The sequence below is a fragment of the Sinorhizobium sp. BJ1 genome (assembly GCF_002531555.1).
GTDB classification, from domain to species: domain Bacteria; phylum Pseudomonadota; class Alphaproteobacteria; order Rhizobiales; family Rhizobiaceae; genus Sinorhizobium; species Sinorhizobium fredii_B.
This window is the reverse complement of the sequence record NZ_NWTH01000021.1, coordinates 1-56,092: the sequence shown is the minus strand read 5'-3', so window position 1 is coordinate 56,092 and position 56,092 is coordinate 1. Positions and strand designations below refer to the sequence as shown.

The window sequence follows — 56,092 nt, the reverse complement described above, 5'->3', positions numbered from 1 at the left end:
CCACCATCATCCCGGCAAGGGTGCTCTTGACCGTGCCGAGACCATTCTCGCAACAGGCGGAATAGAGCCCCTCCTCCACCTCACCGAAGGCGGGCACATGGTTCCTGCTGAGGCAAAGCGCCCCCGCCCAACTGAACTCGAACGGCACCCGTTCAAGTCCGGGGAAACGAGCATCAAACGATTGCCTCTGCTCGGCAGCAATGCCGGCGAGGCGCTTTTCCGACACCTGAAGGCTCGGGTCGTAGGTGAAGCGGGTCCTGATCACGATGCGCGAACGCCCGCCCACGCTGATCTTCCTCACCGTAGCGCCCATCGGGTCGGCCGGCAGCAACGCCCAACGTTCTGCTCCGCTCGCGCGGCTGCCGAATTCGCTCGGCGAGAAGGCAGCCGACATGGACGCGTACGTGAAAACATGCATCAGCCGGTGGCTGAAATAGCCGAAGCTTTCGACGTGACCGTTCACGGCCAGAATTACCTTCGGCGCTGTCACCCCGCCGCGCTTTGAGCGTGCCTTCCAGACCTTTCCCTGGCGAGTGAGCTCCAGCACGGGAGATCGTTCGTAGAGGTCGATCTTCGTCGCCAAAGCGCGCGCCAAACCGCGGATGTAGTCCGCGGGCTGGATCATCACGGCGCCTGGCGTATAGAGGCCGCCGAGATAGTAGTCGGAGCCGGTGATGTCGCGCATCTGCTTGGCGTCGATCGGCTCATGCTTCTCGCCTATGCGCCGAAGCGATGTGCCATAATTCTTATTGAGTTTCAGGCCCCGTTCGCTTGCTGCGGCATTGATCTTGCCGGACGGATCGAATGTTTGCTCCGACATGCCGTATTCGGCGGCAGCCTCTGCGGCGAATGAGATCGCAAGACGGTTCTGTTCAATTTCCAGCGCCGCCGTCTTTTCGTCCGCGACCGAATACTCGCCGGACGATAGATTGTGCGGCACGTCGATCATGTATCCGGAGTTCCGCCCCGCCGTGCTTTTCGCAACCTCTGTCGCATCGAGCACGACGATCGTCTCGCCGGGCCGCAGCTGCGACAATCTCCGTGCCGCCGAGAGACCGGCAAAGCCCGCGCCGATGATAAGCCAGTCGGCGCGAACGTCGCTCTCAAGCGTCCGCACCGGGAGTGCACGGGTGCTGATTGCTTCCCAACCAGAGACACCCGTATCGACCGGCAGGCGCTTGACCGTGTGCTGGTTCATCTAACCGTCTCGTCAACGGAGCGCTCCGAAACGTCGATCCAGATCGTCTTCAGCTCGGTGTACTGGTCGTGGGCCCAGATGGACTTGTCGCGACCGCCAAAACCGGATTCCTTGTATCCTCCAAACGGCGTTGTGGCGTCGCCCTCGCCAAAGCAGTTCACGGTCACCACACCGGCGCGGATCTCGCGCGACAGTTTGATCGCGTTCCTCAGGCTGCCGGTATAGACCGACGCCGTCAGGCCATAGACCGTGTCGTTTGCGAGAGCGATGGCTTCCGACAGGCTGTTGAACGTGGTCACGGAAAGCACCGGACCAAAGATTTCCTCCTGGAAAAGCCGGCTGTCGCGACCGACGCCATCAACGACCGTCGGCTCGACAAAGATGCCCTTCTGCGTCTCTCCGCCGTAAAGCAGGGTGAGCTTCTCCGTGCTCACCTGCTCGATATAGGATTTTACCTTCTCGAAATGGGCGCTGCTGACGAGCGCACCGATGCGATTTTCGGGATTGAGCGGGTCTCCGGTCTTCCATTCCCGCATGTAGTCCCCAACGCGCTTCAGGAGCTCGTCCTTCACCTCGGCATGAACGATCAGACGGGAGGTCGCGGAGCAGTTTTCGCCCATGTTCCAGAAGGCGCCATTGACGACCTGCTCGGCGACGAGGTCGAGGTCTTCCACATCGTTCATCACCAAGGCCGGATTCTTGCCGCCACACTCCAGGACGACGCGCTTCAGGTTCGAATCTGCGGCGTAACGGAGGAAGCGCCGGCCGGTGGCCGTCGAGCCCGTGAAACTGACCATGGAGACGTCCATGTGCATGCCGATCGGCTCGCCGACGTCCCTGCCGCTCCCGGTCACCACATTGAACACGCCGGCGGGAATACCGGCCTCATGAGCCAGTTCAGCAACCCGCAGCGCCGTGAGCGTGGTTTCCTGCGCCGGCTTGACGACAACGGAGCAGCCTGCCGCGAGAGCCGGGCCAATCTTCCAGGCCAGCATCAGCAGCGGAAAGTTCCATGGCAGCACCAGACCCACGACGCCGATCGGTTCGCGGACGACCAGTGTCAGGGCGTTCGAGCCTACCGGAGCGGTGTTGTCATAGACCTTGTCGATCAGTTCGGCATGCCAACGGATCGTGTGGATCGTATCCGGCACATCGACCGTCTGGACCTCGCGGATCGGCTTGCCGCTGTCGAGACTCTCGAGGACCGCGAGCTCATGGCGGTTGCGCTCGAGCAGCCTGGCGAATTTGAGCAGCACCTCCTTACGCTCGCCGGGGGAGCGCAGATGCCAGCGGCCGTCGTCAAATGCCGCCTTGGCCGTTGCTACAGCAAAGTCGACATCGGCACTGTCACACGCGGCGATTTCCGTCAGCACCTCTCCGGTTGCCGGATTGGTCGTCTTGAAGGTCTTTCCCGACGCGGCCGGCCGAAAGGCCCCGTCGATAAACGCATTCGACGGATAGCACATGGAACTCGCGATCGCCGCATATTCCGCTACGGTCAGAAGATCATGCATAATTTGCTCCCGATGTGATGTGGGCGACGGACCGTTTCAGGGTGCTGATGACGGTCTGCAGGGTTCGCTTTTCTTCAGAGTTCAACGGTCTGAGCGGCGCGCGCACCTCGCCGACGTTCAGCCCGTTCAGCTCGCAGCCGAACTTGATCGACTGAACGAACTTACCGGTCTCGAGGAAGTCCATCAGCGGCAGCATCGCCGTCATGATCTGGCGGCCCTTGTCGAAGTTCTTCTCGACGACGCAGGCCTCGTAGAGAGCAACGTGTTCGCGCGGCAGGAAGTTGGAGCCGGCACAGACCCAGCTCTTCGCACCCCATGCAAAGAATTCGAGCGCCTGGTCGTCCCAACCACATGAGAGCGATATGTGGGGAAACTTCCGGGCCAGCAGGTGCAGGTTGCCCATGTCGCCGGAGCTTTCCTTGATCGCCACGACGTTCTTGGACTTGCCGACACGGGAGAAATACTCGTCTCCCATCATCACGCCCATGCGGGCCGGATAGTTGTAGAGCATGATCGGCAGGTTCGCCGCGCGGTCGATCGTCAGCGCATGGACAGCGTTCTCGCGTTCCGTCGGCAGAGCGTAGGGCGGTGACGACACCAGGATCGCGTCGGCCCCGATATCCTTTGCCGCCTTTGCATACTCGACCGCATCTTCCGTCCGCGTCGCCCCGGTGCCGACAATCAACGGCAACCGCGTGCCGATGACGTCCTTGGCGTGTGCGGCAAGATCGCGCCGCTCCTGGCACGTCTGTGCGTAGTATTCCCCGGTCGAGCCCCCTACGATAATCCCGTGGACCTTCGCGTCGATCAGAGATTCGAGAACCTCCGCGTACGCTTTCTTGTCGATCGTGCCGTCGGCGCCATAGGTGGTCACCGCGGGCGTGTAGATACCTTCGAATTTCAAGACAGTTTCTCCATCGACAGTGCGGCCGGGCCCTCGACCAGAGCGTCCGCCTTCAGACCTTGTGGCGCTATGAACATCTCCATGTTCTCTCGCGAGAGTTCCCAGTGCTCGAACACCAGGTCGACGACCGCATCCTCGTCATGCGCGGCGATCGCCGCGATGAACGCATCATGATGCTCGACCGCGATGCAAAGCCGCTTTTCCATGTCTTCGTTGCGCGGGCGGAAGAAGGTGTGGCCGATGCGCGCGTGATCGATCAGAAGACGGCTTAGGCTGGGCTGCAGGTAGACGTTGCCCGACATCTCGCCCATGATTGCGTGGAACCGGTTGTTCTCCAGCACCATCGAAGCGGCATCCCTGGAGACGCTCGCTGCACGAAACAGCTCTTGGGTGTCCTTGAGTTGCGAGAGCTGCCTGGGCTTGAAGTTCTGCACCGCCAACCGACCGATCGCCGCATAGACCATCGGCGCGACCAGGAAGAAATTTCGCAGCGTCGAATGGTTCATCGGGGCCACCCTTGCCCCGCGGTTTTCCCGAATTTCGACGTAGCCCTCGCCTTCGAGACGGCGAATGATTTCGCGCACCGGAGTCCGCGACACACCGTAGCGTTCGCTAAGTGTCATCTCGTCCAGATCTTCGTCGGGATCCAGCTCCATCGTCAGGATTTGCCGCTTCAGGTCGTCGTAGAGACCGTTCTTACCGCTCTTCACAGGAACCTCCTCTGACGGTGGGAGCCGTTGTTCAGATGTGCGCATCGTGCATGAGGCGCGGAGGCGAGTCAATAAAAATGTATTATAGGAGTATACATTCATTATACGGTCAAAATACATTTTGGAGCGGCAGCTCGGAAATGCATTAAAGAACAAAAGGTTGCGACGCATGGAACCCTCGCGCATCCGGGAACCGGCACTGAGCTCGGCGCGGGGAATAAGCGGCTGACTGCAGGCTTTCCCTGCCTGTGGCGCGAGCTTGGCGTGATGGAGGGCCGGTCACCGACCGGCGGGTGGAACAACTTTGGTGGCTATCGATTTTATGGCCATGAAGAGCGTGGCCTTGTTCGCAGCATCACTCACATTGGGCCTTAGCGGCTCCGCCGGTGCTCAGGAGCTCCGGCCCGAATCCATCAACGATGCTTCGGTCGCCTCCATTCCGTCAGAACGGCCGTCCAGCGCCGCGCCTCGCCCGGAGCCGGCCATTGTCCATCTCCAGGTTCTTCTGGATCGCGCCGGATCATCACCGGGGGTGATCGACGGCTACTACGGCGAGAACGTCACCAAGGCGGTCGCTGGATTCGAGGCTATGCAAGGTCTTCCCGCTGATGGAAAGCTCGACCCGCAGGTCATCGAAAAGCTCTCAGACGGCAAACCCGTCATCGAGCCTTATGTCATCTCTGAAGACGATGCCAAGGATCTCGTCGAGAGCATTCCCGAAGACTACGCGAAGCAAGCCGAGATGGAGCACCTCGGATATACGAGCGTCGCGGAGAGACTGTCCGAGCGGTTCCACATGGACATCGACCTCTTGAAGGCGCTCAATCCGGGCTCGGCATTTGCCGTCGGAGGAACCGTATCGGTGGCGATTCCCGGCGTCGCGAAGGAGGGCAAGGTCAAACGAATAGAGGCACGCAGGCGGGCGGGGCAAGTGCTGGCCTTCGCCGAGGACGGCTCGCTGCTTTCTGTATATCCCGCCACCATCGGCAGCGAAGAGTCGCCCTCGCCCTCTGGCACGCACAAGGTCAAGGGTGTCGCTCGAGAGCCCACCTACGTCTACAACCCCAAGCTCAACTATCAGCAGGGCGACAACACCGAGGTTCTGACGCTGCCCAAGGGCCCCAATGGTCCCGTTGGGAGCGTCTGGATCGATCTAACAGAACCAACCTATGGGATCCACGGCACGCCGGAACCGTCGCTCATCGACAAGGCGGGATCACACGGATGCATCCGCCTGACCAACTGGGACGCGGAGGAACTGGCGGCGATGGTCAAGCCGGGGGTCATCGTCGAGTTCACCGACTGAACCATCCAATCCCTTCGCGTCGCCCCTTTGCAGTCGCTCGCTCAATGCAGCCCGAGATAGGCCTTGCGCCCGTCCTCTGAACTCGAGGAGCGCCTCTATGCTGGTCTCGCCGACCGTCATTAATCGGTCGTTCCGGTTGACGCTTGTATGATAAGTGACATATGACTTTTGCGTCTAACGGAGATATTTTAGAGCCCCTTGCCCTTGCCGCGGCGCCCGTGGAATTCATCTCTCTAAGACGGCGGTCAAGCGGACGGCGGCTCAAAAGACAGCGAACTATGGGGAACTGAACAGTGACAAGCGCTTCTGGGAACTGCCGCGTCGGCGTCGACATCGGTGGCACGTTTACGGACATCGCCCTTGACCTCGATGGAACACTCCATTCGACCAAGGTCCTGACCGACTACACCGCGCTCGAGCGCGCCATTCTGAAGGGCGTGAAGGCCGTCGCCGAGGCGGCCGGCATCGCCCTTTCGGACATCGATATCCTGATCCATGGGACGACGCTTGCGACCAACGCGCTGATCGAGCGACGCGGCGCGAAAACGGCTTTCATCACCACCGACGGCTTCCGCGACGTGCTCGAAATGCGCACCGAGAACCGCTTCGAGCAGTATGACCTCAATATTGCGCTGCCCCCGGCGCTCATCGAGCGCGCCAGCCGCTTCACTGTTCGCGAACGCATCAACGCCGCCGGCGAAGTGCTTGTGCCGCTCGATAGAGCCTCGCTGGAGCCTGCGGTCGAAGCAATCGCCGGCGGCGGTTACGAGAGCGTGGCGATCGGCTTCATCCACGCCTATGCGAACGGCGAACACGAGAGACAGGCGCGCGAGGAATTGCTGGCGCGTATTCCGGGCCTCTCGGTGTCGATCTCCTCCGAAGTCTCGCCGCAGATGCGCGAATTCGAGCGCTTCAACACCGTCTGCGCCAACGCCTATGTGAAGCCGGCGATCAAGTCCTATCTCGACCGGCTCGTCGTCTCCCTGAAAGAGATCGGTGTCGGCTGCCCGGTCTACATGATGCATTCCGGCGGCGGCATCGTCTCGGTTGAAAGTGCCGCCGAGTTTCCGGTGCGGCTCGTCGAATCCGGCCCTGCCGGCGGTGCGATCTTCGCGGCCGACATCGCCCGCCGACACGGTCTCGATACCATCCTTTCCTTCGACATGGGCGGCACGACGGCCAAGATCTGCCTGATCGAGAACCAGGTGCCGAAGACGGCGAAGACCTTCGAGGTCGCGCGTACCTACCGTTTCCGCAAGGGCAGCGGCATGCCGATCTCCATTCCGGTGGTGGAGATGGTGGAGATCGGCGCCGGCGGCGGATCGATCGCCAGCATCGACGTCATGCGCCAGATTCGCGTCGGCCCCCACAGCGCGGCTTCCGAACCGGGCCCGGCCTGCTACCAGCGCGGCGGCCTCAAGCCAACCGTCACCGACGCGGATCTCCTGCTCGGCAAGCTCGATCCGGACAATTTCGCCGGTGGCGCCATCCCGCTTTCCGTCGACGCTTCACGCGAGGCGATGGACCGCGAGATCGGCGGCCGCCTCGGCCTCGACGCCGAGGGCGCCGCCTACGGAACCTGCGAAATGGTCGACGAGAACATGGCCAATGCCGGCCGCGTTCATACGGTGGAGAACGGCAAGGACATTTCCGACTTCACCATGATCACCTTCGGCGGCGCCGGCCCGCTGCATGCCGCCCGGCTCTGCGAGAAAATGGGGATCTCGACGTTCCTCGTCCCGCCCGGCGCCGGGGTCGGGTCGGCGATCGGCTTCCTGCGGGCGCCGTTCGGCTACGAGTCGGTCCGCAGCGCCGTGTTCAATCTCTCCCGCTTCGACAGCGAGGGCGCCAACCGGCTGATGGCCGCGATGCAGAGCGAAGCTCTCGGCTTCGTTGCCGGCGGTCTCGACGCGGCCGATCCGGTCATCGAACGCACCGTCTTCATGCGCTATGCCGGTCAGGGCTGGGACATTCCCGTTGCGCTCCCCTTCGAGCACTTCGATGCGACAAGCGCCGAGCGCATCGTCGCGCTGTTCGAGGGGGCCTATGCGCGCTTCTTCGGCCGGGCGATCGAGGGCCTCGATATCGAGATCGTCAGTTGGGCCGTCAAGGCGAGCTCGCCGCTTCCCGAAGTCGCGCGCGTCGAAGCTGTCGGCCGACGCCGCAGTGCCGAACCCGGAAAACACCGCCGCCTCTTCGATGTGGGGCAGAGGACTTTCATCGAAGCAGGTATCCACGAACGCGAGACGCTTTCCCCCGGTGATGTCGTTTCTGGCCCGGCGGTGATCGTCGAACGCGAGACCTCGACCGTGCTCACCTCCTCCTTCGTTGCCACCGTCCAGGCGGATGGCTGCCTTCTCGTCACACGCCGCTGAAAGGGTCCCCTAACCCGGGAATATTGACCATGAGTGAAACCCTAATCGACATCCATATGCAGGTGATGTGGAACCGGCTGATCTCCGTCGTCGAGGAGCAGGCGCAAACGCTGATCCGCACCGCGTTTTCGACCAGCGTTCGCGAAGCCGGCGACCTTTCGGCCGGTATCTTCGACCTTGAGGGCCGGATGCTCGCCCAGGCGGTCACCGGCACGCCGGGCCATGTCAACGCCATGGCGGAATCGGTAGCGCACTTCATCAACGACATCGGTCCGGAAAACATCTTCGAGGGTGACGTCTACATCACCAACGATCCCTGGAAGGGCACCGGCCATCTCCACGACATCACCGTCGTCACGCCATCCTTCCACCATGGCAAGCTGGTCGGCTATTTCGCCTCCACGGCGCATGTCGTCGATGTCGGCGGCCGCGGCTTCGGCCCGGATGCGCGCGAAGTCTACGAGGAGGGCCTGTTCATTCCGATCATGAAGTTCTTCGATCGGGGCGAGGTCAACCGCACGCTGCTCCATATCGTCCGCAACAATGTCCGCGAGAGCGACAAGGTGGTCGGCGACTTCTACGCACTTGCCGCCTGCAACGAAACCGGCCATCGCAGGCTCGTCGACATGCTGACGGAATTCAACCTGGAAGACCTCGGCACCATCGGCGCGTTCATTCTCAAGCACAGCCGCGAAGCGACGCTGGAACGGCTCCGGAACCTTCCGCACGGAAGCTGGTCCTACAGCCTCGATCTCGACGGCTACGACGAGCCGGTGCATCTCGCCGCAAAGCTCACCATTAGCCCTGATGGTGTCCTCGTCGACTTCGACGGCACATCCGGCATGAGCAAGTTCGGCATCAACGTGCCGCTGGTCTACGCCAAGGCCTATGCCTGCTACGGCATCAAATGCGTCGTCGCGCCGGAGATCCCGAACAACGCCGCCTCACTCGCGCCCCTCGAGGTCGCCGCCCCGGAAGGCTGCATCCTCAATGCCAAGCGGCCAGCACCCGTGGCCGTTCGCCATGTGCTCGGCCATTTCGTGCCCGACCTCGTGCTCGGTGCGCTGCACCAGGCGCTGCCGGGCAAAGTGCCGGCCGAAGGCGCAAGTGCGCTGTGGAACCTGCACATGAGCGTGCGCCCAGTCTCCGACGAGATCGGCGGCAAAGGTGCCGAAATTCTGATGTTCAATTCCGGCGGCACCGGCGCCCGCCCGTCGCTCGACGGACTCAACGCCACCGCCTTTCCGAGCGGTGTCCACACTATGCCGATCGAGGCGACGGAAAATGTCGGCCCGATCATCGTCTGGCGCAAGGAACTGCGCGAAGGCTCCGGCGGCGCCGGAGAGCAGCGCGGCGGCCTCGGCCAGATCATCGAAATCTCCGCCGCCGAAGGCTACGCCTTCCGCTTCTCCGCCATGTTCGACCGGCTCGGCCATCCGGCGCGCGGCCGGGACGGCGGACGTGACGGTGCGGCCGGCTCCGTGTCGCTCGACGACAGTACCACGCTCAAGGGCAAGGGCCTGCAGTTCGTGCCGGAGGGCCGGAAGCTCGTGCTCCAACTCCCCGGCGGCGGGGGCTACGGGACCCCGGCCCAACGCCCGGCAGCGGCGATCGATGACGATATCGCCAATGGCTACATCACCAAGGATCAGGCGGCCGCCGACTACGGCAGGAAGAAATAGGACGGGCACGCGATGAACATAATGAATTTCGAGAGCTTCCGAGCCGGTAGCATCAAGTCGTCTCCGTCCATGGCTGTGTCGCTTGCCGCCAAGGCGATGCGTGCGAAGGGCGAGAGCGTCATCGATCTCTCCCTCGGCGAGCCGGATTTTGAGACGCCGGTCTTCATCATCGAAGCGGCGATTGCGGCGATGCGAAGCGGCAAGACCCGCTATACCGGTCCGGACGGCATGGAGGAATTGCGCGTGGCGATCGTCGCGAAATTCAAGCGCGAGAATGGCCTCGAATATGCCATGGACGAAATCTCCATCGGCAACGGCGCCAAGCAGATCCTGTTCAATGCCTTTCTAGGCACGCTCGAACCCGGCGACGAAGTGATCGTGCCGGCACCCTACTGGGTATCCTATACGGATATCGTCATTCTCCACGGAGGCGTGCCCAGAACCATCGCCTGCGGCGTCGAGGACGATTTCAAGCTGACGCCGGAACGCCTCGAACAGGCGATCACGACGCGGACGCGCTGGGTCCTGTTCAACTCGCCCTCGAACCCCACCGGCGCGATCTATACGAGCGACGAACTCGCTGCACTCGGTGCGGTGCTGGAGCGCCATCCGCATGTCCTCGTCATGTCCGACGAGTACGAACACATCGTTGCCGGCGACGTGCCCTTCACCTCCTTTGCGAATGCCTGCCCGCAATTGCGCGAGCGGACGCTGCTCATCAACGGCGTTTCCAAGGCCTATGCGATGACCGGCTGGCGGCTTGGCTATGCGGCCGGGCCGAAGAGCTTGACCAAGGTCCTGAACAAGATGCAGTCGCAGAGCACGACCTGCCCTGCGTCGATCTCCCAGGCCGCCGCCGCCGCGCTCAACGGTTCGCAAGACTTCGTCGCCCGAGCCGTCGCCGAATACAAGTCGCGTGGGGAGCTGGTGACGCTGGGCTTCAACGCCATTCCCGGGCTCGAGGTTCGCGCGCCGGAGGGGGCCTTCTATCTCTTTCCCAAATGCGCCGGCCATATCGGCAAGACGGCACCGGACGGTACGGTCATCGAGAACGCAACCGCACTGGCTTCCTACCTGCTGACGACCGGAAAGGTCGCGACCGTTCCCGGCGCTGCTTTCGGCATCGAGCCTTACATCCGTCTGTCTTTCGCGACGTCGCGGGAAAACCTGCTCGTTGCAATCGAGCGTATCGGTGAAGCACTCACCCAGCTTCGCTAAAGAAGGAAATAGCCATGTCCAATTATCAAAGAGTGTTGCTTACCGGTGCTGCCGGCGCCCTCGGGACCGAGCTTCGCAAGTCCGGAACCAGGCTCGGAAAGGTCGTCAGGCTCTCCGCCCGGACGCCTTGCAAAAATCTCGCCCCCCATGAAGAGGACTTCCCGCTCGACCTGTCTGACTTCGACGCGGTCTCCAACGCCGTGAAGGATTGCGATGCCATCATCCATATGGGCGGTCAGGCTGTCGAAGCGCCGTGGCAGACCATCCTCGATTCCAATATCGCCGGCGGCTACAACGTCTATGAGGCGGCCCGCCGCCAGGGGGTCAAGCGCATCGTTTATGCGAGTTCCGTCCACGCGATCGGCTACTACGAGCGGACGCAGACGATCGACGGCAACGTGCCGACCCGGCCCGACAGCCTCTATGGCGTGTCGAAGACCTTTGTCGAAAACCTCGCGCGTTATTACTTCGACAAGTTCGGCCTCGAGACGGTCTGCCTGCGCATCGGCTCGTCGTTCCCGGAGCCGACCGATCGTCGTCACCTGATCACCTGGCTCTCCTATCGCGACTGCCGCCAACTGGTCGAAAAGTCACTGTCGGCTCCGCGGGTCGGCTTCATGATCGCCTATGGCATGTCCAACAACTCGCAGGCCTTCTGGGACAACCGCACCGCCGCCGTGCTCGGCTACAAGCCGCAGGACAGCGCCGACGACTATCGGGAAAAGGTCTTCGCCAAGACGACGCAGGGCGACCCGAATGACCCGGCCGTGCGCTTTCAGGGCGGGAGCTTCTGTGCCGTGGGCCACTTCGAAGACGAGAACAAGTAAGGCGCCGCCATGCAGGCTTCCAAGACCTCCTATGATGTCGTCATCGTCGGCGGCGCCGTCGTCGGCAGCTCGGCCGCCTTCTTTCTGGCGACCAATACGGATTACACCGGTTCTGTTCTGGTGATCGAGAAGGACTGGACCTATCAACGCTGCGCGACGGCGCTCTCGTCCAGTTCGATCCGTCATCAGTTCTCCAACGCCATCAACGTCCAGGTCTCCCAGTTCGGGACCGAGTTCATTCGCGACTTCAAGAACCACATCGCCGTCGACGACGACACGCCGCAAATCGGCTTCCACGAGGCGGGATATCTGTTCCTAGCCGGTGACGAACACGGTGAGCAGGTGCTGCGACGCAACCACGAAACCCAGGTCGCCTGCGGCGCCGCAGTGACGCTTCTCGATGTCGAGGCACTCGGCCGCCGTTTCCCCTGGCTCAATCTGGAGGGATTGACGCTCGGCAGCACCGGCGAGCGCGGCGAGGGCTGGTTCGACAGCGTCGGGCTGATGCAGGGCTTCCGCAAGAAGGCCCGCTCTCTCGGCGTCGAATACATCGAGGACGAGGTGGTGGCAGTCAATCGCGAGGGCGACCGCATCGTTTCCGTGACGACGAGAAGCGGTCAGACGATCGGCTGTGGAACGATGATCAACACGTCGGGCACCAACGGCACGAAGGTAGCCCGCATGGCCGGTCTCGACATACCGGTCGAACCGCGCCGCCGTTCGCTCTTCGTGGTGAATTGCCGGACACCGCTTGAAGGCAAGGTCGGGCTTACCATCGACCCGACCGGCGTTTTCTTCCGTCCCGAAGGCAAGTTCTACCTGATGGGCACCTATCCCAAGCACGATCCGGAGGTCGATCCGAACGACTTCGAAGTCATGCACGACGAGTTCGACGAGGAGATCTGGCCGAACCTTGCTCATCGCGTGCCCGCCTTCGAGGCGATCAAGGTCGTCAATAGCTGGGCCGGCCACTACGACTATTGCACGCTCGACCACAACGTCATCCTCGGACCGCATACAGACGTGAAGAACTTCTTCTTCGCCAACGGTTTTTCCGGGCATGGCCTGCAGCAGTCGCCGGCGATGGGGCGGGGCCTGAGCGAGCTTGTCACCTATGGCGGCTTCCGCACCCTCGATCTTTCGCCCTTCGGCTACGAGCGGGTGGTCGCCAACAGGCCGTTCCTCGAAGACGCGGTCATCTGAAACAATCGGCCCACATCGGGGATCAAGCTATGACAACCGGCACCAAAAGCCGTAACGGCGGACAGATTCTGATCGATGCCCTGCGCATTCACGGCGTTGAGCGCGCCTTCTGTGTTCCAGGCGAAAGCTATCTCGCGGCGCTCGATGCGCTGCACGATGCCGGGGACGATATCGAACTCATCGTCTGCCGCCAGGAAGGCGGCGCCGCCTACATGGCGGAAGCCTACGGAAAACTGACCGGCAAGCCGGGCATCTGCTTCGTCACCCGCGGCCCCGGCGCCACGAATGCGTCGGTCGGCGTCCACACGGCTTTACAGGATTCGACGCCGATGATCCTCTTCATCGGTCAGGTCGCGCGGGATCAGGTGGAGCGCGAGGCGTTCCAGGAGATCGACTACCGTCGGATGTTCGGACAGATGGCGAAGTGGGTGGTGCAGATAGACGACGCTGCCCGTATTCCCGAACTGGTGAGCCAGGCCTTTCACCGCGCCGTCAACGGCCGCCCCGGGCCAGTCGTCGTGGCGCTTCCGGAAGACATGCTGACGGATCGCGTCGATGTTGCCGATGCGCCCGCCTACAAGGCGGTCGAGATGCATGCTGGACAGGATCAATTGGATGAACTGCGAAGCCGCCTTGAACGCGCGGAGCGGCCGCTGGTGATCGTCGGTGGAGCCGGCTGGACGGCGGGTGCGGTCGCCGACATCCGCGCCTTCAGCGAAGCGATGCACCTGCCGGTCGCCGCCTCGTTCCGGTGCCAGGACCTGTTCGACAATACGCATCCGAACTATGCCGGCGATCTCGGACTTGCGGCGGGACCGAAACTCATCCAGCGCATCAAGGACAGCGACCTCCTGATCGTCATCGGCGCCCGCCTCGGCGAAATGACCACCGGAAGCTACAGCCTCATTGAAATACCGGTGCCGAAGCAGGCGCTCGTCCACGTCCATGCCGGCGCTGAGGAACTCGGCCGTGTCTATCACGCGGCCCTGCCGATCAACGCCAGCGCCGCCGCCTTCGCGCGGCAGGCGGCCGGACTGGCGCCGATCGCCGAGCCGAGATGGGCCGAGTGGACGCGGCAAGCGAATGCGGACTACCGTGAAAACCTGACGCACACTGCGGTCCCTGGCCCGGTGCAGATGGGCGACATCATGGCTTGGCTGCGCGGCCATCTTCCCGCCGATGCCATCCTGACCACCGGCGCCGGCAACTATTCCGCCTGGGCGCATCGCTTCTATCAGTATCGGACATTCCGGACGCAGCTCGGCCCGACCAACGGCTCGATGGGTTACGGCGTTCCGGCCGCGATCGCGGCGAAGCTTTGCGCGCGCGAGCGCGCGGTGATCGCCTTTGCCGGCGACGGTTGCTTCCTGATGAACGGCCAGGAACTGGCGACCGCCATGCAGTATGACGCCCAAGTGATCTTCCTGGTGATCAACAACGGCATGTATGGAACGATCCGCATGCATCAGGAGCGGCACTATCCGGGTCGGGTGTCCGGCACGCAATTGACCAATCCGGATTTCGCGGCGCTGGCGCGTGCCTATGGGCTGCATGGCGAAACAGTCGAGACGACGGAAGACTTCGCCCCTGCCTTCAGGCGGGCCGAAAATTCCGGTCGCCCAGCGCTGATCGAAATCCGTATCGACGCGGAAGCCCTGACGCCGAAAATGAGCCTGAGCCAGATCCGCGAACAGGCGCTGGCACAAGGCAGGTAGGCAGGTGCCGGACATCGCGTAACGGCGGCAGGCGAGTTTCGCGCCGGTTCGTCATCACTCTGTTTCGAGATAGCATCCCCCTCTTGCTGCTCAAGCGGAAGGCTCACTCCTCGGCTGCCGCTGCCGGCTCGTCGAGCATGGCGCGGTAGCGGTTGAGGCTTTCCTCGAGATGCTGCGCGAGGGCGTTCTTGGCTGCCTTGACGTCACCCTGGATGATCGCCGCGAGGATTGCCGCATGCTCCTTGTTGATCTTCTTCAGGTAGGTCTGATAAGCGCCTGCTGACTGGCGGTGCTTCAGCACCAGATCAAGGCTGATCTCCCCTCTGACGGCTTCGAGAAAACGCGGAAAGTGCGGGTTGCGCGTCGCCTTGGCGATCGCCAGATGAAAGTCGAAATCCGCCTGTGCTTCGATCTCGGCGTCGGTCGTGTCGAGGCTTTCCAACTGATCGTAAGCCCGCGCGATCTCGGCCAAGGCTTCCGGCGTCCGTCGCGATGCGGCAAGCGCCACCGATTGCAGTTCGACGCCCAGCCGGAGCTCGAGGATCTGCATTGCCGAGCGTATATTGTCGATTCGGCTGATCTCGAAATCGAGCGTCTTGGCGTCCTTTTCGGTGACGAAGACGCCGGCGCCCTGGCGGGCGGTCACGCGTCCCCCCACCTTCAACGACGTCAATGCTTCGCGGATCACCGTCCGGCTGACGCCGAACTCCTCGCAGAGCTGCGCGCTCGAGGGAAGCTTGTCTCCGGGACCATAAAGGCCCGAATCGATGCGCGAGGCGAGTTGCGCGACGACGATTTCGGCGAGATTGCCTCGTTGTGTGATGACGCTCACGTCTGGGCCTGGTTCCTGCGGGGATATTGGATCATCGCTTCACATATCACATATCATGTGAGTTGTGGACATCACCATGGCGATGTTCACTGACCAGTGCTTTCAACAGCTGCAGTGGGTGCGGCAAGCCCGCCGAGCCCATCAGCTTGACCTGCGAACGACAGAAATAGCCGGTGGCCATCAGGACGCGCTTCGGGCCGGCACTTTCCACCTTCTGCTGTCAGCTGAGCTTGTAGAAGGTTTCGGACAGAGCGCGATTTTTGCGCTCATGCCCGAAGGTCCCCGCCATGCCGCAGCAGCCTGCGTCCCTCGACCGACAGCGTCAGACCGAAGGTTTCGAAGATCGCGCCCCAGGACCGGACGCTGTCCTGAGCATTGGTCCGCTCCGTACAGTGCGGCAGCAGAACATAGTCTGTCTCCGGCCCGTCGAACGTGCGAACCGCGAACCCGTCAAGCCGCTCGCTCAACCATTCCTGCGGAAGCAGCACCCTTGGCGTCTTTTGCGCCCCCAATGCGCCCGGATATTCGCTTCTATAACAAAGCGTCATCGACGGATCGAGACCGACGGGCGGCACGCCGCTTGCCGCCAGCCGGCAAAGGTGGCGGGCATTGCGCTCTGCCGCCCGTTCGAATGCGCCGAGATAGCCATGGATGTGGAGCGCCTTGCCATTGGGCTTCAGGGGCGCGACGAACGGCTTGAAGCCCAGCGCCAGAAGCAGGTCGATGACGTCGAGAAGCAGCGCGGGCTCGAAGTAAGATGTGAAGCTGTCCTGAACGAGGATCAGGCTTCCTTCCGTTCTCTTCACCGGATCGATCGAGACAATCCGGTTCATGTGGCGGGACATGTCGATGACGATACCGTCAGTCAATGATTGTTCGTTGGTGCCGGTCCCCCCTCCGCGCATGGCGAAGGAAACGCCATGAAACCGCGGCTCGGAGGCAAGCCGGGCGATCACGACGAGATCCGCCCGTCGTCGATGCGGCACTTGCCTCTATGTCGCCAGCAAACTTCGCGTGCCGCAGGGCATCGAGATAGTCCGTATACAGGCGCCCCGTCTTGGGTCTTTCGGCCAAGGCCGGTATCATCAATTTTCCTCAGCGCGACCGGTTATAAGTTGGCATATGAGTGATATCATACTAGCGTAGCGATCGACAGTTGAAATTGCGAGGGCGAAGCAAATGAAGGGACAAACGGCGGTAATCGTGGGCGGCGCTTCGGGCCTTGGTCTGACCACCGCGAAGCTGATGGTCGAGCGCGGTGCATCGAAGATCGGCTTGATCGACAAGAACAAGGAGCGCCTCGCCGATGCCGCCAAAATCCTGAGCGATCTCGGCGCTGAAGTGGCGATCGCCAGCGGCGATATTTCCGTGCGGGAAAGCGCCCACGCCGCCTTCGAAGAACTGGCCGAGCGCCTGGGGCGCATCCATGCCCTCGTCAACAGCGCGGCAATCTATCCGCGCAAACCGATCCTCGAGATCACCGACGCCGAATGGGATCTCGAAAATGCCATCAACATCAAGGGCACTTATCACATGATGGTGGCTGCCGTGTTGCACATGCGCGGCTTCGTCAATGCGCCGGAAGTAACCGGCCGCATCGTCAACGTCACATCAGTCGATGCCTTCAAGGCGCATCCGCAGAATGCCCATTACGCCGCGACGAAGGCTGCCGTTGTCAGCCTGACGAAATCCTTCGCACAGGAATGCGCAAAGGACCAGATCCTCGTCAATTCTGTGGCGCCGGCCGGCTTTGCGACCGATCGGGCCAAGGAGTTCGGATTCCTGCCGGAACTCGCCAAGGCGAGCGCCCTCGGCCGGGCCGCCGAGCCGGTCGAAATGGCCGAATGGATCGTGATGATGGCAAGCAGCCGCAATACCTACGCAACCGGCGAGAACGTCGTCATCAGCGGAGGGTACATCTATGTCTGATGCCTCGACCTACAGGACGGCGCTCGTCACCGGCGTCACCAGCGGCATTGGCCGCGCCACCGTCCTGACGCTTCGCGCAATGGGTCTGACGGTGCTCGCCGTCGGGCGCAACGAGCAAGCGCTTGCAGCACTCTCGCAGGAATGCGGCGCGCTGCCGATCAAGGCCGATGTGCGTGACACGCACGCGATCGCCGAACAGATCGGCGCTTGCGAGATCGACATCCTCGTCAACAATGCCGGGATCCTGTCGACCCGGGCGAGCTTCCAGGAGATCGATCCGGACGAGATCGACGCGATGATCGACATCAACCTGAAAGCGCCGATGCACCTGACGCGCCTGGTGCTGCCGGGCATGGTCGCGCGCAAGCGCGGCCACCTGATCTATCTCGGCTCCAGCGGCGGCCAGGCTCCCTTCCCGTCGATGGGCGCCTATGGCCCCTCCAAGGCCGGTCTCAGCCTGTTCTGCGACAATTTGCGTTGCGACCTGCTCGGCACTTCCGTCCGCGTCAGCGAAATTGTGCCCGGCCGCGTTCAGACGGACCTCTACAAGACGGCGCTCGGCCCGGAACAGGCGCGCGCCGCCCTTTACGACGGTTACCGCCCGATCCAGCCGGAACACATCGCCAGCCTCATCGGCAACGTCATCGCTCTCCCGACCTTCGTCGACGTCGCCCGCATCGAGGTCTTCCCGACCGATCAGGCAACCGGCGGCGGATCCATGGTGAAGTTCGATGATTGAGCGCGCACTTAGTTCGCCCGGATTGACGTGATACCCACGACTGCCCGAGATGCATGCCCGTGTCGCTCGGCAAGAGCGGGCTGTGCCAACAACCCCATTGTGTACCCCACGGGCACATCGCGCCAATTCCAGTCATTGACAGCAGGCGCAACAAATGGCGGGAGCCGACCCCATTGCTGCCGCTCTAAGAAAGCACCGGCCATGTGCGGTGCTGGTCCTAAGTGGACCGAGGGGCCGATACGACCACGGAAGAGGTCCTCAAGGCTATCCGCGAAGTCGGTCCCGGCCGCCAGATGGTGATGGCAGATCTTTTTGTGACCCGCTAAACCGGCAATTGGAAATTTTTGCTAACGACCATTCCTCCGAAAAGTTGACGTTCTGCTGACGCGCCCGCCGGACAAGCGGGCTTCCTTTGTTGCCGGTTGCGTTTCAAACGTTGCACGCGCGTTATATGGTGGCGAGAGAGGAACCCGGCGCACTGTACCGGCGCGGTACCGGCCGCTGTGCTGGGGTCATCGCCATCAGCCCGTTGCCAGTCGAGACAGCGGAGTCGCTGTCCCCCGTTCGACAGAACACGACGATATCCCGCGCAACAGCGGGGTGTGGCGATGTCAAGTACTTGCCGGAATACGGGCGATGACCTTTATCTCAAAATCGAAGCCGGCGAGCCAGTTTACGCCGAGCGCAGTCCAATTCGGGTAGGGTGGCTGGCTGAAAATCTGTTGCTTGACAGCCATGATAGTTCCGAACTGGTTTTGTGGGTCAGTGTGGAAGGTGGTTACGTCCACGATATCATCCATCGTGCAGCCGGCTGCGCTCAGCGTGGCCTTCAAGTTTTCAAAGGCCAGCCGCACTTGGCGTTCAAAATCGGCTTCGGGTGTTCCATCGGAGCGGCTCCCAACCTGTCCGGACACAAACAGCAGATCACCGGATCGGATAGCGGCGGAATAGCCGTGCTGCTCGTAGAGGGTGTGCCTATTAGCAGGAAAGATTGCTTCGCGTTGGGACATTCTGATCTCTCTTTATTGTTAGCAACGACAGATGAGCGCGAAGCAACGCTTCACAAGCTCGCGCACCATTTGATATACGGTACGTATCTGGAGTATCCTGCATACGGACCGTATGTCAAGTACGTATACGCTTCGTATGTGAAATTGAGGGATTGAATGGCGAAAAAGCGCAGCGAAACGATGCAGGAGAATCGCCTCAAGTTGATAGCGGCTGCGCGAAAAGCTTTTGCGGAAAAGGGGTACTCCGCAGCCTCAATGGACGAGCTGACGGCTGACGTCGGACTAACGCGGGGCGCGCTTTACCACAACTTCGGAGACAAGCGCGGGCTCCTGGCGGCGGTCGTCGATCAGATTGACACGGAAATGGCGGCGCGCGCCAAAGAGATTGGGGATCGGGCGGATAACGATTGGCAGGGGCTGCTCGCCGAGGGTGCGGCTTATATCGAGATGGCGCTTGATCCAGAAGTCCAACGCATCGTTCTGCTCGACGGACCTGCGGTGTTAGGCGATCCCTCGCAGTGGCCCAGCCAGAACAATTGTCTACAGGTGACCAAGAGAACTGTGGAGCGCCTCATCGCACAAGGCATCCTCAAGCCGCTTGACGCAGAGGCGGCGGCCCGGTTGCTTAGCGGCGCGGCCCTAAATGCTGCTCTATGGATCGCAGCGAGCGAAAGCCCGCAGGGCGTGATGCCGAAGGCGGTCGAGGCTTTTCGTGCCTTGGCGGCAGGTCTGCTTTTGGAGCCTTTGTGATCTACCAAAGGGCAAAGTCGAGCTCTCAGCTTGAGATTCTGGCTTCGCGGAATGCTCAGTCGAAGCTACAGCATTCAAGACCGCGGGGACTTGCGACTGGAGCAACTTCCGCTTCGGGATGCAAATCAGACCCGAGCGGCTGCCGAACTTCGCTCTCTACCCATCCACGACGATTGGGAACCGAAAAGATCGGACATTCCATTGTGGCAAAGAACTGGTGCGGCGACCTTTGCAGCCGATCTCCACGCGCGAGGGCTTTGGCGATTGGGCGGGTGGCCTTCGGCCAAATTCCCGAAGGCTGCTCCACCGGAACGCCTAGGCTCAATCGTTCAGCCGATTTAGACGAGCGGTGAAGGCGGAGAATCCGGTCGCCAGTCGAAAACGCTCCCAACAGTGAACCGAAGTGACGAACGTTGACCTTCGTCGGTCTCCCGGAGCAAATTTCCTCCACCCCGAGAAAACCGCCGTCGTGCTTGGCGAGCGCACACACGTCACCGAACCTTCGCCAGGAAACGCTGAAGCTGTTCGCTCCTTGGATCCGACAGCACCTCCTCCGCAGGGCCGATTTCTTCCATCACACCCTTGCTCGAATTCGTCATGGTCGGCATCAATGCGGGTCCCGCATCGACCACGGCTGCGGTCGCACCATGGGCTGGAAGAGTTCCTGAAACTGAACACCCCTGCACATCGGCGGCATCTGAAGTGAGCCACATAGAGCGGCGTTTGTTCCAGAAGGGAGGAGACGGGAAGACCGACAGCGACCCGCTTCTTCGTCTTGGAACTGGGTCTATGTATTTGCTGTTTTGGCTGCCATTCTCTTGATCTTGCTCATTGCACGGCATTGAGGCTCTAGGATCGAGCCGCTAACAGACGAGGTCGAGTCTATGCACAAGTTCACAGTCAGCATCACGGAAGAGTTCGAGGCCGACACTGCCGAGGAGGCCGCCCTGCTCATGTATCAGCAACTGACCAAAGGGCCGGCACCTCTGGTCTATTCGGTCACGGATGAGACGAAGACCGCAACCGATCTGACGCTGGAACGGAAAACGGCAGATGAGTTCGCCAGGCTCGATCACACGGCAGACCCCGGTAATTGGTGACGCCGGCAAAATCGGCGGAAGGTTCTTAATGACACAGCTTACGCAGCCGACAAGGGGCAACACTCGAGTTGTCTGCGACCGTGGCGAAATGCGCCAATTGCATCTACAAGGTTGCTGCGCAAGTACGACGTTTCGAACACGCCTGAGCTGGTCAGGCGGTCGCTCGCTTGTTGATTTGGAGACGCGTAATGGCTCCCATCCGAGACAGGAGTGCCGCAGGGTGCGTTCCTCCATCATCTTGGTTTAAGCGCGAGCCGCGGGGCGGCCGGTCGCTGTCGGGAGCGTCGGGCATCCACAGCGCCGCCTTTGGCATGATCTGCCGCGCCGAGCTTCCATGACGGCACATGGACCTATCCGCATGGTGATCTCGCTGATGTTTCCGCCACTGACATGAAGGGTTTCCTGGCATCAAGAGACCTTCCTTTTCGCTATAAGTTGGCGCAGAGACGTTCGAACTTTTGCGGCATATTGTGCGGCGATGAGGGCGCAGTTGGGCATAAACAGCCGTTTTTCGTTTCCTTTGCCTGCGACTATGCCCGGAAGCAGGTCCACAATTCAGCGGGGTCAAAAGACCTCAAGCGGCTTCCGGCAGACGATCGATCAGAGCGACCTTTCACACTGCCCGCGACGTCATGCTGCTTTCGTCCGGGAGGGTCGGTCGACGCCCCGGTCGATCCTAGATACCAAGGAGACAAAGAATGAAACTGACCGACTTCAAAGCATTGACGTTCGATTGCTACGGTACCCTCATCGACTGGGAGTCCGGCATGATCCAAGGGTTGAAGCCGCTGACCAGGAGAGTCGGCAAGAATTTGAGCCGCAACGAAATACTCGAGGCGCATGCACGCCACGAGTCGTCTCAACAACTGCAGACTCCGGCAAAGAACTACAGAGACCTGCTGCCGATCGTCTATAAGCGGCTTGCCGAAGAATGGGGGGTAGCCGTCAACTGGGGTGAGTGCGTCGCCTACGGCCGGACCGTCAAGGATTGGCCGGCCTTCAGCGACTCGGCTGGCGCGCTTCAGTATCTGAAGACGCACTACAAGATCGTAATCCTGTCGAACGTCGATAACGAGAGCTTCGCAGGCAGCAACGAGAAGCTTCAGGTCGGTTTCGACGCCATCTACACGGCGGAGGACTGTGGTTCCTACAAGCCGTCCGACCGCAACTTCGAATACATGATCAAGAAGCTGAAAACGCTCGGAATTCAGAAACATGAAGTCCTCCACACTGCAGAAAGCATGTTCCATGATCACGGTCCGGCCAACAAGCACGGCCTCGCATCCTGCTGGATCTACCGACGCTACGATCAGGCCGGTTTCGGCGCTACGATGGACCCGGGCCAAATGCCCAAATACGACTTCCGCTTCAACAGCATGGCGGACCTCGCGAAGGCGCACCAGGAGGATTTGAGGAAGCAAAGCTAATCATTGTTGCAAGGGACTGCTGGCATGCTGGGATTGCGCTCGGCAAAGCGGTCGCCGTGTCCCTTCGCAGCTAGTTTCCGCGCTCCACGCAGCTGCGACCTCCGAGGAAACGTGAAAGATCAAGCCTTTGAGCAGTGGTATCACGCTCCGAAATAGGTGATCGCGTCTGGCATTGCGGCACTTTGCAAAGATGCACCACCATTCATCCCTCCATCCTGCTGTTACGGTGCGACAGGCAGCGATGTCCGCCAGAACGGACAAGGCAAGCGACGACCTCGCTTTCGGAAATAGGCCTATGGGCGCCTTGATGCGGGCGATCGAGGCATCGGAGAATCCGCGACGTCTGGGTTCGTCGCAGCGGCGCTGATAGGGCGTAGACTCATAACGACCTGATCCAGATGCGGGTTGCGGCAAGTTGATGGCAGCGAGAAAGTTGCGTGGGTCTGGCAGCGGTAGGCCCACGAACTCAGTCCTCCCCACATTAATGAGCGTTGATCGACGCAATTCAAGGCGTTTCGGTTTCGGAGATCGAAGTTAGTGCAGTGGGCATGGCGGCGCAGTGGCGTCGGCCGCGAAACGCACCGCCACAGCGACGTCATGAGCACCATCGCCGCGGCCCTCTAATCAGTGAGTGAAATACAGAACAACGCTACCGATCACCTGCGCGAGTCCTAGCACGACGCAGACAGCGAGCAGGATCGGTTTCCACCAGGGCTTATTTCCAGTTGACCGGTGATCTCTGCATGTTCCGAGTTGCCGCAGGACGAGTTGTTAAGCAGGTCGGCCCCTTTTTTTGGGCCAGAAGTCTGTTCAGACCGACTTGAGCTTGATCCGCCGTTCAAGCTTCTCCGCGTCTTCCTTGCGCTCGCTGTATCGGTCGACGAGATAGGCCGACGCGTCGCGGGTGAGCAGCGTGAACTTGATGAGCTCCTCGCAGACGTCGACGACGCGGTCGTAGTAGGCAGACGGCTTCATACGCCCGTCGGCGTCGAACTCCTGGTATGCCTTGGCGACGGACGACTGGTTGGGAATCGTGATCATGCGCATCCAGCGGCCAAGCAGTCGGAGCGTGTTGACCGCGTTGAAGGACTGCGAGCCGCCGGACACCTGCATGACGGCGAGGGTCTTTCCCTGCGTCGGCCGGATCGATCCGATCGACAGCGGTATCCAGTCGATCTGTGCCTTCATGACCCCGGTGATCGCCCCGTGCCGTTCCGGGCTCACCCAGACCTGGCCTTCCGACCATCCGGAAAGTTCCCGCAGCTCCTGCACCTTGGGATGACTGACCGGCGCGTCGTCCGGTAGCGGCAGGCCCGAAGGATCGAAGAAGCGCACTTCAGCTCCGAAGTGTTCCAGCAACCGCCCGGCCTCCTGAGCAAGCAGCCGGGAATAGGACTCCTGGCGCAGCGATCCGTAGAGGATCAGGATGCGCGGCGGGTGGGTCGAGAACGGCGGCCGGAGCGCGTTCAGATCCGGCTTGCGGAGATGCCGCGGATCGGCAGCAGGAAGATCAGACAACACGGCGGCCCTCTTCATCGAGAATCTTCTCGCCATCCTCCTTGACGAACGGCCCCTTGAAGGCGTCTGCAGGCAAAATGTCGAGAACCGCCTCCGATGGCCGCGCCAGCCGTGTTCCGATCGGGGTGACGACGAACGGCCGGTTGATGAGGATCGGATGCTCGAGCATTGCCGCCAGGAGCTGGTCGTCGGAAAGCGCCGGATCGTCGAGGCCGAGCTCCGCAAAGGGCGTTCCCTTCTCTCGAATTGCCTCGCGGACCGAAAGGCCGGCGTCGCGGATCATTCGGGCGAGTTCGTCTCGGCTCGGTGGAGTCTTGAGATATTCGATCACCGTCGGTTCCATGCCGGCATGGCGGATGAGCGCCAGGGTGTTGCGCGAAGTCCCGCATGCGGGGTTGTGGTAGATGGTAACGTCCATGTCATTCGGTTCCCTTGACCGTTGGCGGCGAGGTTGAGGTGTTCCGTTCGGCTAGCATCCATCCGACGATGGCCGCGGCGACGAGCGCGCCGAGGACCTCGGCGACGACGAAAAGCGGCACGTCCGTCGGGCGGATGCCCGAGAAGGTGTTCGTGAAGGCGCGAGCCACAGCCACGGCAGGGTTCGCGAATGAAGTCGACGCAGTGAACCAATAGGCCGCGGTGATGTAGAGGCCGACGAGCCACGGAATGGCGTCGCCGCGGAATCGCAGTCCCGCCAGAATCGTGAGGACCAAGCCAAAGGTGGCCACCGCCTCTGCGATCCACTGGCCCGTGCCGGTGCGGGCGGTTTCCGAGACCTGGAACAGTTGGAGGTCGAACATCGCATGCGCAATCAGCGTCCCGGCGATGCCGCCGAGGACCTGTGCAAGGGCGTAGAGAGCGGCCGCATTCGCCTCGATCTCGCGCCGTGCCGCGAACACCATGGTGACCGCCGGATTGAAGTGCGCGCCGGATATCGGCCCGAGAATGCTGATCAGCACGACGAGGATCGCCCCCGTTGGTATGGTGTTGCCGAGCAGCGAGACCGCTACATCGTCGGACAGGCGGTCAGCCATGATCCCGGAACCGACGACGGTGGCAACCAGGATGGCGGTGCCCATCGCCTCCGCGGCGAGGCGGCGTTTGAGGTCGAAGGCCATGCTTCAGCCCGTCTGGTCTGCGGTGTTCTGCGACGTGCCACTGTGCACGTGGCGGGTATCGAAGTGGAGCGCCTTTGTCATGCTATGTCGGGACTCGTCGACGTGGAGCCTTCCATCCCACCGATCTCGTGGAGCTTCGACGTCAGGCTCATCCGCTCGAGGCTCTCGACAGGCAGGGCCGCAAAAGCTGCGATGCGAAGCTTCATGTAGCGGAGCGTCGTTGCAAAGGCGACCCGCTTCTCGGCGTCCGTTCCCTCGACAGCAACCGGGTCCTCGACGCCCCAGTGCGCCGTCACCGGTTGGCCGGGCCATACTGGGCAGGCTTCACCCGCTGCGTTGTCACAGACGGTGAAGATGAAATCCATCTCAGGCCCATCGGGGCCTGCGAACTCCTCCCAGCTCTTCGAACGCAGATCCTCAATCGGGTAGTGATGGCCGGTCAGGGTCTCGATCGCGAGGGGGCTCACCTCCCCCTTTGGCTGACTTCCGGCGGAATAGGCGTTGAACTTGCCGCCGCCATCCTTTCTCAGCACGCTTTCGGCAATGATCGAGCGGGCCGAGTTTCCCGTACAGAGGAACATCACGTTGAATTTTCTGGTCACCGAGAGACCTCCTCCTTTGAACAACAGGGTTCGAGCTCCTGGATCAGCGGCGCGCAGAGACTGGCATTCCCGCCGCAGCAGTCCTTGAGGAGAAACAGGGTCAGCTCCCGCAAGCGCTGCATTTCCGCTCGATAGACGATCAGGCGGCTGCGGCGTTCGGACGAAACCAGGCGGGCGCGGGCAAGGATGTTCAGATGCGTCGACATCGTGTTGTGGGGTATCGCCAGCGCGCGGGCGATGTCGCCCGCCGGCAGCCCCTCGGGCTGATGCCGGACAAGCAGCCTGAAGGTTTCCAGACGGGTCGACTGGGCGAGTGCCGCGAGGGCCAGGATGGCTTCTTCTTGTTCCATATGTCGAGAATACCGGAAATATGGACATAGTCAAATCGGCATTGGCTCTGCTAGAAGGCGAATACCTGAGGGAAGGCAAAGTTGTGCGGCAGCAGAGGGAGCGCGTGCGCGATCTGTATGAACTTGGAGTGGTGCGTGACGACAGCTACGCCACTCTCCAAGTCGCCTATCCGGCGCGGGAGACTGCGAAAGAGCATCGCTGTGGCAGAGGATAAGGAACGTCATCTCGGCGAGACACTGATCGATACGGCGAATTTGATCTCTCAGGCCTCATCGAAAGAGAGAGCAGTGATTGGTGCGGTCCTTGCCCCAGGGACTTGCCAGTGCGAAAGACGCTGCAATCTGGCGTCTTACGCACTCCCCTCTGTCTCGCTACCTTCGTCCAACTCATGGAAGGGCAGAAAGCCGTACGACTCCAGCCATTCGCGAATGATGAGGCGGATCAGCTCTTGTCGCTTCATCTCAAGTTCTTCACTGGCGCGAGCGAGCGCCATCTCAACGTCGTCGTCGAAGGTCATCAGAGCTTGACTTTCAGCGTCCTAATGCCGTTCCCGTCGGCCACTACTCGAGATGACGCCCTTGCTTACGAGCCACGCCTCGAACGTGCCCGGACACCCCTCGTGAGTCCACATGCCGCGATACGGGAAACCAAGGCTATGGGGGCCGCGCCCGATAGCATGGAAGCCTTCCTCGGTGAGGAGCGCGCTCCCATCTGCTTGGACCCTCCTGGGATACTTCTTCTTCGCCCTTCTGATTTTCACGGCCTGCCTCCTACGCACTACAACCGAGAAGTCGTAGGGTCTCACAGCGCGGGTTGCAGTCAAGGATTAGCGGCGCCGCCCAAACGAGCTACCCACGCCGTCTACTTAGGGAGCGGGGTTTCCGTGAGTTCTCCACATCATGTAACCGCTGCAGGAGATCCCGTATCTTCTGGGGTAGTTTTGGCAGGACTTTGAATGTAGGAAGGGACCGGAGGAAATCGACGTTTTGGGCGGTTGCCATTTCCTGCCGGATTCGCGTCGCCAGGTCCCTGTAGGGCTTCTTCATGTCGCCGCTCCTAATCAGGTAAACAACGCGGCTGAGATAATGTTCCGGATTTAACGGGGGGCGAAGGGTGGCAAAGCGCAGTTTGCCGTCAAGGAGAAGGGGCGCCGCCCCAATTGCGGTAATGGGGCCACTGAGTGGGACCGTTTGCCGGCTGCGCGCATAGTAGCAGTCGGAGAGCCTCTTATGGACAGGAAGTTTCAGAAGGGCGATTACGTGCTGGCCAGGGGCGAGGTCATCTGGATCGACAACGATGGCACTCGCGGGTGCGGTTTAAGGGTGGCGAGATTCCGATAAGGATCAGCCCCTCAGCCCTTGAACTGGTCTCCCCAATCCGCCCCGTGAAGCCAGGAACGCCCCATCAGACGACGTAGACTAGCAGATTGCCCAGGTGCGGGATTACCTAGCAGCGCCGGGCATGAACCACCAATTGACGGAGGCGGCAGCCAGGGCCCAAAGCGCCACTATAAAAATTGCGCCACCGCGACTAATGGGCTTTTCGGCCGAAGCAGCAGCAGTCGCCCGATGCTCCGCCATGATATCTGTCGGCACCAACCGAATAGGAAAACTGACTAACTGTCCCGGTGAGCTGCGCATAATCGGATGCGCATAATCCCTGACATAGGTCCAAGATGCGACCGGTATCGGTCTTGCCCTTCGCCAGGATCGGCACGGTGGTGTCGTCGCCATGCTACGCAGGGATAGTCCTCGCATCTTCATTGTTGTCATTCGTAACTGTTCAAGTGGAGGGCGCTCGAGCGACTGATGCTCCGGCCCGGAAGGTAGGTGTGCATCGCTAAACGGCCCGTGTACACGCGTTGCGCAAGGTCACCTCCCAGAGGCGTTGTCCGTAACAATTCGCGAGAATGCGGCGAGAACAGTGCGCTCCGACTGCATGAGATAGGCCTCAAGGTCTGCGGCAGCCTCAGCAGTCATCCCCGCCTCGAGCTTCTCGAGGATTGCCGCATTCAGGTCGACATAGGGCGCGTGCAACAGCTCGGGATCGTCGAGCAGACCGAAGCTGAGGCGCAGCTCCGCGGCGATCTGGGCATAGAAGGTGTTCAGCCGCTGACTGTCAGCGAGATCGACAATCGCCGCATGAAAAACCATGTTCTCGCTGCCGACCGTTCGCCAGTCCTTGCGACTGCGCGCGACCTTGGCATGCTCAACCGCCGAGCGCATTCGCGCCACCGCCGGGTGCTTGGGATAGGCTTTGGCAATCGCCTGGCATTCGATCATCCGTCGGACCCGGTAGATGTCGATGATGGAACCCATGCTGGGCGTCGCGACGAAGACGCCGCGATTGGGCTCGTGCCGCAGCAGCCCTTCCTTGGTCAAAAGCCGGAAGGCTTCGCGTAGCGAATTGCGCGATACGTCGAGACCGGTGCTGAGCGCAGCCTCGGACAGGCGCTGGCCGGGCCTCAACTCGCCCGCAATCAGCTTGTCGCGAATTTCCTCCGCCAGCCGCGGCGCAAGCGCCGATGTGTTATTCTGCTCAGCCATCAGAGCCCCTCACGCATGGACAAGGATAAACCATCCTCCCCTTTCGCATCGATATAGCGGTTCGCGCCCCATGGGAACCATGAGAGGAACGGCGCGATCAGGCGGATCAAGGCGACGTCAGACATGATTCTCGGTCAAGCTGGCGTACACGGAAGCGAGTGATCCCGCGCCGCCTCCCTATCGTTGATGGCACGACGGGAGGCAAGTGCGCCTCCCCACGAGGCCAAAATCTGCCCAAACCATGTGAAATTGGACCCAAGTACAGCACAAATCGCTCAACATTTGAACAACATAGTAGAACGACAATATAAAAATTGTTGAACAATCTTGACAGAATTGTGAAACGAGAAGACGCTAGCTTCCATCCGAAAATTCACGTGGGCCAACCTGAGAGAGTTGAGGGGGCGTCCGCACATAGGGAGAGAGTTAATGGAGCAGCCATCTATTTCATCCAGCGGCGCGGGGCCCGCCACGTTGTCCGGCCCGTCTGACAAATCGCCCAGCATGTCAGCCAAGTCGCGTCGCTCGGCATTGACAGCCGCAATTTTCCTGATGGCTACCTCGGCCATCGGCCCGGGCTTCATTACCCAGACCGCAACATTCACGACCAAGCTCGGGGCGGCTTTCGCCTTCGCCATCCTTGCCTCGATCCTAATCGACTTCGTCGTGCAACTTAACATCTGGCGGATCGTGACGCTGACGAAGATGCGTGCCTCCGACCTTGCCAATGCGGCCATCCCGGGGTCCGGTTATCTGCTCGCCATTCTCGTCATTGTCGGCGGACTGTTCTTCAACATCGGCAATATCGGCGGCACCGGCCTCGGCATCAATGCGATGATCGGGCTCGATCCGAAGGTCGGCGGTGCCATCAGCGCCGTCTTGGCAATAGGCATCTTCCTGTCGAAGCGCGCCGGCATGGCGGTCGACCGGTTCATCATCCTTGCCGGCGTACTCATGATCGCATTGACTGTTTACGTTGCCATCGTATCGGGGCCCCCCGTCGGCGATGCGCTGTTCCAGACTTTCCTGCCGTCCACCATCGATTTCGCCACCATTACAACCATCGTCGGTGGCACGGTCGGCGGTTACATCACCTATTCCGGCGCCCATCGCCTGCTCGACAAGGGAACGGTCGGCATCGAGAACCTCGGTGCGGTCAACCGCGCGGCCCTCACTGGCATCGCCGTGACCGGCCTCATGCGTTACGTGCTCTTCCTCGCGGTTCTCGGCGTGGTCGCGAGCGGCGTCGTCATCGATGTCTCCGGCAAGGGTGCGAACCCGGCTGCCCAGGCCTTCCAGACCGCGGCTGGCGGCATCGGCCTGCGCATCTTCGGCGTCATCTTCTGGGCGGCCGCGATCACCTCGGTCATCGGTGCTGCCTATACATCGGTTTCCTTCATCACCATTTTCAAACAGGACATCACCGAACGCGCCCGCAACATCGCGACGGTGATCTTCATCGCCATCTCGCTGATGTTCTACGTCGTCATCACCACGCCGCCGGCCCAGATGCTTGTCTTCGTCGGTGGTTTGAACGGTCTCATCCTGCCGATCGGTCTGTCGATTTTCATCTACGCGGCTTGGTACCGTTCCGACCTCATGGTCGGCTATCGTTATCCGCGCTGGCTGCTGGCGCTGGGCGTACTGGTCTGCGCGCTGACCTGGTACATGGGCTACAAGTCGATCGGCCCGATTTTTGCGCTTCTCTCAGCCTAAGGAGATCCAGATGACTGCCATTGATCTTAACAGTGACCTCGGTGAAAGCTATGGCGCCTGGAGCATGGGCGATGACGCGGCGATGTTGGCCATCGTCTCGAGCGCCAATATCGCCTGCGGCTTCCATGCCGGCGACCCGCTCGGTATCCTGAAAACCGTCAGGGCGGCCGCTGAAAAAGGTGTTTCGATCGGGGCACATGTCTCCTATCCCGATCGCGTCGGCTTCGGCCGGCGCGACATGGATGTCACGAGCGCGGAACTGACCGCCGACGTCATCTACCAGATCGGCGCCCTGAAAGGCGTCGCCGGCGCAGCCGGTGTCACCGTCGGTTATGTCAAACCACATGGCGCGCTCTACAACCGCATTGCCCACGACCCGAAGCAGGGCCAGGCGGTGATCGACGGCATCAAGGCCATCGATCCGGATCTTGTGCTGATGGGACTGGCCGGCGCACCCGTCCTCGAGGCTGCCCGCAAATCGGGCCTAAAGACCGTAGCCGAAGCCTTCGCCGACCGTGCTTATGCGCCGGACGGCCAGCTCGTCTCGCGCCGCGAGCCGGGGGCGGTGCTGCACGATACTGATGTGATCGCACGGCGGATGCTGCAGCTCGCCCATGAGGGTTCACTCGAAGCGATCGACGGCTCGACCATCAACATCGATGCGCAGTCGATCTGCGTGCATGGTGACAGCCCCGGCGCCGTGGCGATCGCTCGGGCAATCCGCCAAGCCTTCGAGTCCGACGGGATCACCGTTCGTTCGTTCTTGAGGGCCTAGATCACGATGATTCTGGGTCGAATTCGACCAAAGTCATAAACGTGATGGATCCTAATAACTCAGAGCGGGATGCGGGCGGCAAACCGCTCACACTTTTCCTCAGCTCGCCCAGAACAATTGTCGGGAGGACACCATGATTGCGATTGAAAACCTTTGCCACGTCGATGCCGAAGCGGCTCGCGCAGCGCGTGAACGCTATCGCGGCGGCAGTGTCGAGCCAACATCCGGTGTCGCACCGGGCTTCACCCAGGCGAACATGATCGTCTTGCCGCGCGACTGGGCCCTCGATTTCATGCTCTACGCGCAGCGCAATCCAAAGGCCTGCCCGGTGCTCGACGTCTCCGATCCCGGCGCGCATTCAACCTTGCTTGCGCCGGGTGCCGACCTGCGCACAGACCTCCCGCTTTATCGCATCTGGCGCGACGGCAAGCTCGTCGAGGAAACAGCCGATGCGACTGCCGCCTGGGCAGAGCAAGCGGATCTCGTCAGCTTCCTGATCGGCTGCAGCTTTACTTTCGAAACGCCGATGATCGAGGCCGGCATCGAAATCCGCCACATTACCGACAAGTGCAATGTCCCGATGTATCTGACCAGCATGCCCTGCCGGCCGGCTGGCCGCCTGCATGGCAACATGGTCGTTTCGATGCGCCCCATCCCGGCGTCCCGCGTGGCGGATGCCGCGACGATCTCCGGCCGCTTCCCAGCCGTTCATGGCGCACCCGTGCACGTGGGCGCGCCGCAGGAGATCGGCATCAAGGACTTATCCAGGCCGGAATTTGGCGATCCGGTGCGCATCGAGCGGGGCGAAGTTCCCGTGTTCTGGGCCTGCGGCGTCACCCCGCAAGCGGCCGTGATGGCGTCCCGTGTGCCTTTTGCGATCACCCATGCGCCCGGGCATATGTTCATTACCGACATTCCCGATTTCGCCTATCACGCCTGAGGTCCGGATGCGTTTACTGCCCGTCAGTCTGACAGTACTGCTTGTCGAACTCGCCGACCTCGGCGAAACTCTGGCCCTGTTTGCCTCGCTCGAAGCCGATCCTGTCGAAGGCATTGAGGACATGGTGCCGGCCGCACGGACGCTGATGATTCGCTTCCGGCCGGAAACGCTCACGGCGGAGAGGCTGGCCGGCGAGATCACCACCCGCGATCTGTCGGCCCGCATCGCGCCCTCCGACAAGCTTGTCGAGATCCCCGTCCGCTATGATGGTGAAGACCTGGAAAACGTGGCGGAGTTGACCGGGCTTTCAGTGGAAGACGTCATCCGCCGCCACACCGAAAGCACCTTCACCGTTGCCTTCTGCGGCTTCGCGCCCGGCTTCGGCTATCTCGTTGGCGGCGACCCCGCCCTTCAGGTGCCGCGCCGCCAGAGCCCGCGCACGAAGATCCCAGCCGGTTCGGTCGCCTTGGCCGGCGCCTTCAGCGGCGTCTATCCACAGGCAAGTCCGGGCGGCTGGCAGATCATCGGCACGACGCCGGAGCGGATGTGGGACCTGTCGCGCGATCCGCCAGCACTGTTCCAGCCCGGCTACCGCGTGCGCTTCTTCGATCTGGAAAAGAGGTCGGTCCCGGGTTCCGCGGCGGGGGTGAAATCTCCAGACGCCAGCTCGACCGAGCTCACCGCCGAGGCGCTGAAGCTGAAGATTCTGGCCGCGCCCATGCCGGCGCTGTTCCAGGATCTCGGCCGCTTCGGCCAGACCGGTCAGGGTGTATCCTCCTCTGGCGCGCTCGATCGGGGTGCGCTGAAAGCCGCCAATCGGGTCGTCGGCAATGCAGTCGCCACGCCTTGCATTGAAATCATCCCCGGTGGCTTCTCGTTCGAAGCATCGGGCCGCACGGTCGTTGCGCTCACCGGCGCGCCCTGTCCAATTTCCATCCGTGACGCCTCCGGGCGAACAATTACAGCCGAAACCTATCAACCGATCTCACTGGAGCCTGGCGATGTCGTGACGCTCGGCCATGCGCCGAGAGGAATGCGCTGCTATCTGGCCATCCGCGGCGGCTTCCATGTAAAGCCGGTACTCGGCAGCGCCTCTACCGATACGCTCGCCATCGTCGGTCCGGATCCCGTCACGGCAGGCGCCATTCTGACGGTGGAAAAGAAAACCCCGACCCTGGCCAGCGTATCCCTCACCGAAACGCCGGCCTTCGAGCATCCCGCTCCCGGCGAGGTCGTGACGCTCGACGTGATCATGGGCCCGCGCAGCGACTGGTTCACCGAGGCGGGCATTGTCAGCCTCTCCGATCAGCTCTGGCAGGTGACGCCGCAGTCGAACCGTGTCGGTATCCGCCTTTCCGGTGAAACCCCGCTCGAGCGCAGGGACAAGGCGGAATTGCCGAGCGAGGGAACTGCGACCGGCGCCATCCAGGTGCCGCATAGCGGCCAGCCGGTGCTTTTCCTCGCCGACCATCCGCTCACCGGCGGCTATCCGGTCATCGGCACGGTTGCCGAGTACCATCTCGATCTCGCCGGGCAGATCCCGGTCAATGCCCAGATTCGCTTCCGGCTCGTGACGACTTTCGCGGATATTCACACCGCGGGGGCTTGAGACCGCGACCCGGCCGATCAACAATTAGGAGGAGACATCCATGAAGAAGGTTCTGATCGCCAATCGTGGCGAGATCGCAGTGCGAATCATTCGCGCCTGTCGCGACCACGGCCTGCAATCGGTCGCCGTCTATGCCGATCCGGACATGGATGCACTCTTCGTTGAGCTGGCCGACGAAGCCTATGGGCTCTCCGGAAGCCGCCCCGACGAGACCTATCTCGACGTCGACAAGCTGGTCGACATCGCCAAGCGCTCTGGCGCCGATGCCGTGCATCCGGGCTATGGGTTTCTTTCCGAGCGGGCTGAATTCGCCCGGGCCGTTATCGATGCCGGCCTCACCTGGATCGGCCCCGACCCGCAGGTCATCGAGGCATTGGGCGATAAGGTCGAAGCACGGCGGATTGCTTTGAGCGTCGGTGCACCGTTGGTGGCCGGCAGTGATGGCCCGGTCGACACGGCTGCCGAAGTGATCGCCTTTGCGGAAAAGCACGGATTGCCCGTAGCCATCAAGGCGGCCCATGGCGGGGGCGGCCGTGGCTTGAAGGTCGCCTGGAAGATGGAGGAAGTGGCGGAACTCTACGAATCCGCCGTGCGTGAGGCCAAGGCCGCCTTCGGCCGCGGCGAATGTTTTCTCGAACGCTTCCTCGACCGTCCGCGCCACATCGAGGCGCAGGTTATGGCCGACAAGTACGGCAATGTCGTGGTGCTGGGGACCCGCGACTGCTCGCTGCAGCGGCGCAATCAGAAGCTCGTCGAGGAGGCGCCTGCCCCATTCCTCTCCGACACTCAGCGCCAGTCGATCCATGACGCTGCGAAGAAGATCTGCGCCGCAGCCGGCTATGCAGGCGCCGGGACCGTCGAGTTCCTGCTCGGCGTCGACGGCACGATATCATTCCTTGAAGTGAACACCCGCCTGCAGGTCGAACATCCGGTGACCGAGGAGACAACCGGCATTGACCTCGTCATCGAACAGTTCCGCATCGCCGACGGCCTGCCCCTGCGCGTCACCGAAACGCCTGCCCCGCGTGGCCACTCGATCGAGTTCCGCATCAATGCCGAAGACCCAGGGCGCGGTTTCCTGCCGACGCCGGGAGCAATCACCGTTTTCGACGCCCCGTCCGGGCCCGGTATTCGACTCGACAGCGGCGTGGTGTCGGGTTCGACCGTACCCGGCACCTTCGATTCGCTGGTGGCGAAGCTGATCGTCACCGGCGCCACCCGCGAGGAAGCTTTGAGACGCGCCCGTCGCGCCCTGAAGGAATTCAGAATCGAGGGCGTTGCCACGGTTCTGCCCTTCCATCGCGCCGCGATTGAGACGGAGGATTTTAACGGCGAGAATGGCTTTAAGGTGCACACGCGCTGGATCGAGACCGATTTCGCCGCCCGTCTCGAGGCGGAGGCTCGCCCCGAACCGGTTGCCGATCTTTCGCTGATCCGCACGCATGTCGAAATCGACGGCATGCGCCATCAACTCGGCATTCCCGCCGCCCTGCTTGCCGGTCTCGGCGGACTTGCAGGCCAAGGCGTCGGTGCGGCAACGGCGACCGAGACGAACGACGCGCTGGACGTGACCGCGCCGATATCCGGCACCCTGCAAGCCTTCAAGGTCGAGGATGGCGCAGACGTCGCCGCCGGCGAACTCATTGCCGTCATGGAAGCGATGAAGATGGAAACCCAGGTCACGGCGCCGCGGGCCGGCAAGATCCGGATAAAGGCCGAGGCCGGCGCCTATCTGCAAGCCGGCGCCGAGATCGCTCGCTTCGAGGCCCCAGCGGCAGTCAAAGATGACGATTCATTTCCTCCCGGGACGCCAGCATAGCGATCGCGCCGGGTCAACAGCGGGCTCGTCGAGCGAACCCGCGGTCCATTGGACATGGTCGGCGCCCGAAAGCTCCGCGCTATGCAGAGCCCCGCGACCGATATCGACGAAGAACAGGCAGTTGCGATTCGTCGTAAACGGAGCTCTCGGCCACCTCGCAGCGCAGGTCCAGCACGCATTCAAATGTCACGTCGAAAGACATGTTTTGCACCATCGTCTGAACGCCAGCTTTTCACGACTCCGCGACAATGCGCGGAATTCTTTAGGTTTAGCGATCTCGTTTTTCCTTAACATCTCTCTTGCCTCCGCTCAACTTGTAAAATAAAAATACAAGAAACTTGTCCAGGAGATTTCCATGAAAACGACATCCGCCACCGCGGCCGACCTCGGCGCCTCCGTCCTCTCAGTCCCGCCTTTGGCGCGCGACGCGCAGGGAGTGCCGAACAAGACGGAAAATCGCCGACAGGTGGATTGGCTGCGCTCGGGTGGTGTGACGACCTATCTCTACGGCGGCAACGCCAATCTTTATAATTTCGGCGTCATGGATTTCGGTCGGCTGCTCGACATGCTCGAGGAGATCGCGCCTGCCGACGGCTGGATGATCCCGTCGATCGGCGCCGATTTTGGCAAGGCCGCCGATCAGGCCGCCATCCTGCGCGAGCGGGCCTTTCCGACCGCCATGGTGCTGCCGCTCTCCTTTCCGGCAACGCCGGCGGGCCTGGCCTCCGGCTTTGCCAAGCTTGCCGACATCAGCGGGCGACCGCTGATCGCCTATATCAAGAACAACGGGTTCATGGAGGCGGCCGACATCGCCCGTCTCTTCCGCGATGGCGCGATCTCGGCGCTGAAATATGCGGTAGTTCGTCCCGAGCCGAAGGATGATCCCTATCTCGCCGCAATCCTCGAAGCCGTCGGCTCCGGCGAGCGGATCGTCAGCGGCATCGGCGAGCACCCGGCGATCGACCACATGGAAATGGGCCTGACCGCATTCACCTCCGGCTCGGTCTGCGTCGCCCCGCATCTCTCGACGGCGATCCTGAAGGCCGGCCGCGAAGGTCGTTTCGCTGACGCCAGGGCCATCCGTGAAAGCTTCCTGCCGCTCGAGGACCTGCGCGATGCCCATTCGCCGATCCGTGTCCTGCACGAGGCGGTGCGGCTCGCCGGGATTTGCGATACGGGACCGATCGGCGACTTTCTCACCAATCTCGACGGCGCGGAACGGCTCGAGGCCGTCACCAAAGCGGCGCGTGAGCTGAAGTCAAAGTGTCAAGGGGCGGCGGCTGCAGCCACACCACTGCGCTCGGCGAGCGCCTAGGGAGCAACTGTGATGGCCCTTGCCCCATCCCCCTCTGGCTTGCCGGCCAGCTCCCCTACAAGGGGGGAGAACGCATGTATTGCGCGCTGTGCCCATCAAGAGGCGCTGTCTTCCGGCAAGCCGTTTGATTGGTGCACTCGGCCTGCGGCGAGTCAATCTCGCCCCTCGTGGGGGAGATGGCCGGCAGGCAAGAGGGCGGTAGGACCTGCCGCTAACCTTCGGGTCCCGACGCCGAACGATGCCTGCCTAGAGATCGCCGTAGGATCCGGTGACGCGGGCGCGGGATTCCGTCAGGTGATAGCGCATGTGGAGACGCGCCAGGTCGGCATTCTGGCTGGAGATAGCCATGAAGATCTTGCGATGCTCTTCGAGGACCCGGCGCCGCCGGTCTTCCGAGCCCTGCTGCGTAAGGCTCAGGGCCATGCGCATCGAGCCGCTCATGATGTCGCGCAAGTCTTGCAGGAGGCGTGGAAACAGCTCGTTTCCCGCGGCGGCCGCGACGGCGAGGTGGAAGGCGAAATCCTCCTCCCAGCCGTTCTCGCCGCGCTGGAATGCACTCTCGAGCGCCGCAAGTGCCTCGCCGATCTGGTTCAACTGGGCCTTGGTTCGCCGCATCGCCGCCAGCCCCGCGCACTCGGTCTCGAGTGCGAGGCGCGGCTCGAAGGCCCTCAGATAGCTGGCGATCTCCGCCGAGGCGGCAAAATCGGTGAGCTTGTTGGAAGGTCGCGACTTCACGAAGGTGCCGATCCCCTGGCGCGAGACCACCAGCCCATCGGCCTGCAGCCGCATCAGCGCTTCGCGCACCACCGGCCGGGAAACCTGGAAGTCGCTGCAGATGCGCGCCTCGGACGGCAATTTCGCGCCTTCGGCGAATTGCCCGCTGGTGATCTGCTCGAGGATCTGGCCGTAGAGTACGTCGGCAAGGCGTTCGCGCCGCGCCGGCTTCAGTTTCAACATCACGTCGTTCAATAGCTTGGTCTCGCCTGTCATTTTTCTGAACAGGTCTAATCTAGCCGAGCCGATCGGGAATGCAAAGGAGGTCGCGGATGACCAGACGCAAGAGTCCAGAAGATCTTAGGAGTTTCCGCTGGTTCGGCGCCAAGGACCTGCGCTCCTTCGGCCATCGCTCCCGCCTCTATCAGATGGGCTACGACCAGCAGGAAATCGCCGCCAAGCCTGTGATCGCGATTATCAACACCTGGAGCGACATCAATCCGTGCCACGCGCATCTGCGCGCCCGCGCCGACGAGGTGAAACGCGGCGTCTGGCAGGCGGGCGGCTTCCCGGTCGAGCTGCCGGCCATGTCGCTCGCTGAGACCTATGTAAAGCCGACGACGATGCTCTACCGCAACTTCCTCGCCATGGAGGTGGAGGAACTCATCCGCTCGCATCCGGTCGACGGCGTCGTGCTGCTCGCCGGCTGCGACAAGACCACGCCGGCGACGATCATGGGCGCCATCCAGGTCGACCTGCCGACGATCTTCGTGCCGGCCGGGCCGATGCTGCGCGGCAATTATCGCGGCCAGCCGCTCGGCTCGGGCTCGGACGTCTGGAAATACTGGGCCGAGAAAGAAGCCGGCCAGATCACCGAACTCCAATGGAACGAGATGGAGCGCGGCATCGCCCGCTCCTACGGCACCTGCATGACGATGGGAACCGCCTCGACGATGACGGCGCTCGCCGACACGCTTGGCCTGTGCCTTCCCGGAGCTTCAGCCATTCCCGCCTCGGACGCCGGCCATTCGCGCATGGCCGCACTTTCCGGCGCCCGCATCGTCGAAATGGTCTTCGAGGACCTGAAACCCTGCAACATCCTGACGGCCAAGGCTTTCGAGAACGCGCTGGCGGTGCACATGGCGATGGCCGGCTCGACCAATGCGATGATCCATCTGATCGCCATGGCACGGCGGTGCGGCGTTCCCCTGACCCTGGAGGATTTCGACCGTATGTCGGAGAAGGTGCCGGTGCTGTGCAACATTCGCCCGACCGGCGCCTTCCTGATGGAGGATTTTTTCTATGCGGGTGGCCTTCTTGCCCTTTGGAAACAGCTGGAGCCGCTGCTGCATCTTCAGGAACGCAACGTCATCGGCACGATCGGCGGGGCGATCGAGCACGCCGAGATTCACCTGCCTGACGTAATTCGCCCGCTCGACAACCCCGTGGCTGGCCGCGGCGGCACGGCGATCCTCAAGGGCAACCTGGCGCCCGACGGCTGCGTTATGAAGCCGGCCGCCGCCGATCCGACGCTCCTCAAGCACCGCGGCCCGGCACTCGTCTTCGACGATTACGATGCGATGATGCGGGCGGTGAACGACGAGGATCTCGACGTGACCGCCGAGACCGTGATGATCCTGCGCAATGCCGGTCCGGTCGGCGGACCGGGCATGCCCGAATGGGGCATGCTGCCGATCCCGAAGAAACTCCTGAAACAGGGCGTGCGCGATATGGTCAGGATTTCCGATGCGCGCATGAGCGGCACCAGCTATGGCGCCTGCATCCTGCACGTCGCGCCGGAGTCTTACGTGGGCGGCCCGCTGGCAGCCGTCCGCAACGGCGACATGATCGCCCTCGATGTCGCCAGCCGGACGATCACCCTGGAGGTCGACGCGGCGGAGATCGAACGCAGGCTCGCCGAATGGCGTCCGCCAGCGCGCGACTATTCACGCGGCTATCTGAAGATGCATGCCGAACATATCCAGCAGGCTCCTGAGGGCTGCGACTTCACCTTCCTGCAGTCGCCCCACAAGCTGCCCGAGCCAGAGATCCATTGAATTCCCGTGACCCATTGAATTGAGGTGAGACCGATGATCAAGCGACTTCTGGTAACGGGCGCCGGCGGCGGCCTCGGCCGCTATGCGCGTGAAGGCCTGAAAGGATCAGCGGAGATCCTCCGCCTCTCGGACATCGTCGACATCTCGCCGGCCGGCGATGGCGAGGAGGTGGTGCGATGCGACCTCGCCGACCGGCAGGCGGTCGACGAACTGGTGCGCGGTTGCGACACGATCCTGCATCTCGGCGCGATCTCGGTTGAAGCCAGTTTCGACGCGCTGCTTCAGGCGCCGGCCCGACAGCCTCTACGGGGTCAGCAAATGCTTCGGCGAGGATCTGGCGCGGCTCTATTTCGACAAGTTCGGCCTCGAGACGGCTTGCCTGAGGATCGGCAGTTGCTTCGACGCGCCCAAGGACCGGCGCATGCTCTCCACCTGGCTCAGCCGCCGCGACTTCCTCTCGCTGGTCGGCAAGCTCATCGAGGCGCCGGCGATCGGCCATCTGGTGCTTTACGGCGCCTCGGCGAACCGCGATGCCTGGTGGTCGAACGCGCACGCCGAATTCCTCGGCTGGAAACCGCAGGATACGAGCGAACCCTATCGCGAAGCGATCGAACGGCGCGAAAAGGAGCCCGCCGTGGGCGGCGACTACCAGGGCGGCCGCTTCGCGACGGCCGGGATTCTCGACTGAGGGGCGCGCCCGTTAAGTTCGGATTCAGTCTTTCTTGGTAATTTCCGGTTAGCACTTCCGATCAGTCGCGACGGCATCATGCCCCGCCGTCGACAATGTTCTGCGTACGGGTCCCCAATGCGTTTGTCGGCTGCGCCAGCAATCTTCCTCACCTGCCTTGTTCTCGCGGGCTGCGCCTCCAGTTCCAGTCCGGAAACAGTTCTCGCGCCGCGGCCATCGCGCGAAGTGACGGGTTCGGTTGCGCCGCCGGCCGCCCCGGTTGTTTCGGTTCCGGCGGCGGTCCCCTCCGGCGAGGTCGGAATGGCCGAAGCGCCAGGCGAACCGCCGCAGGAGCTCGCCTGGGCTGGCCAGGTTCCGCAGCCGCAGGCCTTCACGTCCATGGAGAGCGAAGCCGGCATGCCCGTTCCGATGGAACGGCCGGTCGCGATGGTCATTCCGGACAACCCCGCCATCGACGACGCCCCGCGGACGCGTCCCCGCGTCTACGGCCACCGCTTCCGGGACGCCAAACCAATCAATTTCGGCAAGCGATCACCCAGAAAGCTCGCTGTGCACGGCGTCGATGTTTCCCGCTGGCAGGGCAATATTGACTGGGAGAGGCTCCGGACGCAGGGGGCGAATTTCGCCTATATCAAGGCGACCGACGGCGGCGACCATCTCGACCCGATGTTCAAGAAGAACTGGCGGCGGGCGCAACAGGCCGGCCTGAAGCGCGGTGCCTACCACTTCTTCTACTGGTGCCGGACGGCCGGCGAACAGGCCGACTGGTTCATCCGCAACGTTCCGCGCGAGGCCGACGCCCTACCGCCGGTCATCGACGTTGAATACAACGGCGAATCGAGCTGCAAGCGACGCCTATCGCCGGCTCGAGTGCGGGAGAAGATGCAGGTCTTCATGGACAAGCTGGAACGGCATTACGGCCAGCGGCCGATCATCTATACGGCGCCGGACTTCTATCGCGACAATCTGAGGAACGCATTCCCCAACCATCCTTTCTGGCTGCGCGCGGTCGCCGCCCACCCGTCAAAGGTCTATCCGGGCCGCAAGTGGGTCTTCTGGCAATATTCCGGCTCCGGCCTGTCGCACGGCGTCGACGGCCGCATCGACCTCAACGTCTTCCACGGCAGCGAGTCCGAATGGCACAACTGGGTGGCGGGGCGATCGACCTGACACATGGCCGCGCAAGGGGGCAAGTGCCGGCGCTCTTCGGAGGGCGGCTTTCTCACGGCTTGCCGCTCGCGATGCAATGGAGATGTTATTCTTTGCAACACAATAGATCGTTGCCTAAAGCGGCCTGTTTTGTATAACGGGGCCACTCACCCCGGACCTGGTGAAACTCCGGGTGGCTCTTCTGGCCGCCGATCCGCCAGACAACGCAACAGCATCAAACCAAACAAGCCGGCTCTCCCACCGGCCTGGTGCACTACTCTTGCGAAGAAAAATCATGAAACTGACACTCGCCGGCTACAAACGCGAATGGTTCTCCAACATACGCGGCGATGTCCTCTCCGGCATCGTCGTGGCGCTTGCTTTGATACCCGAGGCGATCGGCTTCTCGGTCATCGCCGGCGTGGATCCGAAGGTCGGGCTGTTCGCCTCCTTCGCCATCGCCTGTGTCTCCGCATTTACGGGCGGCCGGCCCGGCATGATCTCGGCGGCGACCGCCGCCACCGCTGTGCTGATGGTCACCTTGGTCAAAGAGCACGGCCTCGAATACCTTTTCGCCGCAACCTTGCTGATGGGCATGATCCAGATCGCAGCCGGTTTCGTGAAACTTGGCCGGGTGATGCGCTTCGTCTCGCGATCGGTGATCACCGGTTTCGTCAATGCGCTCGCGATCCTGATCTTCATGGCACAGCTTCCGGAGCTCATCGGCGTGCCACACGTGACGTATCTGATGATCGCCGCCGGGCTCGCGATCATCTATCTCTTCCCCTATGTCACGAAGGCAATTCCTTCGCCGCTGGTGGCCATCGCCGTCCTGACCGCCATCGCCTATTGGAGCGGTATGGACATCCGCACCGTCGGCGATCTTGGCGAGCTGCCGTCGAACCTGCCAATCTTTGCCCTGCCGCAGGTGCCCCTCACCCTCGAGACGCTGCAGATCATCTTCCCCTATTCGGTGGCGCTCGCCGCGGTCGGGCTGCTCGAATCCCTGCTGACCGCTCAGATCGTCGACGACATGACCGACACGACGAGCAACAAGAGCCAGGAATGCATCGGCCAGGGAGCCAGCAATATCGCTTCCGGCCTGATCGGCGGCATGGGCGGCTGCGCGATGATCGGCCAATCGGTCATCAACGTCACTTCCGGCGGGCTCGGGCGGCTTTCGACTTTCGTCGCCGGTGCCTTCCTCCTGTTCCTGATTTTGGTGCTTGACGACCTGGTGCGGATCATCCCGATGGCGGCATTGGTTGCGGTGATGATCATGGTCTCGGTCGGAACTTTCTCCTGGCGTTCGATCTTGGACCTCAGCCGCAATCCGCTCCCCTCATCGATCGTCATGCTGGCGACAGTCATCACCACCGTCGGGACGTACGATCTGGCCAAGGGCGTCCTCGTCGGCGTGCTGCTTTCCGGCGTGTTTTTTGCCGGCAAGGTCGCGCGTCTCTTTCATGTCCGCTCGACGCTCGCCGAGGGCGGTAAGCTGCGCACCTACTATGTCGACGGCGAAATCTTTTTCGCGTCTACCGAGGCTTTCATCGCGGCCTTCGACTTCGGCGAGCCTTTGGCGAAGGTCGTCATTGACGTGGCTGAAGCGCATCTCTGGGACATCACCGCCGTCGGCGCGGTGGATAAGGTCGTCCTCAAATACCGCCGCCATGGCGTTGCCGTCGAGGTGATCGGTCTCAACGAGGCAAGCGCCCACATGCTCGACCGCTTCGCTGTGCATGATAAAAGTGGCGACGCGTCGCTGGCCACGCCGGCGCATTAGCTAACCGCGACCCCACATTTCTCACCGCGGCAGCGCGGGCCGCCGCGTAGATGCAGCTGCATCTCAAGGATACTGCACGCCCTTGCGGTTGAGCGTGATCGTATAGACGCTGGTCGTCGCGGTTATGAACAGCTGATGCTTTGCACGGCCCCCGAAGCAGATATTCGAGACGAGTTCCGGCACAAGAATTTTGCCCATCAGATGTCCGTCCGGGGCGATGCAATGGACGCCGTCGGCGGCCGAGGACCAGAGGTTCCCGTCGCTGTCGACGCGAATGCCGTCGGCGCAGCCGGGCATGATCGTGTGGAACACTTCGCCGTCGGAAAGCGAGCCATCGGCGCCGACGTCAAAGGCGCGGATATGCTGCGGGTCGGAGGAGAACATGCGCCCGGTATCGGCGACATAGAGCCGCCTTTCATCCGGGCTGAAGGCGAGACCGTTCGGGCAGGCAAAATCCGTCAGAACCGCTTGGATCGTACCGGACGGGCGGACCTGGTAGACATTGCAGGGCAACTCCTGCTCAGCGCGGAAACCCTCGTAGTCGGTCATGATGCCGTAATGCGGATCGGTGAACCAGATCGAGCCGTCGGTTGTCACCACCACGTCATTGGGCGAATTCAACCGCTTGCCCTGGTAGCTGTCGGCGATGACCGTTATCGATCCGTCGAGCTCCCTGCGCGTTACGCGTCGCGTGCCATGCTCACAGCTGATAAGCCGGCCTTCCCGGTCGCGCGTGTGGCCATTGGCATAGTTCGAAGGGCTTCGGAAGGTCGAGATGCCGACGCCCGGCAGCCAGCGGAGGATGCGGTTGTTGGGAATGTCGGAGAAGAGCAGGCAGCCTGCGTCGCCGAACCAGACCGGCCCCTCGACCCAGTCGAAGCCGGTGGCGATCTGCTTGAGGGGCGCATTGCCCATGACGAAGGACTTGAAGCGGGCATCCACCACCTCGAAGAACGACATTCCGATTTCCCTCCCCGTTCCAATATCGACGAGCTGCGGCATGGCGCCGCCCGTCTGCCGGCGCGAGACGAAGCTCGCCACCGCGTCGGCTTATTTTTCAGTGGCCGCAGATTGCCTCGCCGGCGCGACGACGGCAACCGTCCGTCAGGAAAAGGCGATCTGCGCCTTCATCGCCTGGCTGCGGTCGCTCGCCAGTTCGAAGGCGGTAACCGCTTCGGCCAGCGGCACCGTGTGGGTAATCAGCGGCTTGACGTCGATCAGTCCCTGCTGCATCAGCCCGACGCCGATGGCGAATTCCTCGTGAAAGCGGAAGGAGCCGCGCAGTTCGAGCTCCTTGGCGGTGATCGCCATCATCGGCAGGCTCATGTCGCCGCCGAGCCCCAGCTGGATGATGATGCCCCGCGGCCGAAGCGCGGCAATGCCGGCGGTCAGTGCTGGCGCCGCTCCGGAGCATTCGTAGAGAACGTCGAAGCTGCCCTTTTCGGCGCCATAGGGGGCGAGCGCATCCGGCTCGCTCTTCATGTTGATGACCCGATCCGCACCGGCCTTGTTCGCCAGCGCCAGGGTGAAGTCGGAAAGATCGGTGGCGACGATCTCGGCCGCACCGGCACGCCGCGCGGCCAGAATTGCAAGCACCCCGATCGGCCCGCAGCCGGTGACGAGAACCCGCTTGCCGAGCATTTCTCCGACCCGGCGCGTCGCATGCAGCGCCACCGCCAACGGTTCGGCAAGCGCCGCCTCGCCGGGTGTCAGGCCATCGGCCGGCACGCATTGAACGGCGTCGGCGACCAACACCTCGCGAAACGCGCCCTGGATATGCGGAAACGGCATGGCGCTGCCGTAAAAGCGCATGTTGAGGCATTGATTGTGCAGCCCTTCCTGGCAATAGCGGCAGGACCGGCATGGCCGCGACGGCGACACGGCGACGAGCTGGCCCGTTTTGAGCCCGTCAACGCCCGGACCGAGCGCTTCCACATAGGCCGAGACTTCGTGCCCGAGGATCATAGGTTCGCGCAGACGCACAGCGCCGAAGCCGCCGTGGTTATAATAGTGGAGGTCGCTGCCGCAAACGCCGCCGACGGCGAGGCGAAGCCGCACCTCGCCTGGGCCCGGCGCTTCGACTGCCCGCTCCTCGATGCGCAGGTCCTTTGCGCCATGAACGACGATAGCTTTCATGGGAGTCTCCTAGAGCAATTCCAGGGAAAACGTGTCACGGTTTTCCGTCCGGAGTTGCATAGTTTCAAGAAGTTAGATCCTTTTCACTGTTTCAGCGAAACGATGAAAGGGATTTTAGAGAACGGGCGTCAGCAGCGGCTTGCCGGCAAAATGCGCGGCGAGATTGTCGCGCACCAGCTGGCCCATCGCCTTGCGCGTCTCGATGGTGCCCGAGGCATGGTGCGGCTGGAGCAGCACATTGTCGAGCGCGAGGAAGCGCGGGTTGAGTGCCGGCTCGCCTTCGAAGACGTCGAGCGCCGCCGAGCCGAGGGTCTTGTTCTCCAGCGCTTCGAGCAGCGCCTCCTCGTCGATGTTGGAGGCGCGGGAAATGTTGACCAGCATGCCCTCGGCGCCGAGCGCCGCGATCACCTCGCGGCCGACGATATGGCGCGTCGCAGCCGAGGCCGCAAGCGTAACGAAGAGGAAGTCCGAGCGCGCCGCAAGCGCCACCGGATCGGCGATAAACTCCCATTCGGAGGCGTAGGACTTCGGCTCGACGTCGGAATAGGCGATGTCCATGTCGAAGCCCTTGAGGCGCTTGGCCACCTCATAGCCGATCCGGCCGAGCCCGAGCACGCCGGCGCGTCGGCCCCAGACACGCCGCTTCAACGGATATAGGCCCTTGGCGGCCCAGCTGCCGTCCTTCACCCAGCTTTCCGCGCCGATCATGCCGCGCGACAGGCACAGCATCATCGCCACACCGAGATCGGCGACGTCGTTGGTCAAGACGTCCGGCGTGTTGGTGACGCGCACGCCGCGTTCACGGCAGGCGGCAAGGTCGACCGCATCGAAGCCAACGCCATAGACGGATATGACTTCGAGTCCCGGGCAGGCCTCGATCATCGCGCGGGTTGCGCCGAGCTCGCCACGCGTGGCAATCCCCCGCACGCCGGGACCGACTTCGGCGAGGAACCGCGCCTTGTCCGCCGCATCGAAATAGCGATGCACCGCGAAAGCCTCGTTCAGCGGGCCCTCGTCCCACTCCGGATAGGGCCCGACCTGCAGAATATTCGGCTTGCTCAATTCAAAACTCCGTCCCTTGACATTGAATGTTATCGATAACATAAACAGATCAGCCCAGAATGTCGAGATGAAATGCGGGAGGAAAAATGGCCCTTGAACTGTTCGATCTCAGAGGCCGGCGGGCACTTGTCACCGGCTCATCGCAGGGCATCGGCTTTGCGCTGGCGCGCGGCCTCGCCGATGCCGGTGCAGAAATCGTTCTGAACGGGCGGGATGCGGGAAAGCTCGCCGAAGCCGCCGAGCGCATTGCCGGCGCGAGGAAGCTCGCCTTCGACGCCACCGACCATGAAGCGGTGCGCAGCGCCGTGGACGGCTTCGAGGCAGACGTCGGGCCGATCGACATCCTCGTCAACAATGCCGGCATGCAGCATCGCACGCCGCTCGAGGATTTTCCCGCCGACGCCTTCGATAGGCTGCTCAGGACCAATATTTCGACGGTCTTCAATGTCGGCCAGGCGGTGGCGCGGCACATGATCAAGCGCGGCGCCGGCAAGATTATCAACATCGCCAGCGTCCAGACAGCGCTTGCCCGACCGGGCATCGCTCCCTATACCGCCACCAAGGGTGCGGTCGGCAATCTCACCAAGGGCATGGCGACCGACTGGGCGAAATACGGACTGCAGTGTAACGCCATTGCGCCGGGCTATTTCGATACGCCGCTCAACGCCGCCCTGGTGGCCGATCCGACTTTCTCGGCATGGCTTGAAAAGCGCACGCCGGCCGGCCGCTGGGGCAAGGTGGAGGAGCTGGTCGGCGCCTGCATCTTCCTCGCCTCGAACGCTTCCTCTTTCGTGAACGGACATGTGCTCTATGTCGACGGCGGCATCACCGCATCTCTCTGAGGTTCCCCGGCGCATGGTGCTGATGGGCGTTGCCGGCTGCGGCAAGTCCTCGGTCGGCGCCGCCTTGGCCACGCGCCTCGGCGCCGTCTATCGCGACGGCGACGACCTGCATCCGGCGGACAACATCGCCAAGATGAGCCAGGGCATCCCCCTGTCGGACGAGGACCGGTGGCCATGGCTGACCCGCGTCGGCGAGGCGCTTGCCGCCGGCACCGGGCCAACGATCATCGGCTGCTCGGCGCTGAAGCGTGCCTACCGCCAACACATAGAAAGTAATACCGGCGCGCCCGTTACCTTCATCCATCTCGCCGGGACCGTCGAGGTCATCGAGAAGCGAATGAAGGAGCGGCAAGGCCATTTCATGCCGCCGGCGCTGCTCGCCAGCCAATTCGCGGCGCTCGAGCCGCCGGGACCGGACGAGAATGCCATCAGCGTGGACATCGACCAGCCTCTCGAAGCGGTCGTCGAAGCCATCTTTGCCCAACTGGGAGGACCGCGAGAATGACGAACAGGGTCGCATTGATCGGTGCAGGAGCCATGGGCGGCGCCATCGGGACGAGGCTCATCGAAACCGGCAATCAGCTGACGGTCTTCGACCTCGACCAGGCCAGGGTGCAGGAGCTGGTCGACATAGGGGCGAAGGCGGCAGCGAGCGCGGCGGAAGCCGCGGCGGTCTCCGACGCCGTCATCCTCAGCCTCAACGCGGCGAAGATCGTGCATATCGCCGTCTTCGGCGAGGCCGGCGTCGCGAAGGGCGCCAAGGCCGGAACCCTCATCATCGACATGTCGTCGATCGATCCGGACACTACCAAGGCGCTGGCGCTCGAAGCGGCGGAAAACGGCCTGCGCTGGGTCGACAGCCCGCTTTCGGGCGGCGCGCCCAAGGCGCTCGTCGGACAGTTGACGCTGATGGCCGGCGGCAGGGAGGAGGACGTGGCGGATGCCTATCAGGTGCTGAAGCACGTCGCCTCGAACTACACGCATATGGGACCGTCCGGCGCCGGGCAGACGACCAAGCTGATCAACCAGGTTCTCTGCGGCCTGAATTTCCTCGCCGTCGCCGAGGCGACGCAGCTGGCGCTCGACGCCGGCGTCGACGCGGCGAAGATCCCGCTGGCGCTGAAGGGCGGGCGGGCCGACAGCGCCATCCTGCAGGAATACATGCCGCGCTTCGTCGCCAAGGATTACCGGCGCACCGGCCGGATCGACAACATGGTGAAGGATCTGAACGGCGCGCAGGACCTTGCCCGCCGCACCAACACCGCCATGCCGCTGACAGCAACCTGCGCCGAGGTGCACCGGATGCTGACGGCGGCCGGCCTCGGCGGTGAGGACCAGGCGGCGCTGATGGAATATTTCAAGGGACCCAACAAGGAGATTGTCGAATGATCACCCGCTACGCGCTGTTCGAGGGAAAGGTGAAGGACGGCGAGACCGAGGCCTTTCGGGCTGCGGTCCTCGAAAACATCCTGCCGAAATGGAAAGCCTTTCCCGGTGCGCTCGACGTGCGCATCACCTTCGCCGACGCCCGCGATGAAGGAGCGCCGGAGATCCCAATGATCCTTGCGATTAACTACCCGGATCTCGACACCGTCGAGACGGCGCTGGCGAGCCCGGCGCGGGCGGCAGCGAAGGCCGCGACGGAAGAGGTGCTGGCACGCTTCTTCGAAGGACGCATCCACCACCACGTCACTCAGGCGAACGAATACCGCCTTTGACTACCTCCGAGCGGCACTCGTCAGAGTGCCGCTTCAGGGAGAGTTGCCTACCAACCAAGAGAGGCTTGCATTCCGCCGGCAATCCGGGTGTACTTGGATGGTAACGATAACATGGATGCAGATGCACAATATCCGCAAGCCCCCGACGATGGCCGATGTGGCACGGCGAACCGGCGTTTCGCCGATGACGGTTTCGCGCGCCTTCAAGCGTGACAGTTCAGTCAGCCAGGAGACCCGCGAGGCGGTGTTGCGCGCCGCCGAGGAGCTCGGCTATGTCTTCGACAGCACCGCTTCCAATCTCCGCTCGCAGCGCACCGACTTCATCGCGGTGACGATCCCGTCGATCAACAATGCCAACTTCGCCGATACAGTGCGGGCGCTTTCGGACCGCGTCTCGGAAAGAGGCCTGCAGATCCTCCTCGGCTACACCAATTATGACGTCCGGGAGGAGGAGCGGCTGATCGAGCAGCTCCTGCGGCGCAAACCTGAAGCGATCGTTGTGACGGGCGGCAAGCATACGCCGCGGGCGCGAAAGCTCCTCTCGAATGCCGGCATCCCGGTCATCGAGACCTGGGACTTGCCCGAGGAGCCGATCGGCCATGTCGTCGGATTCTCCAACGCCCAGGCGGTCAGGGAAATGGTCGATCACTTCGTCGCCGTCGGCTACCGGAAGATAGCCTTCATCGGCGGCGACGCGGACCGCGACACGCGCGGCGCCGACCGGCGCCAGGGTTTTATTGCCGCCTTGAAGGACCACGGGCTTGATGCGCCGCGCCTAATCGCGGCCGGTCCGCCGCCGATTTCGATGCGCGAGGGGGCGAACGCCATGGGGCAGTTGCTCGAGCGCTTTCCCGACACGGAGGCGGTGATCTGCGTTTCCGACCTTTCCGCCTTCGGGGCGCTCACCGAATGCCAGCGGCGAGGCATCGCCGTGCCCGACAGGATTGCCATCGGCGGCTTCGGCGACTACGAGATCGGCGCAATCTCCGTGCCCAGCCTGACGACGATCAACGCCTTCGCCAGCGAGATCGGCGCAAAAACGGCACAGCTGATCCTCGACGTGCTCGACGGCAAGCTCGACCGGCCGGGGCGGCTGACGATCCGACCCGATCTGATCCTGCGCCAGACCAGCCGTTAGACCAGCCTAACGGGAGGAAATTTCAAACGATCTGCCGAACCTAGCCGACGCAAATCTCAACCTATCCGAGGGCAGCCGGGACGATTAGCGAAGTACACGGTCATAAAGCGTCCCCGGCGCACGCCCTCGACAGCAATCTCGCGGCGCGTGACAGATTGAACCTCGGGGTCACGAACTCCGAGCCTGTAGGCACGACGAATCGCCTGGCGTTCGCTACAGCCGCGATAGGGTCGGTAGTCGTCGTCGTCATCATACCTTCGCTCGCGAAGCTCCGGTCCACCGGGTCCGATGTACAGGTCCAGGGACTGCGCTGACGGGATGGATGGCATGGCGGTCCACGTACCGGCCCCAATCAAGCCAATTGCGAGCAGCTTACCAAAGGACCTTTTCATGGTTTCTCCTCCACTATTTCAGTGAAAGCTAATCTGTATTCAACGAAATCGTGGCAAATGGGTTCCCCAAAATCGGGCAGCGGGTGGGACAGCAATGGAGGAGCTAATGCTGGGAAAATTACGCCACCCCTCTTCGTCGGTCGAAGGCGGAATAAACACGCCCGACGACGACTGGCGACGATAGCGGAAAGTCCCTGCCTCGCGTCGCCACCAGCGTTATAGATCGTAGCGCGAGACGCACTGCCGGACGGACTTCATCCTTCGCGAGTTGCCGTACACGCAGTGCGCTCCGCAAGCCGTCATTTGACGTCGGATTTACGACCTGACGGAGTTCCGGCGTCTGCGGATCGGCGAAGAGCGCGGCCGACGGCCCCAGATCTTTCCCTTGTGCATGAAGATCGTCTGGGTGGCGACGCGCCGGGCAAAGCCCATTTCATGGGTCACGCGTACTCACGTATCACAGGATTGCCTTAAGCCCGCCACGGGGTGTCGAGGATGACGCCCTTCAGCGGAAACTCGAGCCGCGGCGTTGTCGTGACAGAGCGAGGCTCGAGCTTTTTCAGGATACGGTACCGCCCCGTCGCGTGGAGCTGCCGCACCCTGTCATCCTCGCTCAGAGCTGCCGTGGGCTGGCGCTTCATCGTCGATGAAGCAGCCGCCTTCACAGGAGCCGTCTTACTAGAAGGAAACAAATCGAACTGCTGCATCACATCTCAGGCTCACTCACGGACGTCCCTTCGGACTTCATCGTCCGGCAGATTCGCTATAAGCCATCCGCTCGCGCAAATCAGGAGAAATCATGGAAACCGTAGAGATCAGCAGTCGTAGCGACTTCGCGCTCTGGGCGATACAGCGTGCACAGGAGATCGTGACAGCGGAAGGCGCCGCATTTGCGATGGCCGCGCGCGACATGAATGACGAAGCAGATCGCGGCAGCGCTCGGCAAAGCCATCAGCGACGCCATGCTGGAAGTCTTCGACGGCCTTACAATCGAGTGAAATTCGAAGCGGCCGACGTTTCTGGCTTTACGTGTCTGACCAGCCCGCATCGTTCCACCGCGGCGGTGGTTGCAACTCTCGAGTCTTGACCGGAATCCGACCCCAAGTTGGCTTGGCGTAAGGAGTTCTGGAACTGCAAAAGAGGTCCTCTGGGACTTCAGGGATCTGTCGGAGATATTCAGGTTTCACGTGAGGGGCGCTTGGTCCCGAGCTCATAGCCGCCGACATCCTCGCTCAGCGACGTCAACCGATCCAGTGCCGACGCCCGCTTGGCGTCGCGAGCCGTCTTGAATGCCGCCACATCCGTTGCTCGCAAGCGCCGGTGACTGCCAACCTTTTCCGCTGGGAGCTCTCCAGTGTCCACCAAGCGGACCAGATACTGCCTGGACACGTTAAGTACCGCCATCTTGCGGTTATGAAACGGCGCGAGATCGGCATTCGGCTCGATCGTCAGGATAGCATAGGCCTCCGGCCAGTCGTCCCGTAGCCGGCCGCCAGATCCCGAAGTAGAACCAGTCACCTTTAGCGAGCGAGAAGCTGAAGCTCCTGTAGCTAAACTCCGAGGCCGGCACCAGGCAGCGGTGGGTCGGAAATGTCCTTCCTTTCGACCGAACGACGTTCACGGCGCGCACCGCCGTCGCGGGGGCACAGCCCCCACGGCAGCTCCACCATCTCCACATCGCCGTCATGGCGCCTTATGATCACGCGGCGCTCATCGAACGGGGCGTCGGACTGGAAAACGGTCGCACTCGTCATAGATAGAACATATCAGGAACGCTATTGAGAGATAGCCAGACCTAAGACGGAGGACGCATGTGCAACGATTACCGGCTGATGGTGGATGTCGCCTCGATCGTCGAGGACTTCGCCGAGCACAAGATCAAGATCCGCTTCGGCGAAGGCGCGCCGAACCTCGAAGCGCGTGAGGACATCAAGATCACCGATACCGGCCCCATCGTCCGGACGATCGACGGGACCCGCGATGAGGCCGAGCTCGTGCAGCGGCGCTGGAGCTGGCCGGGCCCCAACAAGCGTCCGGTTTATAATCTCCGGTCGGAGGGGTTCAATTCCAACCGCTGCCTGATCATCGCCGACGGCTTTTATGAGTTCACCGACCCGAAGGATCCGAAAAAGAAGCCCAAGGACAAGTGGCTGTTCACCAAGAAGGACGAGCCGATCTTCTGCATCGCCGGTGTCTGGCGCGAAACGCCGGAGGTGGGACAGGCTTTCACAATGCTGACGATGGAGCCAGGGCCTGACATCGCTCCGTACCACGACCGACAGATCGTCATCCTGGAGCGCAATGCGTGGGCTGATTGGCTCGATCCAACCGTTTCTGCGAAGTCCCTGATCAAACCGCTTCCGGCCGGAACGTTGGCGGTCGAACACGTAGGCTGAGACTTAGCTTGCACAAGCGAGCCGCCGTGAGGAGAATGGAGCTCACAATTGCGCCAACAGCAATCGCACGAGAGTTTTCGATCAGCAGCTGCTGTCGATCGGCAGTGTTGAAGAAGTCAGGCTTGAAGCCGGTAGAGTAGCTCGCTCAGACGTCTTTGAGGATGAGGCGACCACCTCGCCCTAACTGGCAGCGCATTGCTACTCGGCGAAAGACCCCGCCTCTACCTTCCCTAAGACGGTCAGATCCTGAACGATATGCGGTATAATGATGACGAGGTCAAAAAGGTGACCGGCCATTTTGCTCAGTGCAAAGCCGCGAAAACCCGGCAGTTGACATCGAGGTAGCGCAGCCCGCCCGAGGTTATCCGCGGAACTCGCGCCTCAGCGGTTTCTTGGCCCCGACGCCAGTGGTGCCACCTCGCTATTCGGCATCAAATCGTTCGAGCATCTTCTTGAGCCAGAGGTTCTGTGCACGAAGCTGTTCAGCCAGCAACCTCTTGAGGCGTTTGTTGTCTGCGTCCAGGGCGGCAAGCTCGTCGAGGGAAATCGGATTGTCGATGGGCCCGGTCTGTGCCTTTCGACCCTCGTGCCCAAGCTTCGAGTTGTGGGCGATCGTCTGGGCGGCGGCGCGCTTGGCGCGCTTTCGCGGAGTGCCGGTAGATGTCGTTCGAGGCTGCGATGCCGGTTGGCTCTCCTGTACTTGGACAACCGCTTCGGCCGGATGATCGGCCTCATAGTGCTTCGAGATTTCGACCTCTGCGCCGTTGGCAAATGATGTCGCTCCTAGTGCAGCAACGTCGACATGGTCAGCGCGTTCGTTGACAGACTCTGAATTGATCGGAGCAGCCCGCCTAGTTTCACCCGCGTCAGGCGTTCCAGGTGCTTCATCTGAATTGAACAGGTGCGACGCCGCATCTTCCACTTCGCGGGCCAAAGTCTTGAGATCTGTGTCTCCCCAGATTGAGTTCGTCTGGGCTTTTGGCTGTCGTCGCCCTGACTTGAATTCGACAACGAATCTCCGTTGTGGCGTCTTCATCTATTTTCGATCCTAGGCAAACCTTGAGAAAGCCAACGCCGATTGGCGCCGCTGCATTCCTGCTGGCGCACCAATACAGCCCCTCCTCGCGCGCATCAACTGCTCGCCAACCTCGCAGCTGGCGGGCCCTTCACCGCGAGAGCGGGAAACAGCAGGGCTACGTTTGCCGCGACGATGCCAAATGGGGAGCAAATATAAGCTTCGGCGTAACACGGAGGACGCCGATGAAAGCGTCGTCCGGTGCATTCCCGGTCCTGGTTAGTCGAGACCGAGCCTCTTGCGCAGTTCGGCATTTTCCGCTCGCAGCTTCTCCGCCAGTCGCTTGCGGAGCCGCTGGTTTTCCTCTTCCAGCTGGACAAGATCTGCCAACTCATCGCCGGCCGGTAGGGGCTTGGTGCTCTTGGTGTCCTTATACTCGACAGGTTTCGCAGCACCTTTCCAATGATAGTAGGTCTGCTCCGATATGCCGGCGCTCTTGATGGCGTCCTTGAGGGTGTTGCCTTCGCCGACTTGCGTCGCGATCAGCTTGAGCTTTTCGCTCTTCTCTTGCTCGCTATACCCCCTGCGTTTAGCAGCCGGCGTCTTTGATTGAGCTGGTTCGGAAGCCGCCTTCTGAGGTCGTGGCGACCTTCGCTTCTTAGCCGTTGGTTCTTTCACTTCCGCGTCCGTCGTTACAGCCGCAGCAACTGGTCCCGCATTACTCTCGTCAGCCATCAGCAATTCCCTCCTTGTCATCGCCTGTTTTCGGCTGAGCGCTCCACAGAGTCAACACAACCATCAGAGTCCTGCTTTACGGATAGTTGATGCTTGGCTTGAGCCTGGAGCCTGGAGCCTTGAGCCTGGAGCCTGGAGCCTGACGATCGACCATGAAAGGCTCCCAGCTATCACCTGAAATAAAATGGCGCCCTGCTTGCAACTACCCCCATTTTACCAATCGTGGCGACCGTACAGGATGGCTCAGGTTCGGCGCGAGCGCGAACGGTATTGCAGTATGATACCGCGGGGCACCGCCTACTTAGTCTAGATTCCACGCCCGCCCCTCACGGCCAAAGCGACCGTCATGGTTCATAGCTATCCTGAGGCGCAGCGCGTCCAGCGGCGAATACCCACTGAGCCGATTGATGGCTGCCTGCTCGCCAGGTTCTCGCACTCATTCAATTGAGTGGCGGCGAGGCCTTCGCCGCTAGGCAAAGATAACGCCAGTGAGCGCTTGTAAGACGCGCTGCCAAGCTCACGAAATGTCGAAGCGCTCGAGCATCTTCTTTAGCTGAACGTTCTGCAGATGAAGCTTTCGAGCGAGTTGGGTCCTCAGCATTTTGATTTCTTCTTCAAGTGTTCCCACTTCCTGGAAGAACACGTCACGTGAAGACGAGGGCTGCAAGCTTTGATGATGCTTTGAGGCGATGGCGCTCTGGGCAGCCATGTGGGGCTTGGCTCTCTTCCTACGTTCTCGACGCTTGACCAGCGGTTTGCTCTGCGACTTTGTGCTTGCCGCTCTTTTCGGAACCAACGAATTCGCTTCGGCACCCGATGGGTCGGCTTCGTTCCGCGCAGTCGTTCGAGCCAATTCAGTATCGATCGGCGGCTTTAACGCCTGCACGACTTCGCCATCACCTTTCGCCTCATCCGACGCAACCGATGCTTGATCAGCCGAACCGTCCTCATTGTGAGCAGATGCGCCGGCGGCTACCGTCGAGCTGGGCGGAAGTGCGGACGTATGCTCCACTTCGCTCTCGAGAGCCTTGGAGCCGGCGTCATTCCCGACCGAACTCTCTTGCGCTTTCGCCGATGGTCGCCGCGACGTCAATCGAACAAGGAATTCCCACGGTGTTTTCATTGTGTTCCCCCTTGAGCAAGCCGACTGCGATCCTGTTGAAGCTATTGCTTCCTCTCAACTTTCGAGACGGCAACACCATCGCGGTAACGAGCCTGAGCATCTGCATGCCACGGCCTGCGTGGCAAGGCCATTCCCCTCAAGTCTTGTACCGATCAAACGCCGTCAGCCTTTTGACCGGCGGGTCGGCCTCTTCCCACCGGTAGATCTCTGACCTCAGGAAGGCGAGCTCCGCAGCGAGCCGCTCCTCGTCGATTTCGATCCACCAGGATTTCGGACGGCCGTCGCTGCCATCCGACCAGCGGTATCCCCGAGCCTTCAGATGATCTTTCATGTCGAAGGGGCTGTGCTCGGCGAAGATGCGCACGCGTGAGCGCTGACTTGTCTTGAGAAGTT

50 protein-coding genes, 7 pseudogenes and 1 other annotated feature (1 of these 58 cut by a window edge) are annotated in these 56,092 nt (G+C 62.1%); of the genes and pseudogenes, 29 read left to right on the top strand and 28 right to left on the bottom strand.

The genetic code is table 11. The features are described 5' to 3' along the window. The 4 genes in view from CO676_RS23235 to CO676_RS23220 are tightly spaced (each overlapping or abutting the next) and all read right to left on the bottom strand, a layout consistent with a single transcriptional unit that may run on beyond the window. Positions 1–1,198, bottom strand: the 5' portion of a protein-coding gene (locus CO676_RS23235) for an FAD-binding oxidoreductase (RefSeq protein WP_097522800.1). The gene continues 149 nt to the left of window position 1, outside the view; the window shows 1,198 of its 1,347 coding nt (coding positions 1–1,198); it begins with the start codon at positions 1,196–1,198; its stop codon lies off the left edge, out of view. After that, positions 1,195–2,712 (bottom strand): aldehyde dehydrogenase, encoded by a 1,518-nt coding sequence (locus CO676_RS23230; protein WP_097522799.1) that lies wholly within the window; start codon positions 2,710–2,712, stop codon positions 1,195–1,197. The genes CO676_RS23235 and CO676_RS23230 overlap by 4 nt, the downstream gene beginning before the upstream one ends. After that, positions 2,705–3,616 carry a dihydrodipicolinate synthase family protein gene (locus tag CO676_RS23225; RefSeq protein ID WP_097522798.1) on the bottom strand — a complete coding sequence of 304 codons (912 nt, stop codon included), beginning with the start codon at positions 3,614–3,616 and terminating at the stop codon, positions 2,705–2,707. Before CO676_RS23225 ends, CO676_RS23230 begins: the two co-directional genes overlap by 8 nt. Continuing rightward, positions 3,613–4,371 carry a GntR family transcriptional regulator gene (locus CO676_RS23220; RefSeq protein ID WP_097522797.1) on the bottom strand — a complete coding sequence of 253 codons (759 nt, stop codon included), beginning with the start codon at positions 4,369–4,371 and terminating at the stop codon, positions 3,613–3,615. The genes CO676_RS23225 and CO676_RS23220 overlap by 4 nt, the downstream gene beginning before the upstream one ends. Positions 4,372–4,648: 277 nt before the next feature. Between CO676_RS23220 and CO676_RS23215 the strand changes: the two genes are divergently transcribed. From CO676_RS23215 to CO676_RS23185, 7 genes are all read left to right on the top strand, one after another. Continuing rightward, positions 4,649–5,632, top strand: a complete 984-nt coding sequence (locus CO676_RS23215) for a L,D-transpeptidase (protein WP_097522796.1) — start codon at positions 4,649–4,651, stop codon at positions 5,630–5,632. Between the two features lie 293 nt (positions 5,633–5,925). Beyond that, complete coding sequence (locus CO676_RS23210) at positions 5,926–8,007, top strand: hydantoinase/oxoprolinase family protein (RefSeq protein WP_097522795.1); 2,082 nt, start codon at positions 5,926–5,928, stop codon at positions 8,005–8,007. Between the two features lie 29 nt (positions 8,008–8,036). Next, positions 8,037–9,689, top strand: coding sequence for a hydantoinase B/oxoprolinase family protein (locus tag CO676_RS23205; RefSeq protein WP_097522794.1), 1,653 nt, complete (start codon positions 8,037–8,039; stop codon positions 9,687–9,689). Positions 9,690–9,701: 12 nt separating this feature from the next. Further along, on the top strand, positions 9,702–10,907 hold the full coding sequence (locus CO676_RS23200; protein WP_179875608.1) for an aminotransferase class I/II-fold pyridoxal phosphate-dependent enzyme: 1,206 nt from the start codon (positions 9,702–9,704) through the stop codon (positions 10,905–10,907). Between the two features lie 14 nt (positions 10,908–10,921). Beyond that, the gene (locus CO676_RS23195) at positions 10,922–11,734 is read left to right on the top strand and encodes an NAD(P)-dependent oxidoreductase (RefSeq protein ID WP_097522792.1); all 813 of its coding nucleotides are present in this window, start codon (positions 10,922–10,924) and stop codon (positions 11,732–11,734) included. A 9-nt stretch (positions 11,735–11,743) separates the two neighbouring features. Then, on the top strand, positions 11,744–12,937 hold the full coding sequence (locus CO676_RS23190) for an FAD-binding oxidoreductase (protein ID WP_097522791.1): 1,194 nt from the start codon (positions 11,744–11,746) through the stop codon (positions 12,935–12,937). A 29-nt stretch (positions 12,938–12,966) separates the two neighbouring features. After that, positions 12,967–14,652 carry a thiamine pyrophosphate-binding protein gene (locus CO676_RS23185; RefSeq protein WP_097522790.1) on the top strand — a complete coding sequence of 562 codons (1,686 nt, stop codon included), beginning with the start codon at positions 12,967–12,969 and terminating at the stop codon, positions 14,650–14,652. A gap of 103 nt (positions 14,653–14,755) precedes the next feature. Here the strand turns inward: CO676_RS23185 and CO676_RS23180 are convergent, their stop codons facing one another. From CO676_RS23180 to CO676_RS23175, 3 genes are all read right to left on the bottom strand, one after another. Next, positions 14,756–15,484 (bottom strand): FadR/GntR family transcriptional regulator, encoded by a 729-nt coding sequence (locus CO676_RS23180; protein ID WP_097522789.1) that lies wholly within the window; start codon positions 15,482–15,484, stop codon positions 14,756–14,758. A gap of 46 nt (positions 15,485–15,530) precedes the next feature. Then, the gene (locus tag CO676_RS36845) at positions 15,531–15,665 is read right to left on the bottom strand and encodes a hypothetical protein (RefSeq protein WP_280952046.1); all 135 of its coding nucleotides are present in this window, start codon (positions 15,663–15,665) and stop codon (positions 15,531–15,533) included. A gap of 85 nt (positions 15,666–15,750) precedes the next feature. After that, the gene (locus CO676_RS23175) at positions 15,751–16,440 is read right to left on the bottom strand and encodes an FAD-binding protein (protein ID WP_179875607.1); all 690 of its coding nucleotides are present in this window, start codon (positions 16,438–16,440) and stop codon (positions 15,751–15,753) included. A 223-nt stretch (positions 16,441–16,663) separates the two neighbouring features. Between CO676_RS23175 and CO676_RS23170 the strand changes: the two genes are divergently transcribed. Together CO676_RS23170 and CO676_RS23165 are read left to right on the top strand one after the other, a co-directional pair. Next, entirely contained in the window at positions 16,664–17,413 is a 750-nt protein-coding gene (locus CO676_RS23170; RefSeq protein WP_097522788.1) for an SDR family oxidoreductase, read from the top strand. Continuing rightward, a complete protein-coding gene (locus CO676_RS23165) occupies positions 17,406–18,152 on the top strand; it encodes an SDR family oxidoreductase (protein WP_014763281.1) in 747 nt (248 codons plus the stop codon). The genes CO676_RS23170 and CO676_RS23165 overlap by 8 nt, the downstream gene beginning before the upstream one ends. A gap of 611 nt (positions 18,153–18,763) precedes the next feature. Here CO676_RS23165 and CO676_RS23160 read toward each other — a convergent pair. Further along, complete coding sequence (locus CO676_RS23160; protein ID WP_014763279.1) at positions 18,764–19,162, bottom strand: RidA family protein; 399 nt, start codon at positions 19,160–19,162, stop codon at positions 18,764–18,766. Between the two features lie 156 nt (positions 19,163–19,318). Between CO676_RS23160 and CO676_RS23155 the strand changes: the two genes are divergently transcribed. The 3 genes from CO676_RS23155 (at position 19,319) to CO676_RS23145 (ending at position 22,439) form a co-directional block, all read left to right on the top strand. After that, positions 19,319–19,912 carry a TetR/AcrR family transcriptional regulator gene (locus tag CO676_RS23155; RefSeq protein ID WP_014763278.1) on the top strand — a complete coding sequence of 198 codons (594 nt, stop codon included), beginning with the start codon at positions 19,319–19,321 and terminating at the stop codon, positions 19,910–19,912. Positions 19,913–20,796: 884 nt separating this feature from the next. After that, on the top strand, positions 20,797–21,012 hold the full coding sequence (locus tag CO676_RS23150; protein ID WP_097522787.1) for a hypothetical protein: 216 nt from the start codon (positions 20,797–20,799) through the stop codon (positions 21,010–21,012). A 698-nt stretch (positions 21,013–21,710) separates the two neighbouring features. Next, entirely contained in the window at positions 21,711–22,439 is a 729-nt protein-coding gene (locus CO676_RS23145) for a haloacid dehalogenase type II (RefSeq protein WP_097522786.1), read from the top strand. A gap of 222 nt (positions 22,440–22,661) precedes the next feature. Here CO676_RS23145 and CO676_RS36220 read toward each other — a convergent pair. From CO676_RS36220 to CO676_RS23100, 8 genes and pseudogenes are all read right to left on the bottom strand, one after another. After that, positions 22,662–22,766 (bottom strand): annotated as a pseudogene (locus tag CO676_RS36220) (XdhC family protein); the annotation flags it as partial. A 483-nt stretch (positions 22,767–23,249) separates the two neighbouring features. Next, entirely contained in the window at positions 23,250–23,975 is a 726-nt protein-coding gene (gene arsH / locus CO676_RS23135) for an arsenical resistance protein ArsH (protein WP_179875606.1), read from the bottom strand. Next, positions 23,950–24,375 carry an arsenate reductase (glutaredoxin) gene (gene arsC / locus CO676_RS23130; RefSeq protein ID WP_041414140.1) on the bottom strand — a complete coding sequence of 142 codons (426 nt, stop codon included), beginning with the start codon at positions 24,373–24,375 and terminating at the stop codon, positions 23,950–23,952. The genes arsH and arsC overlap by 26 nt, the downstream gene beginning before the upstream one ends. Before the next feature lies 1 nt (position 24,376). Then, positions 24,377–25,075, bottom strand: a complete 699-nt coding sequence (locus CO676_RS23125) for an MIP/aquaporin family protein (RefSeq protein ID WP_097522785.1) — start codon at positions 25,073–25,075, stop codon at positions 24,377–24,379. A gap of 77 nt (positions 25,076–25,152) precedes the next feature. Continuing rightward, positions 25,153–25,656, bottom strand: a complete 504-nt coding sequence (locus CO676_RS23120) for an arsenate reductase ArsC (protein WP_097522852.1) — start codon at positions 25,654–25,656, stop codon at positions 25,153–25,155. 17 nt (positions 25,657–25,673) lie between these two features. Next, positions 25,674–26,027, bottom strand: a complete 354-nt coding sequence (locus CO676_RS23115) for a metalloregulator ArsR/SmtB family transcription factor (RefSeq protein ID WP_097522784.1) — start codon at positions 26,025–26,027, stop codon at positions 25,674–25,676. 350 nt (positions 26,028–26,377) lie between these two features. Then, positions 26,378–26,545 (bottom strand): hypothetical protein, encoded by a 168-nt coding sequence (locus CO676_RS23110; RefSeq protein ID WP_179875605.1) that lies wholly within the window; start codon positions 26,543–26,545, stop codon positions 26,378–26,380. Between the two features lie 1,354 nt (positions 26,546–27,899). Beyond that, the gene (locus CO676_RS23100; RefSeq protein WP_014763265.1) at positions 27,900–28,574 is read right to left on the bottom strand and encodes a GntR family transcriptional regulator; all 675 of its coding nucleotides are present in this window, start codon (positions 28,572–28,574) and stop codon (positions 27,900–27,902) included. A 429-nt stretch (positions 28,575–29,003) separates the two neighbouring features. Between CO676_RS23100 and CO676_RS23095 the strand changes: the two genes are divergently transcribed. From CO676_RS23095 to CO676_RS23075, 5 genes are all read left to right on the top strand, one after another. Continuing rightward, a complete protein-coding gene (locus CO676_RS23095; protein WP_179875604.1) occupies positions 29,004–30,290 on the top strand; it encodes an NRAMP family divalent metal transporter in 1,287 nt (428 codons plus the stop codon). Between the two features lie 10 nt (positions 30,291–30,300). Further along, the gene (locus tag CO676_RS23090; protein WP_097522780.1) at positions 30,301–31,065 is read left to right on the top strand and encodes a 5-oxoprolinase subunit PxpA; all 765 of its coding nucleotides are present in this window, start codon (positions 30,301–30,303) and stop codon (positions 31,063–31,065) included. Between the two features lie 133 nt (positions 31,066–31,198). Further along, complete coding sequence (locus tag CO676_RS23085) at positions 31,199–32,005, top strand: putative hydro-lyase (protein ID WP_097522779.1); 807 nt, start codon at positions 31,199–31,201, stop codon at positions 32,003–32,005. Between the two features lie 7 nt (positions 32,006–32,012). Further along, positions 32,013–33,614 carry a 5-oxoprolinase/urea amidolyase family protein gene (locus tag CO676_RS23080; protein WP_097522778.1) on the top strand — a complete coding sequence of 534 codons (1,602 nt, stop codon included), beginning with the start codon at positions 32,013–32,015 and terminating at the stop codon, positions 33,612–33,614. A gap of 40 nt (positions 33,615–33,654) precedes the next feature. After that, positions 33,655–35,433: a biotin carboxylase N-terminal domain-containing protein gene (locus tag CO676_RS23075; protein ID WP_097522777.1), complete on the top strand. Its 1,779-nt coding sequence runs from the start codon at positions 33,655–33,657 to the stop codon at positions 35,431–35,433. Between the two features lie 42 nt (positions 35,434–35,475). Here CO676_RS23075 and CO676_RS37030 read toward each other — a convergent pair. Next, a pseudogene (locus tag CO676_RS37030) lies at positions 35,476–35,635 on the bottom strand (SMP-30/gluconolactonase/LRE family protein); the annotation flags it as partial. A gap of 153 nt (positions 35,636–35,788) precedes the next feature. On the opposite strand from CO676_RS37030, the gene CO676_RS23065 reads away from it, so the two are divergent. After that, positions 35,789–36,748 (top strand): dihydrodipicolinate synthase family protein, encoded by a 960-nt coding sequence (locus CO676_RS23065; protein WP_097522776.1) that lies wholly within the window; start codon positions 35,789–35,791, stop codon positions 36,746–36,748. Positions 36,749–36,994: 246 nt separating this feature from the next. Here CO676_RS23065 and CO676_RS23060 read toward each other — a convergent pair whose 3' ends face one another. Then, positions 36,995–37,717 (bottom strand): FadR/GntR family transcriptional regulator, encoded by a 723-nt coding sequence (locus tag CO676_RS23060; protein ID WP_041415182.1) that lies wholly within the window; start codon positions 37,715–37,717, stop codon positions 36,995–36,997. 77 nt (positions 37,718–37,794) lie between these two features. Here CO676_RS23060 and araD point away from each other — a divergent pair, with 77 nt between their 5' ends. The 4 genes and pseudogenes from araD to CO676_RS23040 all read left to right on the top strand — a co-directional run bounded on the left by araD (position 37,795) and on the right by CO676_RS23040 (position 43,142). Continuing rightward, positions 37,795–39,519, top strand: a complete 1,725-nt coding sequence (araD, locus tag CO676_RS23055) for an L-arabinonate dehydratase (protein ID WP_097522775.1) — start codon at positions 37,795–37,797, stop codon at positions 39,517–39,519. A gap of 33 nt (positions 39,520–39,552) precedes the next feature. Beyond that, positions 39,553–40,207: pseudogene (locus CO676_RS36840) on the top strand (NAD(P)-dependent oxidoreductase). Between the two features lie 117 nt (positions 40,208–40,324). Then, a complete protein-coding gene (locus CO676_RS23045; RefSeq protein ID WP_097522774.1) occupies positions 40,325–41,377 on the top strand; it encodes a GH25 family lysozyme in 1,053 nt (350 codons plus the stop codon). 150 nt (positions 41,378–41,527) lie between these two features. Beyond that, positions 41,528–41,583, top strand: a sequence feature (sul1 is cis-regulatory element that is thought to sense ions involved in sulfur or methionine metabolism; They are found in Alphaproteobacteria). A gap of 68 nt (positions 41,584–41,651) precedes the next feature. Next, complete coding sequence (locus tag CO676_RS23040; protein ID WP_097522773.1) at positions 41,652–43,142, top strand: SulP family inorganic anion transporter; 1,491 nt, start codon at positions 41,652–41,654, stop codon at positions 43,140–43,142. Positions 43,143–43,205: 63 nt separating this feature from the next. Here the strand turns inward: CO676_RS23040 and CO676_RS23035 are convergent, their stop codons facing one another. From CO676_RS23035 to CO676_RS23025, 3 genes are all read right to left on the bottom strand, one after another. Further along, positions 43,206–44,102: an SMP-30/gluconolactonase/LRE family protein gene (locus tag CO676_RS23035; protein ID WP_097522851.1), complete on the bottom strand. Its 897-nt coding sequence runs from the start codon at positions 44,100–44,102 to the stop codon at positions 43,206–43,208. 144 nt (positions 44,103–44,246) lie between these two features. Beyond that, complete coding sequence (locus CO676_RS23030) at positions 44,247–45,278, bottom strand: L-idonate 5-dehydrogenase (RefSeq protein ID WP_097522772.1); 1,032 nt, start codon at positions 45,276–45,278, stop codon at positions 44,247–44,249. 114 nt (positions 45,279–45,392) lie between these two features. Then, positions 45,393–46,340, bottom strand: coding sequence for a 2-hydroxyacid dehydrogenase (locus CO676_RS23025; protein ID WP_097522771.1), 948 nt, complete (start codon positions 46,338–46,340; stop codon positions 45,393–45,395). A gap of 86 nt (positions 46,341–46,426) precedes the next feature. On the opposite strand from CO676_RS23025, the gene CO676_RS23020 reads away from it, so the two are divergent. The 5 genes from CO676_RS23020 (at position 46,427) to CO676_RS23000 (ending at position 50,038) form a co-directional block, all read left to right on the top strand. Beyond that, complete coding sequence (locus CO676_RS23020) at positions 46,427–47,182, top strand: SDR family oxidoreductase (RefSeq protein WP_097522770.1); 756 nt, start codon at positions 46,427–46,429, stop codon at positions 47,180–47,182. Beyond that, positions 47,151–47,687: a gluconokinase gene (locus CO676_RS23015; RefSeq protein WP_097522769.1), complete on the top strand. Its 537-nt coding sequence runs from the start codon at positions 47,151–47,153 to the stop codon at positions 47,685–47,687. The genes CO676_RS23020 and CO676_RS23015 overlap by 32 nt, the downstream gene beginning before the upstream one ends. Then, positions 47,684–48,571, top strand: a complete 888-nt coding sequence (locus tag CO676_RS23010; protein WP_097522768.1) for an NAD(P)-dependent oxidoreductase — start codon at positions 47,684–47,686, stop codon at positions 48,569–48,571. The genes CO676_RS23015 and CO676_RS23010 overlap by 4 nt, the downstream gene beginning before the upstream one ends. After that, on the top strand, positions 48,568–48,900 hold the full coding sequence (locus CO676_RS23005; RefSeq protein ID WP_097522767.1) for a hypothetical protein: 333 nt from the start codon (positions 48,568–48,570) through the stop codon (positions 48,898–48,900). Before CO676_RS23010 ends, CO676_RS23005 begins: the two co-directional genes overlap by 4 nt. A 121-nt stretch (positions 48,901–49,021) precedes the next feature. After that, positions 49,022–50,038, top strand: a complete 1,017-nt coding sequence (locus tag CO676_RS23000; protein ID WP_097522850.1) for a LacI family DNA-binding transcriptional regulator — start codon at positions 49,022–49,024, stop codon at positions 50,036–50,038. A gap of 708 nt (positions 50,039–50,746) precedes the next feature. Here CO676_RS23000 and CO676_RS36210 read toward each other — a convergent pair. Both CO676_RS36210 and CO676_RS22985 read right to left on the bottom strand, forming a co-directional pair. Beyond that, a pseudogene (locus CO676_RS36210) lies at positions 50,747–50,886 on the bottom strand (ABC transporter ATP-binding protein); the annotation flags it as partial. Between the two features lie 14 nt (positions 50,887–50,900). Continuing rightward, a complete protein-coding gene (locus tag CO676_RS22985) occupies positions 50,901–51,137 on the bottom strand; it encodes a hypothetical protein (protein WP_348628074.1) in 237 nt (78 codons plus the stop codon). Between the two features lie 92 nt (positions 51,138–51,229). On the opposite strand from CO676_RS22985, the pseudogene CO676_RS22980 reads away from it, so the two are divergent. Beyond that, a pseudogene (locus CO676_RS22980) lies at positions 51,230–51,428 on the top strand (hypothetical protein). A gap of 178 nt (positions 51,429–51,606) precedes the next feature. Here the strand turns inward: CO676_RS22980 and CO676_RS35420 are convergent. After that, positions 51,607–52,184: pseudogene (locus tag CO676_RS35420) on the bottom strand (excisionase family DNA-binding protein). Positions 52,185–52,241: 57 nt separating this feature from the next. Between CO676_RS35420 and CO676_RS22970 the strand changes: the two are divergent. Further along, positions 52,242–52,826, top strand: coding sequence for an SOS response-associated peptidase (locus tag CO676_RS22970; RefSeq protein WP_097522765.1), 585 nt, complete (start codon positions 52,242–52,244; stop codon positions 52,824–52,826). Positions 52,827–53,247: 421 nt separating this feature from the next. Here CO676_RS22970 and CO676_RS22965 read toward each other — a convergent pair whose 3' ends face one another. The 4 genes and pseudogenes from CO676_RS22965 to CO676_RS22950 form a co-directional block, all read right to left on the bottom strand. After that, positions 53,248–53,862: a hypothetical protein gene (locus CO676_RS22965; protein ID WP_097522764.1), complete on the bottom strand. Its 615-nt coding sequence runs from the start codon at positions 53,860–53,862 to the stop codon at positions 53,248–53,250. A 258-nt stretch (positions 53,863–54,120) separates the two neighbouring features. After that, on the bottom strand, positions 54,121–54,576 hold the full coding sequence (locus CO676_RS22960) for a transposase (protein WP_097522849.1): 456 nt from the start codon (positions 54,574–54,576) through the stop codon (positions 54,121–54,123). A gap of 517 nt (positions 54,577–55,093) precedes the next feature. After that, on the bottom strand, positions 55,094–55,699 hold the full coding sequence (locus tag CO676_RS22955; RefSeq protein ID WP_097522763.1) for a hypothetical protein: 606 nt from the start codon (positions 55,697–55,699) through the stop codon (positions 55,094–55,096). Positions 55,700–55,835: 136 nt separating this feature from the next. Continuing rightward, positions 55,836–56,092 (bottom strand): annotated as a pseudogene (locus CO676_RS22950) (3'-5' exonuclease); the annotation flags it as partial.

Excerpts from the sequence above, each read along its gene's own strand:
- CO676_RS23160 (WP_014763279.1), bottom strand. The coding sequence starts at position 19,162 with ATGTCCCAACGCGAAGCAATCTTTCCTGCTAATAGGCACACCCTCTAC.
- CO676_RS23005 (WP_097522767.1), top strand. The coding sequence starts at position 48,568 with ATGATCACCCGCTACGCGCTGTTCGAGGGAAAGGTGAAGGACGGCGAG.
- CO676_RS23215 (WP_097522796.1), top strand. The coding sequence starts at position 4,649 with ATGGCCATGAAGAGCGTGGCCTTGTTCGCAGCATCACTCACATTGGGC.
- CO676_RS23165 (WP_014763281.1), top strand. The coding sequence starts at position 17,406 with ATGTCTGATGCCTCGACCTACAGGACGGCGCTCGTCACCGGCGTCACC.
- CO676_RS23110 (WP_179875605.1), bottom strand. The coding sequence starts at position 26,545 with ATGACCTTCGACGACGACGTTGAGATGGCGCTCGCTCGCGCCAGTGAA.
- CO676_RS23030 (WP_097522772.1), bottom strand. The coding sequence starts at position 45,278 with ATGAAAGCTATCGTCGTTCATGGCGCAAAGGACCTGCGCATCGAGGAG.
- arsH (WP_179875606.1), bottom strand. The coding sequence starts at position 23,975 with ATGAAGAGGGCCGCCGTGTTGTCTGATCTTCCTGCTGCCGATCCGCGG.
- CO676_RS22965 (WP_097522764.1), bottom strand. The coding sequence starts at position 53,862 with ATGAAGACGCCACAACGGAGATTCGTTGTCGAATTCAAGTCAGGGCGA.
- CO676_RS23170 (WP_097522788.1), top strand. The coding sequence starts at position 16,664 with ATGAAGGGACAAACGGCGGTAATCGTGGGCGGCGCTTCGGGCCTTGGT.
- CO676_RS23150 (WP_097522787.1), top strand. The coding sequence starts at position 20,797 with ATGCACAAGTTCACAGTCAGCATCACGGAAGAGTTCGAGGCCGACACT.
- CO676_RS23020 (WP_097522770.1), top strand. The coding sequence starts at position 46,427 with ATGGCCCTTGAACTGTTCGATCTCAGAGGCCGGCGGGCACTTGTCACC.
- CO676_RS22970 (WP_097522765.1), top strand. The coding sequence starts at position 52,242 with ATGTGCAACGATTACCGGCTGATGGTGGATGTCGCCTCGATCGTCGAG.
- CO676_RS23010 (WP_097522768.1), top strand. The coding sequence starts at position 47,684 with ATGACGAACAGGGTCGCATTGATCGGTGCAGGAGCCATGGGCGGCGCC.
- CO676_RS23115 (WP_097522784.1), bottom strand. The coding sequence starts at position 26,027 with ATGGAACAAGAAGAAGCCATCCTGGCCCTCGCGGCACTCGCCCAGTCG.
- CO676_RS23040 (WP_097522773.1), top strand. The coding sequence starts at position 41,652 with ATGAAACTGACACTCGCCGGCTACAAACGCGAATGGTTCTCCAACATA.
- CO676_RS23145 (WP_097522786.1), top strand. The coding sequence starts at position 21,711 with ATGAAACTGACCGACTTCAAAGCATTGACGTTCGATTGCTACGGTACC.
- CO676_RS23045 (WP_097522774.1), top strand. The coding sequence starts at position 40,325 with ATGCGTTTGTCGGCTGCGCCAGCAATCTTCCTCACCTGCCTTGTTCTC.
- CO676_RS23080 (WP_097522778.1), top strand. The coding sequence starts at position 32,013 with ATGCGTTTACTGCCCGTCAGTCTGACAGTACTGCTTGTCGAACTCGCC.
- CO676_RS23075 (WP_097522777.1), top strand. The coding sequence starts at position 33,655 with ATGAAGAAGGTTCTGATCGCCAATCGTGGCGAGATCGCAGTGCGAATC.
- CO676_RS23155 (WP_014763278.1), top strand. The coding sequence starts at position 19,319 with ATGGCGAAAAAGCGCAGCGAAACGATGCAGGAGAATCGCCTCAAGTTG.
- CO676_RS23205 (WP_097522794.1), top strand. The coding sequence starts at position 8,037 with ATGAGTGAAACCCTAATCGACATCCATATGCAGGTGATGTGGAACCGG.
- CO676_RS22960 (WP_097522849.1), bottom strand. The coding sequence starts at position 54,576 with ATGGCTGACGAGAGTAATGCGGGACCAGTTGCTGCGGCTGTAACGACG.
- CO676_RS22955 (WP_097522763.1), bottom strand. The coding sequence starts at position 55,699 with ATGAAAACACCGTGGGAATTCCTTGTTCGATTGACGTCGCGGCGACCA.
- CO676_RS23230 (WP_097522799.1), bottom strand. The coding sequence starts at position 2,712 with ATGCATGATCTTCTGACCGTAGCGGAATATGCGGCGATCGCGAGTTCC.
- CO676_RS23125 (WP_097522785.1), bottom strand. The coding sequence starts at position 25,075 with ATGGCCTTCGACCTCAAACGCCGCCTCGCCGCGGAGGCGATGGGCACC.
- CO676_RS23095 (WP_179875604.1), top strand. The coding sequence starts at position 29,004 with ATGGAGCAGCCATCTATTTCATCCAGCGGCGCGGGGCCCGCCACGTTG.
- CO676_RS23065 (WP_097522776.1), top strand. The coding sequence starts at position 35,789 with ATGAAAACGACATCCGCCACCGCGGCCGACCTCGGCGCCTCCGTCCTC.
- araD (WP_097522775.1), top strand. The coding sequence starts at position 37,795 with ATGACCAGACGCAAGAGTCCAGAAGATCTTAGGAGTTTCCGCTGGTTC.
- CO676_RS23100 (WP_014763265.1), bottom strand. The coding sequence starts at position 28,574 with ATGGCTGAGCAGAATAACACATCGGCGCTTGCGCCGCGGCTGGCGGAG.
- CO676_RS23035 (WP_097522851.1), bottom strand. The coding sequence starts at position 44,102 with ATGTCGTTCTTCGAGGTGGTGGATGCCCGCTTCAAGTCCTTCGTCATG.
- CO676_RS23090 (WP_097522780.1), top strand. The coding sequence starts at position 30,301 with ATGACTGCCATTGATCTTAACAGTGACCTCGGTGAAAGCTATGGCGCC.
- CO676_RS23000 (WP_097522850.1), top strand. The coding sequence starts at position 49,022 with ATGCACAATATCCGCAAGCCCCCGACGATGGCCGATGTGGCACGGCGA.
- CO676_RS36845 (WP_280952046.1), bottom strand. The coding sequence starts at position 15,665 with ATGGCCACCGGCTATTTCTGTCGTTCGCAGGTCAAGCTGATGGGCTCG.
- CO676_RS23185 (WP_097522790.1), top strand. The coding sequence starts at position 12,967 with ATGACAACCGGCACCAAAAGCCGTAACGGCGGACAGATTCTGATCGAT.
- CO676_RS23195 (WP_097522792.1), top strand. The coding sequence starts at position 10,922 with ATGTCCAATTATCAAAGAGTGTTGCTTACCGGTGCTGCCGGCGCCCTC.
- CO676_RS23200 (WP_179875608.1), top strand. The coding sequence starts at position 9,702 with ATGAACATAATGAATTTCGAGAGCTTCCGAGCCGGTAGCATCAAGTCG.
- CO676_RS23190 (WP_097522791.1), top strand. The coding sequence starts at position 11,744 with ATGCAGGCTTCCAAGACCTCCTATGATGTCGTCATCGTCGGCGGCGCC.
- CO676_RS22985 (WP_348628074.1), bottom strand. The coding sequence starts at position 51,137 with ATGCAGCAGTTCGATTTGTTTCCTTCTAGTAAGACGGCTCCTGTGAAG.
- arsC (WP_041414140.1), bottom strand. The coding sequence starts at position 24,375 with ATGGACGTTACCATCTACCACAACCCCGCATGCGGGACTTCGCGCAAC.
- CO676_RS23220 (WP_097522797.1), bottom strand. The coding sequence starts at position 4,371 with ATGCGCACATCTGAACAACGGCTCCCACCGTCAGAGGAGGTTCCTGTG.
- CO676_RS23015 (WP_097522769.1), top strand. The coding sequence starts at position 47,151 with ATGTCGACGGCGGCATCACCGCATCTCTCTGAGGTTCCCCGGCGCATG.
- CO676_RS23085 (WP_097522779.1), top strand. The coding sequence starts at position 31,199 with ATGATTGCGATTGAAAACCTTTGCCACGTCGATGCCGAAGCGGCTCGC.
- CO676_RS23120 (WP_097522852.1), bottom strand. The coding sequence starts at position 25,656 with ATGTTCCTCTGTACGGGAAACTCGGCCCGCTCGATCATTGCCGAAAGC.